A 56,324-nucleotide genomic window follows, 5' to 3' on the forward strand; every position below is an offset into this window, starting at 1 on the left:
GCTGGAGATCACCGCCGAGGACTTCGAGGCCGCCGCCGCGCCGCTGCTGGCCAAGCTGAAGGAACCGGTGACCCGCGCCCTGCGCGACGGCGGCCTGCGCCCCGACGAATTGAAGGAGATCGTCCTGGTCGGCGGCGCCACCCGCATGCCGGTGGTGCGCCGCGCGGTGACCCGCATGTTCGGCCGCTTTCCCTCGACCGCCGTCCATCCGGACGAGGCCGTGGTGCGGGGCGCGGCCATCCAGGCCGGCCTCAAGAGCCGCGACGCCGCGCTCAAGGACGTGGTCATGACCGACGTCTGCCCCTACTCCCTGGGCGTCGACGTCGCCGAGCACGGCCCGATGGGCTCGATGCGCACCGGCATCTTCTCGCCGGTGATCGAGCGCAACACCGTCGTCCCCGCCAGCCGCATGAAGCTGTTCAGCACCATGCAGGCCGGCCAGCGCAAGGTCGCCTTCGGCATCTACCAGGGCGAAGCCCGGATGGTGGCCGACAACGTCCGCCTGGGCGAGGTCGAAATCGCCGTGCCGCCCGGCCGCGCCGGCGAGGTCCAGATCGAGTGCCGCTTCAGCTACGACGTCAACGGCCTGATCGAGATCGACGTCCTGGTGCCCCAGACCAACGAGCGCCGCCAGCTGGTCATCGTCGACGAGGACGACAAGAACGCCCCCGACCTGGAGCAGCGCCGCGCGGCTCTGGCCGCCCTCAAGGTCCATCCGCGCGACGCCGACGCCAACCGCGCCGCCGTGGCCCGCGCCCAGCGCTGCTACGAGCTGTTCCTGGGCGACATGCGCGAGCATGTCGGCGCGCTGCTGTCGCGGTTCGAGGGCGTGCTCGACGGTCAGGATCCGCGCCAGATCGAGACCGCCCGCCAGCAGCTCCAGGCCGCCCTGGACGAGATCGAAGGCGAGAGCTTCCTGTGAGCGGCCTCATCGACGACGAGGACGACATCTGGGCGGTGCTCGGCGTAGAGCCGACCCGCGACCGCGACGTCATCCGCCGCGCCTACGCCCGCAAGCTGCGCGTCACCAATCCCGAGGACGACGCCGAGGCCTTCATGCGCCTGCGGGAAGCCCATGACGAGGCGATCCAGCGCGCCCAGTGGGACTGGATGTGGGACGACGATGAGAGCGAGGACGGCGGCGACGAGGCCGCCGACGCGGCGGTCGCCTCTCCCGAGCTCGTCAAGCTGGTCATCGAGGCCGGCGCCCTGACCACGCTGCTCGAAGGCCGTCCCGCCGCCCCGGCAGCCCCGCCGCTGCTGCCGGACGCCGCCACGCAGCAGGCCGAGGAACTGCGGGCGAGGTTCGAGCGCCTGGAGGCCCTGCTGGGCGGCCAGGACCGTCCCGCCCCCGCCGAGCTGACCGCCGCCTTCCAGGCGGTGCTGAACGCCGAGGCCCTGGACGAGATCGCCGTCGCCGACGCCGTCGAGGCGCGGGTCGCCGACCTGCTGCTGCGCGCCGCCCCGCGCTCGGACCCGCTGCTCGCCCCGGCGATCGACGCCTTCCGCTGGCGACGCACGGACCTGCGCTTCGAGCCCGGCCCGACCGTCCAGGCCGTCATCGAGCGCTGCGACTTCGTCGAAAGCCGCGACCGGATGCTCCAGTTCGACGAGCAGGCGCGGGCGGTCATCGAAGTATTGCAAGGCCCACCGACGGCCAAGGTCCCCCTGAGGCGTCGCCTCAACCCCGGTTTCGAAATCGCCATGCGGGACATGCTGGGCCGCATCGGCCACGGCGACGGCGCGCTGATGGCCGACTTCGACGCCACGACCGTCGCCCTCTGGCGCCAGCGCTACGCGCGGCCGCGCCTGACCTCGGGCATGCTCTGGTTCACCGCCCTCGCGCCGCTGCTGGCCCCGCTGATCGCCGCCGGCTACGGCCTGCCGATCCCGGCCGTGCTGGGAACCTACGTCGCCGCGACGGCAGCCGTCCTGGCCGTCCAGCTCTTCTATCTGCAAGGCTATCTGCGCCTGAAGACCGCGTGGGAGGCCCATCGCTCCTGGCGCGCCGGCGTCCTGGAGCGGGTCGGCTGGGCGCCGCTCAGCCTGGCGCTGCTGCCGGCCTCGGCCCTGCTGCCCGACACCCTGTGGAGCGCGGCGATCGTCGCGGGGCTGGCCACGCCCATCCTGGTCTGGACCTTCGTCACCACCGACCCGCCCTCGCCCCTGACCCATCCCCTGCACCAGCGGCTGCTGGCCCAGGTGGTGCCGTTCGCCTGGGTGCTGAGCCTGCCGATGTTCGACGTCGACGACGCCGTCACCCAGCCGATGATCGTCGCCCTGGCGGCGGTGGCGGCCGTGGACTTCCGCGGCGGCGCGCTGTCGAGCCAGGTCTGGCATCTGGAGATCGGCAAGATCGCCCGCGTCGTCGGCACGCTGGCCCTGCTGGCGGCGGCGATCGCCGTCGGCGCCGCGGCGTGGCGGATGATCGGCGAGACACCCCCAGCCTGGGCGCCGCTCTGCGTCGCCGCGATCCTGGCCCTGGCCATCGGCCATCGCGCGCCCGTCGCCGCCCTGGGCGAAGACATCGCGAAGATGCGCTACTACGGCATGTTCGCGCTGTTCTGGATCAGCAGGGGTTTCAACGCCCTCGTCGACTCCTGGCTGGTCACCAGCGCGATCTGGATGTTGATCGGCATGGCCGTCGGCCTGATCCTGTCGCTCGCCATCGAGGTTCGCGACAGGACCCGCTGAGCCTCTAGCCCTCCGCCACCCAGCCAGGCTTCCGCTTGGCCAGGAACGCCCGCACGCCCTCCTGCCCCTCGTCGGACACCCGGCGGCGGGCGATGCGGCGGGCGCTGTCGTCGATCAGGCCGCGGTCGATCTTCTCGAAGGCGAAGTCGTTGACCAGGGCCTTGGCGTCGCCGATCGCCCCGGGAGCGCAGGGGATGACCTCCTCGATCAGGGCGTCCTGGGCCGCGACCAGCCCCTCGACGTCGTCGAACACCTCGTCGATCAGGCCGTAGCTCCAGGCCGCATCGGCGTCGAACACCCGGCCCGTCGCGAACAGCAGCTTGGCCGTGCGCGGCCCCAGGGCCGCGATCACATAGGGGCTGATGGTCGCCGGAGTGAGACCCAGCTTCACCTCCGAGAAGGCGAACTTGGCGTCGGCCGTGGCCAGGGCGTGATCGCAGGCCGCGACCAGGCCCGCGCCGCCGCCGAAGGCCGCGCCCTCGACCAAGGCCACGGTCAGGGCCGGGATGTCGTGCAAGGCCTTCAGCATGTGCGCCAGCTCCAGCGCGTCGGAGCGGTTGTCGTCCTCGCTCCAGTCGGCGGCGGCGGCCATCCATTCCAGGTCTGCGCCGGCGCAGAAGGTGCCGCCCACGCCGCGCAGGAACACCACCCGCACGCCCTCGGCCCCGTGCAGGGTCTCGAAGGCCTGGTTCAGCGCGGCGATGGTCGCCTGGTCGAAGGCGTTCTTCTTCTCCGGCCGGTTGATCCACACCGTCACCGCCCCGTCGGGCGTGGAGTCGATATGGACCAGCGGGCTCATGGCGTCGGTGTCCGGCACCTCGACGATCGGGTCGGCGATGGGGTTGGTCATGAGCACGCTCCTTCTAATGGGAAGTCTAATGGTACGCCCAAAGCCGAGGTTCCGCTTGAACCGTCACATCCTGAAGACGCCGAAGGTCGTCTCCGGAATCGGCGCGTTCAGGCTGGCCGATATGGCCAGACCCAGCACGTCGCGGGTTTGAGCCGGATCAATGATCCCGTCGTCCCAAAGCCGCGAGGTTGCGTGGTAAGGATTGCCCTCGTCCTCGTAGCGCTGGCGGATCGGGGCCTTGAAGGCCTCGGCCTCTTCATCGGTCCAGGTGGCCGCGTCGCGGTGCACCGTGGCCAGCACGCTGGCGGCCTGCTCGCCGCCCATCACCGAGATCCGCGAATTGGGCCAGGTGAAGAGGAAGCGCGGGCTGTAGGCCCGGCCGCACATGCCGTAGTTGCCCGCGCCGAAGCTGCCGCCGATCAGCACTGTGAACTTCGGCACTTCCGCGCTCGCCACCGCCGTCACCAGCTTGGCGCCGTCCTTGGCGATGCCGCCGGCCTCGTACTTGCCGCCGACCATGAAGCCCGAGATGTTCTGCAGGAACACCAGCGGGATCTTCCGCTTGCAGGCCAGCTCGATGAAGTGCGCGCCCTTCAGCGCGCTTTCGGAAAACAGCACGCCGTTGTTGGCCAGGATCGCCACCGGCTGGCCCCAGATCCGGGCGAAGCCGCAGACCAGCGTCGTTCCGTAGAGGGCCTTGAACTCGTCGAACACCGAGCCGTCGACGATGCGGGCGATGATCTCGCGCACCTCGTAGGGGGCGCGCACGTCGGTCGGCACGACGCCGTAGATCTCCTGCGGATCGTAGAGCGGCGGCTCGGCGTCCATCACCACCGCCTCATGACGCTTCTCGGCGTTGAGGTTGGCCACGATCGAACGAACGATCTCCAGGGCGTGCTCGTCGTCGTCGGCCACATGGTCCACCACGCCCGAGCGCCGCCCGTGGGTGTCGGCCCCGCCCAGTTCCTCGGCGCTGATCACCTCGCCGGTGGCGGCCTTCACCAGCGGCGGGCCGGCCAGGAAGATAGTGCCCTGCTCGCGCACGATCACCGTCTCGTCGCTCATCGCCGGCACATAGGCCCCGCCGGCCGTGCACGAGCCCATGACGCAGGCGATCTGGGCGATGCCCCGGGCGCTCATCCGCGCCTGGTTGAAGAAGATGCGGCCGAAGTGGTCGCGGTCGGGAAACACCTCGGCCTGGTGGGGCAGGTTCGCGCCGCCGCTGTCGACCAGATAGACGCACGGCAGGCGGTTCTGCTCGGCGATCTCCTGGGCGCGCAGGTGCTTCTTCACCGTCATCGGGAAATAGGCGCCGCCCTTCACCGTGGCGTCGTTGGCGACGATCATCACCTCGCGGCCCGAGACCCGGCCGATTCCCGCGATGATCCCCGCGCCCGGCGCCTCGCCCTTGTAGAGGTCGAAGGCGGTCAACTGGCCGATCTCCAGGAACGGCGAGCCGGGGTCGAGCAGACGCTCCACGCGCTCTCGCGGCAGCAGCTTGCCGCGCGCCGTATGCTTCAGGCGCGCGCTCTCGGGGCCGCCCAGGGCCGCGGTCGCGACCCTTTCACGCAGTTCCTCCGCCAGGGCCGTGTTGTGCGCAGCGTTTTTCGCGAACGAAGCGCTGTTCTTGTCAATAAGCGTGTTCAGCTTCGGCATAAGCGAGGCATAGCCTTTTCCGTTTCCCACCGAAAGCGGCGATATTCGACCTCCAGTGGCCAAGTTCCGCGCATCGGTCTAGCGTCCGTCTCGTGGTCACCCTTCCAGACTTCATGGCCGATACGGCCCTGGCCCGGTTGTTCTCGCGCGAACGGCGCGAGGGCGACGCCGCCTGGTTCTCGTTGCCGGGCGGCTCCCTACTCTATGCGCCCGGCGAGGCCTCCGACCACCTCTACTTCCTGCGCACCGGGCGCCTGGGGGCGTTCCGGCGGGAAGAGGGCCAGGAGCCGCAGTTCCTCGGAGTGATCCGCCCGGGCGAGCCGGCCGGCGAGATGGCGATGATCGCCGGCGCCCCGCACTCGGCCCACATGGTCGCCCTGCGCGATTCCGAAATCCTCGCCCTGCCCCGCGCCGCCTTCTTCGAGGCGGTCGAGCAGGATCCCGACGTGATGATCGAGCTGTCGCGGCTGATGATCCGTCGCGCCCGCCAGGCCGGGGCCCACGCCTCGATCGGCGATCCTTCCGTCTACGGCTTCATCGCCGCCGGCGACTGCCACGCCATCCGCCCGATCGTCGAGCGCATCGGCCGCTGCATCGCCGCCCTGGGCTACGCCGTCACCGTCGAGGGCGGCGAAAGCCTGCTGGCCCCCACCGAGTGGTTCAGCCGCGTCGAGCGCAGCCACGACTTCGTGCTCTACGTCGCCGAGGCCCACGAGACGGCCTGGAAGCATGTGGTCGGCCGCCAGGTCGACCGCCTGTTCCGCGTCGGTCGCGGCGACCAGGCCCCGCCGCCCGAACCGCCGGCCTACGCCTCGCGGCCGCTGCAGGCCCAGCGGCTGATCGACCTGATCCTGATCCAGCCGCCCAACGCCGAGCGACCGCAGGGTTCGCAGGGCTGGCTGGAGGCCACCGACGCGGCCCGCCTGTTCCACCTGCGCGAAAACCGCCTCGCCGACGTCGAGCGCCTGGCCCGGGTGCTCACCGGCCAGTCGGTGGGCCTCGTTCTGTCCGGCGGCGGCGCGCGGGCCTACGCCCACATCGGCGCCATCCAGGCCCTGCGCGAGCGCGGCGTGCCCATCGACTTCGTCGGCGGCGCCTCGATGGGCGGCATCGTCGCGGCGGGTCTGGCCATGGGCTGGGACGACGGCGAGATGGAGGCCCGCATCCGCAAGGCCTTCGTCGACACCAGCCCGCTCGACGACATCGCCTTCCCGCTGGTCGCCATGACCCGCGGCGAGAAGGTCAAGGCCCGCCTGCACGAGCATTTCGGCGACATCGACATCGCCGACCTGTGGCTGCCGTTCTTCTGCGTCTCGTCGAACCTGACCTCGGGCGCCTATCACCTGCACCGCTCAGGGCCGCTGCACCGGGCCCTGCGCGCCTCGATCTCGCTGCCGGGCGTGCTGCCGCCGGTGTCCGACGGCGACGCGGTGCTGGTCGACGGGGCGGTGATGAAGAACTTCCCGGCCGACGTCATGCGCGCCTTCCAGCTTGGGCCGATCATCGGCGTCGATGTCACCCGCGGCCGCAGCATCACCGCCGCCGACGTCCACCGCCCCGCCTCGCTGTGGCGCTGGCTGCTCTCGGGCGAATGGCGCAAGGGCCCGCCGATCGTCGCCCTGCTGATGCGCGCGGCCACCGTCTCCACCGGCCGCGACCTCGCCGCCAGCCGCGAAGCCAGCGACGTCCTGATCACCCCCAAGCTCGACAAGATCGACATCCGCGACTGGAAGGCCTTCGAACCGGCCGTCGCCGCGGGCTTCGAAGCGGCGGCGGTGGCGCTCGACAGCCTGGAGACGGCCGTGGCGGAACTTCGGCGCAGGAAGAGCCTGGCGGAGATGGAGTAGTTTTCTAATCCCTCTCTCTTTGAGTGAGGGAGGGGCCCGCCGCGAAGCGGTGGGAGGGTGAGAGATTTCACCGTCAGCCGGCGAAACTCGATCCCTTCAGCCAAGAGCTAGATCCCGCGACAACTGCCGAATACCCGACTAACCGCGCTCCGTTCGGAGAGAGTGTAACCTCTCACCCTCCCACGCCTTACGGCGCGGGCCCCTCCCTCTCTCTCAGAGAGAGGGTTCAAAGACCCCCTACCGCCGCGCCACCACGAACAACCGCGTGAACGGCAGCAGCGTGATCCCGTCCTCCCGCTTCGGGTAGTCCTCCGCCAGCCGCGCCCGCCAGGCGCTCAGGAACGCCGTCGTCTCGGCGCCGTCCAGCCGCTCCAGATACGGCCGCAGGCTCGTGCCCGAGGTCCAGTCGATGATCGGGTCCTCGCCCTCCAGGGCGTGGACGTAGATCGTCGCCCAGACGTCGAGATCCGACGCCAGCGGTGAGAGCCAGTCGTGGTAGGCGCGCGGATCATGGCCCGCCCGCACGCCGTCGAGATCGGCCAGCTTGCCGGCCCACGGACCGTCGGCGGCGACCTCGCGCAGGCTGCGCCGCCAGCCGGCGTCCTCGACCTGCGGGATCTGGCAGGCCAGCACCCCGCCGGGCGCCAGGCTGCTCAAGAGACGCGGGAACAGCGTGTCGTGTCCGTCCAGCCACTGCAGGGCCGCGTTAGTGAAGATCAGGTCGGGCGGGATCTCGGGGCGCCACGCATCGATGTCGCCCAGGATCCAGTCGACATCCGCCCCCTGCCCCTTGGCGCGGGCCAGCATCTCGGGGCTCGAATCCAGGCCATGAACCACCGCCTCGGGATGCCGGGCAGCCAGCAGGGCGGCGTGCTCGCCGGGGCCGCAGCCCAGGTCCCAGATCTCGCGCGGGGCCAGATCGCGGGGGATCTTCAGCATCAGGTCGAGGGCGGGGCGGTCGCGATAGGCGCGATAGCGGGAATAGACGTCTGGATCCCAGGCGGGCATGGCGCGACTCGCTGCGACAATTCGCGCGCGACCATGACGGCCCGCGACCGTTTTGTCGCATATGAAACTATCTCCGGCGTTCCTATCTTTACCAACAACAGGCGCCGCTGTCGGCGCTGTCTTGAACAAGGAACCACCGCCGTGACCCGCATCGCCGCTTCCGCCGCCTCCGCCCAAGCCCCGCGCGCTCGCGCCGTGGCCCTGGCCGCGCGCGTGAACGGTCCCCGCGTGGCGGCGCTGGCGCTCAATCTGGGTCTCTGGTCCCTGATCCTCCTGGCCTGGCGCGCCCTCTAGCCAGCCCCAGGAGGTGCGGCCCCGGATCGTGCATTGTCCCCCCTTTGCGCGGTCCGGGGTTGCTCCCCACCAGTCGGTGAACAAGTCTAGTCGGTGACGACCCTGCGCTCGACCACCCTGCCGTCCGGGCCGAGCCTGATCACCAGCCATTCGGAATCGATCCCGAACAGCCCCCGCTCGTCGCCCAGCCAGTAGACCAGGTCCCAGTCGGCGAAATAGTCGGTGTTGGTCGGCTCGCCCAGCAGGCCCACGACCTCTCCCCGCGTCCGCCGTTCCAGCCTGTGGGTCAGCAGCAGCGCGCTGACCATGGTGACGCGCTGGTCTCTCCGCGCCGGATCCTTCCAGCGGGCCTCGCTGAACAGCCGCACCGGCAGATAGCCCGTCATCCAGGCGCCGGCGGCCGTGACCGCCAGGACAAGGCCGAGGAAGACGCCCAGACAGCCGAACAGGACAGGTTTTCGCGGGGCGGTTCGGTTTTCGCTCATGCCCCCGCATAGCACGCGCCTGCGACACCGCGCCTCTTGCCAACGGCCCGCGCGCACCCAACCTTAGTCTTGCGTCAGGGTGTGACGCGCAGCCGAAAGGAGGTGACCCAGTGTCTCATTTGTCGAAAGCGAATGCGCTGGAAAGCTCCGTGAAGATCGAAGGTCTGAACTGACCCCAGCGCTTTAGCGGACAAATGCCGTCTTTCGGTCGTGCGCGAGCATCGACCGACGAGCGGATCGGAAGCCTCGGACCCTGCGTCCGGGGCTTCTTTCGTTTCAGGTTCGGGCTTTGAAGGAAATCTGACAGCCCTCCACGGGCGTCACGGCCCGCGTCGCGGGCGAAAGTCGAGACTCGCCAGGCGCTTTGGCGCCCAGGCGAGCCCCCCCATTGAATGGATCGTCCGCCTCCCTGCGGGACGCGGACGAGGAAGTCGGGCGTGCTCGCAACCCCTTGCGAAACCCGCCCACGCGACAGCGTCGGTTACGGCACAAAAACACAAAGCCGAGAACGCCGTCATTTATCGCTGGTAACAAAAGACCGCTCAAAGACACCGGTGTCGTCGCGGTTGACGTCGGGCCGTGAACTGACCCTGGAAGACGCCGTCGAAACGGACCGGTGGAAAACTTGTCCCTCCCTGCTGCCTACCCCGTACGGCCGGCGGCGAGGGCGGGGCGAGCGAAGGGACCAAGGGGGCGGATTGCCATCTTCTGTCGTCTCCTCTCGATCCGATCTTGTCGTCGGCCGGGCGCGCGGACGCGCCGAATGTCGACACGATGAGCAGGATTAGCGCCAAAATCAAGCACTAATCCCGATTGTTGCGAGAGCATTCCACCATGTGGGAACACAGTGCTTTAATTGTCACATAATTGCGGGCAGGCGGCGACTCGGCGGGAAATTATCTCCGCGACGTTGACTCTTTGCGTCAGCTTGGAAATGGATGGATCACGCCCGTAGCAGAGACCAAAGGTCCGCGGCGGGCGGCAGACCGTCTCATAGAAGCGACGCCGCGTGTACGCTCACGCCAGGCTCGCACCGGATCGAGAAAGACAAGCGACAAGGGGCCGCCATCGCGCCAGTCGTCGCCAGGCAGGCCCCACCCCGTGCTCGCCGCCAGGACGTCCGCCCGCGCACCGCGCCGGGCGCCGCCTCTCGTTCCCCCTCCCCTCGCCGCGGCCAAGGCCCGGACGCCTCCGATTCGACTGCCGGTCATCGTCGGACGCGCCCATCGCCCTGGCCTCCATCTCAGCAAATCGGCCGGCCGCGCCGCATGGCGCCGCACGGCCCGAAAGACAGGGCGGAAACGCCCTCGCACTTGGAGGAATACTATGAAGGTCGACAGCAAGATCCGGCGCGAAGCCGGGCTGATGCGCACCACCGGGATGACCGCCATCCTGCTGATGATCGGCGGCGGCGCCGCCTTCGCGCAGACGACGCCCGCGCCGTCGCCCGCCCAGGCCGCGCCCACGTCTTCAGCTGACTCCAACGTCGAGAACGCCGTCGAGGAAATCGTCGTCGTCGGCACCCGCGCCAGCCTGCAGTCGGCCATGAGCCGCAAGAAGCGCGCCGGCACCGTCTCCGACTCGATCGTCGCCGAAGACATCGGCGCCTTCCCCGACAAGAACGTCGGCGAGGCGCTGGGCCGCGTCACCGGCGTGCAGCTGGCCCGCGACTTCGGCGAAGGCAACGCCGTCTCGATCCGCGGCGTCGAGCCCGACCTCAACCGCGTCGAGATCAACGGCGTCAGCGCCCTGTCGACCGCCAGCAACCTGTCGGTCTACGGCGGCGGCGGCCGCTCGAACGACTTCCGCGAACTGCCGTCGGAAATGGTCAAGTCGATCGACGTCTTCAAAGGCTTCACGGCCGACATGACCGAAGGCGGCGTCGGCGGCACGGTCAGCGTCACCACCCGCAAGCCGCTGGACTTCAAGAAGCCGACCCTGTCGTTCACCGCCTCGGCGCAGAACCTCGACACCCTGCCCGGCTGGAAGCCGCGCACCAGCGTGTTCGGCGCCACCCAGCTGTTCGACGGGCGCCTGGGCCTGATGGGCAACGTCAACTACGACCGCGTCCTGACCCGCGGCGACTTCGTCGACAACAACGCCTGGGCCCTGCTCGGCGACTTCGACAACTCGGCGGAAAAGACGCTCGACTACTACAGCCAGACCTACGGCAAGGCCGTCAGCGACTACATCGCCGGCTTCGACACCGAGGCCAGCTGCGCTACGGCCGTCACGCCCGACGCCTCGCTGCTGACCACCGCCCAGACCCGCACCGCCTGCGAAAGCCAGTGGTACGACTACAGCCCGCGTGTGCCGCGCTACCGCGTCTGGACCCGTGACGACACCCGCACCTCGGCCGAGTTCACGGCCCAGTACAAGTTCACCGACAATCTGACCGCCTTCGTCACCTACCAGAAGAACAAGCGCGAACAGATCCTCAACGACATCAACTACGGCACGGGCCTGACCAACCTCGACCCGCTGAACCGTTCGTCGAACGCTTGCGCCCGCGTCACCGCGGCGACGGCCCAGAACGTGCCTGGCGTGAAGGTCGACGCCAACCACAACGTCACCGAATACATCGTCGGCGACTGCCTCACGACGGCCAACCGCGGCGGCAACAACGCCTTCAGCATCTCGTCGCGCGACTTCAAGCAGACCAACGATTCCGACTACATCACCTTCGGCGCCAACTTCCAGAACGACCGCTGGAAGATCGATTTCGTCGGCGCCCGCGGCAAGACCAAGACCCTGAACCTGACCAACAACGCCTCGGTGTCGTACAACACCCCGGGCCTGAAGGTCACGATCGACCCGAACAACGGCTCGGCCCCGGTCTTCACTTTCGCCGACGGCTTCAGCCCGTCGGACGCCGCCGCCGTCAACCAGTGGCAGATCCAGTACCGTCCGTCGGACTCCAAGAACACCGAAGACCAGTACAAGATCGACTTCGAATACCGCGCCGACCTGCCCTTCCTGAAGAGCGTCAAGTTCGGCGGCCGCTATTCGAACGCCGAGACGGGCGGCTACGGCTACGGCGGCTTCATCGTCAGCGGCGGCGCCAACCTGGCCAGCGCGCTGGACGACACGGTGATCTACGCCAACTCGGTCAACTCGACCGCCACCGTGGTCAACGGCCAGGCCGCCGACCAGACCGCCGCGATCCTCGGCAACGCCTATCAGACCACTTACTGGAACTCGACCGAGACCTGGTCGCGCGCCTTCTCGAACGCCCTGTTCGCCCAGGCCATGGTCGATCTGCCCGACAACTTCTACTACGGCGGCTCGGGCCTGCCGAACAGCTGGAAGTATCCGTCGTTCAAGGCGATTTCCCAGTACCTGGATACGTCGCACTTCAACCTGGACAACCTGTACACGACCACCGGCAACGACGGTAAGCAGTACAACCAGATCCCGTACAACGTCACCGAGAAGAGCGACGCCCAGTACATCCGTCTGGACTACGGCTTCCCGCTGCTGGGCCGCGACATCATCGGCAACTTCGGCGTCCGCCGCGTCCACACCCAGACGACGGCCGCCGGCCAGTACACCCGTCGCGAGACCCGCCTGGTCAACGGCGTGGCCTCGACCGCCGTGGTGGCCAACACCCTGACGTCGATGACCAAGGACTACACGGTCTATCTGCCCAGCTTCAACATCCAGGGCTGGCTGATCGACAACCGTCTGAGCGCGCGCTTCGGCTTCGCCCAGCTGATGGCCCGCCCGCTGGTCAACTACCTGATGCCCAGCATGACCTGCACCATCAACTACACCAACGACGGCACCTCCGACGACGGTCCCGACAGCTGCGACGCCGGCAACCCGGCGCTGAAGCCCTATCGCGCCAACCAGTACGACCTGTCGTTCGAATGGTACCCCGACAGCGACACCCAGCTGTCGGCCGGCTTCTTCTACAAGGACATCCGCTCGTTCTACCTGTCCTCGCGCTCGAACCTGGGCCAGCAGGACGTGTTCGGCGACGGCACCCTGTACTTCTACAACACCTACGTGAACGGCGACGGCGCCAAGATTTCGGGCGTCGAACTGACGGCCAAGACCGCCTTCACCTGGCTGCCAGGCCTGCTGTCGGGCCTCGGCGCCGACGTCAACTACACCTACCAGAAGGCCTCTGACGTGGGCGTCTACAGCGGCGTCGACGGCTCGGCCCTGCCCTATCCCGGCCTGTCGAAGACCAGCTACAACGCCACCGTCTGGTACGAGAAGGGCCCGATCAGCGCCCGCCTCGCCTACAACTACCGCTCGGGCTACCTGCTCACCGCGTCCGACACCCTCGGCCAGCCGGTGTTCAAGGACGCCACGGGCTATCTCGACGGCAAGTTCACCTGGCGTCCGGGCCCGCAGGGCCTGTCGCTGTTCGTCGAGGGCAAGAACCTGACCAAGGAAGACGAATCCAGCTGGGCCGGCGACACCCGCCTGATCAACAGCAACTACTCGGGCCGCCGCTTCTTCGTCGGCGCCTCGTACAAGTACTGATACCTAGCGCCCATCGCGCTGAAAGCGGGCCGCTCCGGATTACCGGGGCGGCCTTCTTTTTTGCATCCTTGCAACATTGGCAGAACGTCGGTTTCCGAATAGCCTCGCTTGCAGGTTCGGAAGGGGGCTTTCGATGCCGTATCGGCGCGCGCACTTCTATGTCCTGGCGATCTTCCCGCTGGCGGTCCTGGCCTTCTGGCCGGCCTACCTGTCGCAGGTCTCCACGGCCTCGATCGATCTCCACGCCCACGGGATCACCGCCACCCTGTGGCTGTGCCTGCTGGTCGCCCAGAGCGCCCTGATCCATGGCGGAAACCGCGCCACGCACCGCACGCTCGGCTTCTGCAGCCTGGCCCTCTTCCCGCTGTTCCTGGCCGGCGGCTCGGGGATCTTCCTGGGCATGGCCCGCCGCCTGGTCGCCAACGTCTCGCCGTTCTACGACCTCTACGCCGCGCGCCTAGCCTGGCTCGACATCGTCGCCGTCGCCAGCTTCGCCTGGTTCTACCACCAGGCCCTCGCCCGCCGGCGCACGATCGGCCCGCACGCCGGCTACATGCTGGCCACCAGCATCTTCCTGCTGCCGCCGATCCTGGGCCGCCTGGCGCCGATCCTGCCGCCCTTGGCCATCGCCGGTCCGCAGGACTTCTGGAAGCTCGGCGTCGGCTTCCAGCTGGCCAACGCGGTCACCGCCGCCATCGCCCTGGTCGTCGCTCTCCGCGCCGGACCCGACGGCCGCCCCTTCCTGCTCTCCGCCCTGCTGACCGCGGTCGGCGCCGTGCTCTTCCAGTTCGCCGGCCCGCTGCCGGCCTGGCGGGCCCTCTTCGTCCGCGCCGCCGACCTGCCGCCCCTGCCCTTCGCCCTGGCCGCCGCCATCGCCGGCTGCGTCGTCGCCTACGCCGGCTGGCGGGCGGGAGAAGAGGTGCTGCCCAAGAGCGCGGCGACGGCCTGATCCTCCCCCGTAAAATCCCCGCGAAAGCGGGGATTTTACGGAAGGAAGGGGGACGGAGAGCCGCATCCCCACCTCTCCCGCCCACAACCCCTTGAAATCCTTCCGCCCAACGCCCCTCCATCCGACGCCGCTCGCGTGGCTGCATAATCACCAGGTCTCGAGGCGATGGGGAGGGCGCGCGGCCAGCGACCTTCGCGGCCCCGGGATGCGATCGAGCGGGGCTGGGGCGGATTGGGAAGATCCGTCGTGTCCGGGACCTGGCGCTGGCCAGGCCCGCCCGCCGTCGGCTTGGACGAGGATTACAGAGCCCCCCCTCTCCTCGTCGCCGTCCGACAGGGAAACCTCGAAGGCGGTCCTGGTAAGGCGTTAAGAGCGCCGCCGCCCGGGAAGCCGGCAGTCCAACGACCGCGCGGAGCGCACGGGCTTCGTCGAAACGGTACACACAACAGCACCTCCGGGCGTGGCCCGGGCGCTCCGCTCCCTCCCCGCCCCGCGCGCCGTTCCAGCCCGCGGCCGTCGATGCATGTCAGGAGCAGACCCATGGCCAGACCCAGGTCGAGAGCCCAGCCCCGCCGCGAGCGGAGCGGTTTCGTCCACACCCCGTTCTTCCAGCTGCCCGCGGAGCGGCGGCGCGAGATTGACGACGTCCTCCACGACATCCGGACGGAGGTCGCCGCGTGGCGCGTCGAGCACGGCGTACCCGAAGAGAGCAAGATCACCCTCAGGCAGATGCCGGACAGCGTGCTGGACAAGATCCACTCGATCCTGCCGTGGTTCATCGAGAAAATGATCTGGAACACCGGCGGCGATCCGCGTCGCGAAGGCCTGCTCGCCCCGTTCTGGCCCCGCGAGAAATCACCGCCTCGCCCCAACTGGTGAAGGCGCTAGACTGGGCGCGTCAGCAGCCCTCGGCAGGGAGATCCTCGGCATGGCCAGGCTCGTCTTCGGCATGAACCAGTCGCTCGACGGCTATGTCGACCACACCGGGTTCGCGCCCGGCCCCACGCTGTTTCGCCACTTCATCGACCAGGCGCGCGAGCAGGCGGGCAGCGTCTATGGCCGGCGCCTCTACGAGATCATGGCCTACTGGGACGAGGAGCAGCCTGACTGGGGCGCGCCCGAACGCGAGTTCGCCCAGGCCTGGCGCGCCCAGCACAAATGGGTCGTCTCGCGCACCCTGACCTCGGTCGGCCCCAACGCCACGCTGATCCAGAGCGACCTAGCGACCGCGATCGCCGACATCAAGGCCCGGATCGACGGCGAGATCGAGGTCGGTGGCCCGAACCTGGCGCGCAGCCTCACCGAGCTTGGCCTGATCGACGCCTACCGGATCTACCTGCACCCCGTCGTGCTGGGCGCCGGCACGCCCTACTTCGCCGCCCCCCGCCCCCGCCTGCGCCTCGTGGCGACAGACCGCATGGACGACGACGTGATCAGGCTGACCTACGAGCCTGCCTGAATAATCCCTCTCTCTTTGAGAGAGGGAGGGGCCCGTCGCGAAGCGACGGGAGGGTGAGAGGTTTCACCGTATCCGGCAAACCTCGAAACCTTGCATGCAGGAGAAGACCGAACCGACCCCAACCAACCGTGCGACGACCGCGCTCCGACCGGACAGTTTGTAACCTCTCACCCTCCCACGCCTTCGGCGCGGGTCCCTCCCTCTCTCTCAGAGAGAGGGATGATCTCAAGCCCCCACCAGCTCCCGGCCGATCAGGAACCGGCGGATCTCGTTCGTGCCCGCGCCGATGTCATAAAGCTTGGCGTCGCGCAGCAGGCGCTCGACTGGCCACTCCTTGGTGTAGCCGGCCCCGCCCAGGGCCTGGATGGCCTCCAGCGACACCTTCACCGCGTTCTCGCTGGCCATCAGGATCGCCCCGGCCGCGTCGAACCGCGTGGTCTTGCCGGCGTCGCAGGCCCGAGCGACCGCATAGACGTAGGCCCGGGCCGAATTCAGGGCCACGTACATGTCGGCGACCTTGCCCTGCATCAGCTGGAACGAGCCGATGGCCTGGCCGAACTGCTTGCGCTCGCGAACGTACGGCAGAACGTAGTCGAGGCAGGCCTGCATGATGCCCAGGGGGCCGGCGCTGAGCACGGCGCGCTCGTAGTCGAGGCCGCTCATCAGCACCCCGACGCCGCCGCCCACCGGGCCCATGACGTTCTCCTCGGGGATCTCGCAGTCCTCGAAGACGAGCTCGGCGGTGTCGCTGCCGCGCATGCCCATCTTGTCCAGCTTCTTGGAGACGCTGAAGCCCTTCATGCCCTTCTCGACGATGAAGGCGGTGATGCCCCGGCTGCCTTCACCGGTCTTGGCGTAGACCACCAGCGTCTCGGCGTGCGGCGCATTGGTGATCCAGAACTTGGTCCCGTTCAGCACGTAACGGTCGCCGACCTGCTCGGCCCGCAGCTTCATCGAGACGACGTCGGACCCCGCCCCGGCCTCGCTCATCGCCAGGGAGCCCACATGCTCGCCGCTGATCAGTTTCGGCAGATAACGCTGCTTCTGCTCCGGGGTCGCCCAGCGGCGGATCTGGTTGACGCAAAGGTTCGAGTGCGCGCCGTAGCTCAGGCCCACCGAGGCCGAGGCGCGGGAGATCTCCTCCATCGCCACCACGTGCTCGAGATAGCCCAGGCCCAGGCCGCCGAACTCCTCCTCGACCGTGATGCCGTGCAGGCCAAGGTCGCCCATCGGGACCCACAACTCGCGGGGGAAGGCGTTGGTCTCGTCGATCCGGGCCGCCAGCGGCGCGATCTTGTCGGCGGCGAAGCGGGCCGTGGTCTCGCGAATCGCGTCGGCCGTCTCGCCCAGGGCGAAGTCCATTGAGGGTGCGGTTTGCAGCGTCATGCCCGAAGGCATAGCACAAACGCCCGCCGATCAACGAGACCGGCGGGCGTTCATGCTCTTTTTCAGATTGATCCGGGGTTCAACCCGGTCTTTTCGAAACGCCGTTCGATCGCAAGGTCACTCGCCGTCGTCTTCGATGTCCGGCCCGCCCAGCTTGCGCAGCAGCAGATAGGCCGAGACCGCGAAGCAGATCACGCCGATCACGCTGGCGCCCCAGCCGAACATGCGGATCGGGGTCAGGCCCGGGTCCGAGGCCACCGACAGGTTCCACAGCACGCCGCCGCCGAACAAAGCGAGGCCCAGCAGGCCCAGGCTGACCAGCAGGCTGGCGCCGCCGAAGACCGGCTGCTCGGGCGGGTTCAGCGGCACGTCCAGGGTCTGGATGTCGACCTCGGCGCCGCTGGTCGAGAAGCCGCCCAGATTGAACGGCGAGCGCGAGGGCGCCGACTGCTCGAACAGGGTCGGCTCCGGCGCGGCGGGCGGCGGCGCGGGCGGATCGGGCACGAACAGCGGCGCCTGGGCCGGGACCGGCTCCTCCGGCGTCAGGCGGAACGGCTCCAGGGTCGGCGGGGCCTCGACGGGCGCGTGCAGCACCGGGGCCGGCTCGGCGGCGGCCACGACCGGCGCCGGCGGCGGCTCGGGCACGACCAGGTCTTCGACCGGCTTCACCGGCGCCTTGGCGGCCAGCGGCGCCGGCTCGTCGGCCAGGATCTTCTCCAGGCGGGCGCTGACGCCGGCGGCGGCCACTTCAGTGGCGCTGGGGCCGTCCTCTTCCGGGACGACCGGGGTCAGCGGCGCGACGATCGAGCCCGCCTCGCGCTCGGCGAAGGCCTTGTCGCCCTCCAACCGCGTCGAGACGGCCGCCGGGGTCTGCTTGGGAATGGCGCAGGTCGCGTCGTAATCCACCTTGGGCCGCAGCACGGGGCTGGGCGCGGGCACCCAGTGGCCGTCCGGCGGGGTCAGGAACAGGGTCTTCTCGGCGGCGCGGCGGCGCACCAGAGCGTCGATGACGATCCGCTCGCCCTCGAAGTCGGCCTTGCGCCACATCTCCATGGCGCAGGCGGCCTGCAGCAGCGAGCCCTCGTTAATCCGGCGCAGCACGCCCGAGCGGACGAAGTTCTCGGTCCCGATGTTGAACGCAAAGCAGGTCAGGGCGTCGAACTGGTTCTGGTTCAGCGGCGCATAGCTGTTTTCGTTCACCGCGTGGGCCACGGTGATCAGATCGTAGAGCAGCAGGGCCTCGGCGTCCTGTTCCGAGACGGTCGCGCCCCCCCGGGCGGTCAGGGTATGCCCGTAGCCGATCGTCCAGCGCCCGTCGGGCAGCTGGGCGGCTTTCTGCCGATAGCCTTCGAACCTCTTGATGAGATCGACGGCGGCGCGGGAGACCTGATGACGCGGCTTCATCGCGAGTTGACCCAATTTGAAACGCAGGCGGATGCCCTCGCCCGGTCCCGCGCAAGACCGGCGCCGTTTCTTAAGGTTCAGGTAAGGAAATTTAGGCGGGCCTTGGCCCGCCTGGGATCAGTTGAACAGCAGCGCCGCGATCAGCAGCACCGAGAAGAAGCCCGCGAAGTCGGTCAGGAAGGTCACGAAGATCGACGACGACACCGCCGGGTCGCGGCCCATCTTCTCCAGGGCCAGCGGCGCCAGGATCCCGCCGACGGCGGCGGTGAAGATGTTGACCACCAGGGCCAGGGCCACCGTCAGCGACAGCTTCGGATTGTCATAGAAGACATAGACCGCCGCCCCCATGACGATCGCCAGGGTCAGGCCGTTCATGACACCGACCAGCAGTTCGCGAGTGACGATCCGCGTGGCGTTGGCCGCCGTCAGCTCTTTGCTCGAAAGCGCCCGCACCGCCACCGCCAGCGTCTGGGTGCCGGCGTTGCCGCCCAGCGACGAGACGATCGGCATCAGCACGGCCAGGGCCACCAGCTTGGAGATCTCGGCCTGGAAGAGCGCGATGCCGGAAACCGAGATCGTCGCCGTCAGCAGGTTCAGCAGCAGCCACGGCAGGCGCGAGCGCACGATCTCCACGACGCTGGCGTCGCGGCCGACGTCCGACACGTTGGCCAGGGCGAGGATGTCTTCCTGCGCCTCTTCGCGGATAACGCCGACGATGTCGTCGACGGTGATCTGGCCCACCAGCCGCCCGCCGGCCTCCACGACCGGGGCGCTGATCAGGTGATACTTGTCGAAGATGTAGGCCACCTCCTCCTGGTCCATGTCGACGGTGATCTCGGTCACCGGCTCCATGATCTCGGCCAGGGGGGTCTCCAGCTTGCTGGTCAGCAGCAGGCTGATCGGCAAGGCGCCGACCGGCGTATAGGACGGATCGACCACATAGACGTCGAAGAACAGCTCCGGCAGGCTCTCGCCCGACTGGCGCACGTGCTCGATCGTGTGGCCTACGGTCCAGAACTGCGGCGCGGCCAGGAATTCGCGCTGCATCAGGCGGCCGGCGGTCTCGTCCTCGTAGGACAGCGTCGTCTCGATGGCCGCCCGGTCGGTCTCGCCCATGGCGGCCAGCACCTGGAAGCGCTTGGTGTCATCCAGGTCGTCGATGACGTCGGCCGCATCGTCGGTGTCCAGTTCCTCCAGCGCGCGGGCCAGGGTGACCGACGGGGTCGCCTCCAGCACCTCCTCGCGGATATTGTCCTCCAGCTCGGCGATGATCTCGCCCAGGGCCTGGGGATCGAGGACGGGAATCACCTCCTCGCGATAGGCGGCCGACAGGAAGCCCATCAGGTCGGCGACGTCGGCGGGGTCCAGCGCCCCGACCAGCTCGGACAGGCGCGCGGTGTCGCCGCGATCGGCCGCGTCGACCACCATCTCCACATAGTCGGGATTGAGGGCGTAGTCGTCGCCGAGCGCCAGGTCCTCGAGATCCTCGACGACTTCCGGCTCGGGAATGGAGAGGGCGTGACGCGCGTCTTCGCTCAGGTCGGCTGTTTCCCGGGTCATGGGGACCTCCTGAACTTCAGGCGAGGCTTAAGCTGCGCGCGCGTGATCCGAATGATTGAAAGCCGCAGCTCGGCGGGCGGTTGCCCAGGAACCTTGGCCGAAAAATGGTTAGAGCGCGGAAGGCGATTCGGAAACCGAAGCCTGCCGCGCTCTACGCAAGTTCACCTGGTGCGGTCGAGAAGACTCGAACTTCCACGGGTTGCCCCACAGCGACCTCAACGCTGCGCGTCTACCAATTCCGCCACGACCGCTCGTGGTGAGGCGCGGCAGGTAGCAAACTGAATCGGCTTTGGGAAGAGGCGACTTACAAGATGTCCGTCATTGCGACCTCATGGCCGGGTTTATCTGGGGATAGCCTTGCGCTTGCGCAGCTTTTCGGGCTCGCCATAGCCGATCTTCAGGATCAGCCCGCCCTTCACGAAGCGCCCGGTGACGGGGTAGCTCCGGGTCGAGGCATGGCCCTCACGATCGAAAACCCGCACGACATAGGTGAACGAAATCCGGTCGCCCTCGATCCTGGCGGGAAAGACCTCGGGGTCGGAGCACTCGCCCACGCAGTCCTCGAACACCACAGTGGGCCGCGGGCCGGGGCGCACCGTCAGCCGCGCGCCCACCAGATCGCCGGCCTCCTCGACATACCGCACATTGTCGTAATAGCCGGCGTAGTCGGGCGCGGCCAAGACAGGACCACCTACCGAAAGCAGCGCGAGGACGAGCGCGGAACGAAGCAAACCCATGACGCGCAGCTTGGCCGTGAAGCCGTGCGCGGGCAACGCGTCTCAGGCGCCGCCGGCCATGTAATCGTAGACGTCGGCCGGGCCGGTCACCTGGATGGCGATGCGATCGTCGTTGATCTGGATTTCGCCCCGGGCGATCGGGTGATTGTTGGCCAGGATCCAGACCTCGTCGTTGGTCTTGGCGTCCAGCGGGATCACCGCGCCGCGGCCCATGCGCAGCAGTTGCTGCATCGGCAGGATCGACCGGCCGAGCAGAACGGAGATCTCGACATTGACGGCGTTGACCTGGCTCACGAACTAAGGCCCCTGGAACTGAAATTGCCGATGGCGGAAAATCCCGCGCCTCGGCTCATGCAAGACTAAGGCCGCATGCTTGATCGCCCGTTAAACCTTGAAGATAAAGGCCTTCCCGATTTGTCGCGCCCCGACGGCCTGGCGGCGGGGTGGGCGGTTTCGACCGGCTACGTGCCCTACCCGGCAGCCGTTGCCGCCATGGAGGCCCGCGCGGCCGCCATCGCCGACGGAACGGCGGGCGAGCTGATCTGGCTTCTCGAGCATCCGCCGCTCTACACCGCCGGGGTCTCGGCCAAGACCTCCGACCTGCTGGAGCCCGAGCGCTTCCCCGTCTTCGAGAGCGCGCGCGGCGGTCAGTTCACCTATCACGGCCCAGGCCAGCGCGTGGCCTATGTCATGCTCGACCTGACCCAGCGCGGGCGCGACGTGCGGGCCTTCGTCGCCGCGCTCGAAGCCTGGATCATCGACGCCCTGGCCGCCTTCAACGTGGTCGGCGAGATGCGCGAGGGCCGGGTCGGCGTCTGGGTCGAGCGCAAGGGCGCGGGCTGGTCGCGCGAGGACAAGATCGCCGCCATCGGCGTCAAGCTGCGCCGCTGGGTCAGCTTCCATGGGATCAGCCTGAACGTGGAGCCTGACCTGTCGCACTTCTCGGGCATCGTGCCCTGCGGCCAGACCGAGCATGGCGTCACCAGCCTGGTGGACCTTGGCCTGCCGGTGACGCTCGACGATGCCGACGAGGCCCTCAAGGCCAGCTTCCGCAAGGTGTTCGGCGCCGTCGAGGACGCCGAGGCGCCGATCTAGATCGCCTTGTTCAGATGGCGGGCGCTTTTAGCGGGGGCTGACCATAGCGGTTGGCCCCCTGCTCGCCGCCCATGACGCCCAGTTCGATGATCGCCCAGACCAGGACGATGGCGAAGGCGAAGTCGAGGAAGTGCTGCGGGGTCGGCCAGACGGCGACCATGGCCGCCAGCACCAGGGCCGCCCACCAGCCCGAACGGCCGCGGTCGTGCAGCCGCTTGGACAGCACGCAGGCGCCCGAATACAGCAGGGCCGAATAGACCAGCCAGCCGGTCAGCAGCCGCAGCACGTCGCCGGCGATGGCCTCATACAGCACGGCCACGCCGATCAGCACGGCCGAGACGATCAGGAACGGCGTGCGCGCCAGCCTGCCCGTGGAGGACAGGAACAGCTCCGCCCAATCGATCCGACCGTTCATGCTCGCCAAGGCTCCGCGACTCTCTTCGAGCGGAACCTAGGCGCAGCGGGCCGCCAGCGGAAGTCGCACAGGCGTCACACCCAGGCGCAAACGCCGGCGACCTGCCAACCTAGGCGTTCGTCGCCGGGCTGGCCGGCGCGGGCTCGCCGTCGACGCCGCCGCCGAGCACCAGCGGATTGCGGTTCACGCCGTTGGCGCCGCCGGGGGCGGGTCCATAGCGGTTCTCACCCGGCTGCCCTGGCAGGATCGAGTAATCGACGAGAATGTAGAGCACGACCAAACCCCAGGCGACCTTCGCCCAAAGAGCGTCGGGCAACACCAGGCTCGCCACCCAGGTCACAAGCCGAACGCCGAGCAAGGCCAGCGAGAAGATCGCCGGCCGCCCCCGATCATGGCCGCGCTGCACCAGCAAACCCGAATAGCCGGCGAACAGACCGAGGGTCCAAACCAGGATCGCGAGCGCACCGACCAGCGACGGAACGGCGCCCAGCAACAGCAGGCCGATCAGCCAGACCACATTGAGCGCGACGCCATAGGCCCAGAACTCCCCGCGCCCGATCCGCCCCTTCCAGGACAGGTAAATCCGCGCGATGTATTTGGGAGAAAGCTTGGCCATTCCCCTTGCATGGCTCAACCCAGAGATAGGATCAAGCGCTCGCTCATCCGAACTCGACCAGCACCTGGTCGGCGGCGACGGGATCGCCGGCCTTGGCGTTGACGGCCTTGACGACGGCGTCGCGCTCGGCGCGGAGGATGTTCTGCATCTTCATGGCCTCGAGCACGCAGACGATTTCGCCCTCGCGCACCTGCTGGCCGATCTCGACGTCCATGGAGACGACCAGCCCCGGCATCGGCGAGAGGACGAGCTTCGACGTATCGGCCGGAGCCTTGGCCGGCAGCTTCTCGTGCAGCTCGGCGCTGCGGGCGGTCAGCACCAGAACCCGGGCCTTGGCGGCGCGGTGGCGGATGGTGAAGCCCTCGGCGGCCGGGGCGACCTCGGCGGTGAAGGCCTGACCGTCCAGCCTGGCGCGGAACGTCGCCAAGCCCGGCCGCCAGGCGATGTCGGTCAGGACGAGGCTGCGGCCTTCGTCGAGCAGGCCGACGGTCAGCCCCTGTTCGCTCTCGGCCTCGAACCGCACCCGCCGCTTGGCGTGGCCGACCACGACCGTCCAGTCGGCGCGCTTTGATCCGAGCCGCCGGGCCAGCACCCGCTGCAGGGCGCAGCCCGCAGCCGCCAGGATGTCGAGCTGCAGCGGCGTCGGCTCGGTTCCGGCAAAGCCGTCGGGGAACTCGTCCTTGATGTAGCTGGTGGCCAGCTGGCCCGAGACGAAGCGCTCCTGGTCCATCACCGCGGCCAGGAACGGCACGTTGTGGCTGGGCCCCTCGATGTGGAAGTCCTCCAGCGCCCGGGCCATGCCCTTGACCGCCTCGGCGCGGGTCGGAGCCCACGAGCACAGCTTGGCGATCATCGGGTCGTAGAACATCGAGATCTCGTCGCCCTCGCGCACCCCGGCGTCGTTGCGCACGAGATAGCCGTCCTTATGGCCCTCTTCCGGCGGCGCATAGCGCACCAGCCGGCCGATGCTGGGCAGGAACTTGCGATAGGGATCCTCGGCGTAGATCCGGCTCTCGACCGCCCAGCCGTTGATGGAAAGGTCGTCCTGCGCAAAGGCCAGCGGCTCGCCCGCCGCAGAGCGGATCATCTGCTCGACCAGATCAAGGCCCGTGATCAGTTCGGTGACCGGATGCTCCACCTGCAGGCGGGTGTTCATCTCCAGGAAGTAGAAGCTCTTGTCCTGGCCGGCCACGAACTCGACCGTGCCGGCGCTGTCATAGGCGACCGCCTTGGCCAAAGCGACGGCCTGCGCCCCCATGGCCGCCCGGGTCTCGGGATCCAGCAGCGGGCTGGGCGCCTCCTCGATGACCTTCTGGTTCCGGCGCTGGATCGAGCATTCGCGCTCGAAGAGGTGCACGACCGAGCCGTGCTTGTCGCCCAGCACCTGGATCTCGATGTGGCGCGGGCTCTCGATGAACTTCTCGATGAAGATCCGGTCGTCGCCGAAGGCCCCGGCCGCCTCGGCCCGCACCGCCGGGAAGCCTTCCTCGACGTCCTTGCGGTTCCAGGCCACCCGGATGCCCTTGCCGCCGCCCCCGGCCGACGCCTTGATCATCACCGGATAGCCGATGGCCTCGGAGATCTTCAGGGCCTCGGCGACGTCGGCGATCTCGCCGATATGGCCGGGCACGCAGGAAACGCCCGCCGCGGCGGCGAACTTCTTGCTCTCGATCTTGTCGCCCATCGCCGAGATGGCGCCGGGGTTGGGACCGATGAACACGATGCCTTCGTCGGCGCACCTCTGGGCGAACTCGGCCTTCTCCGACAGGAAGCCGAAGCCCGGATGCACCGCCTGCGCCCCCGTCTGCTTGCAGGCGGCGATGATCTTGTCGGCGACGAGGTAGCTCTGGGCGGCTGGCGAGGCCCCGATGTGCACGGCCTCGTCGGCCATCTCCACCGCCAAACTGTCGGCGTCGGCGTCCGAGTACACGACCACCGTGGCGATCCCCAGCCGCCGGCACGTCTTGATCACCCGCACCGCGATCTCGCCCCGGTTGGCGATCAGGATCTTGTTGAACATCGGCCCATCCCTGCGCGGCTTTTCGCCTTGGTCCTAGGCGTATCAGGCCAAGGCCGGTTTGCAACGCGGGCGGGCCGCGCTAAAAGCGTCGCAGGAACCATGACACCGGTTTCCAATAAGAACGACATTGGGAGTGACGCGTGGTGAAGCAGGCGCTTTTTCTGGCCTCCGCCTTTTCGGTCATCGCCGCGGCCAGTGCGGCCACCGCCGCGGGGCCGCCTGAACCCGCCCTCCTCTTCCACGTCTCCGGCGACAAGGGCCTGAAGGCCGACTACGCGGCCGGCGACGCTGTTCCCAACTTCGCCGACAAGGTCGCGGTGATCCCCACGGGCAAGGCCGGCCCCGCCCTCTCGGCCCAGGACGACGGGATCCTGGCCTGGAACGCGCCGGGGAACATCCTAGCCCAGCGCGGCACGCTCTCGTTCTTCTGGCGCTCGGGCTATCCGGTCGGGGTCGCGCCGTTCGTGATCTTCCGCGTCGGCTACGCCGACCACACCAGCTGGGACATGGCCTTCCTGCGCATCGACTGGAACGGCCACGGCTTCGACGCCTTCGTCACCGACAACGGCCTAGCCCGCACCCGCGTCTCGTTCAAGCTCGACAAGCCCCCCGCCGCCGACGCCTGGACTCACCTGGCCTTCACCTGGGACGAGCAGACCGGCGTGCAGCTCTTCGTCGACGGCAAGCCCGTGGCCAAGAAGGAAGCCAAGCGGGTCTACGACGCCGGTCTCGACCAATTCGGCATCGCCGGCCGGGTGATCGCCCCGCACCAGGTGCAGAGTCGCTACAACTTCCTGCGCGGCGGCGATCTGGACGAGATCCGCGTCTACGACCGCGCCCTCGACGCGACCGGCGTCGCCGCCCTGGCCCGCAACGAGGCGCCGGCCCAGGCCGCCCCGGTCCCGACGCTGGACGATCCGGCCACCCACGCCGCCTGGAAGCTGCGCTACGGCTGGACCGGCGAGGCCCCGCCCCTGCTAACCGATCCGGCCACCCGTATCCGCAAGGTCGAGTTCGCCGACGCCAAGGACATCAAGGAATGGATGTGGCGGGCCAACGACGGCATCCCCGAGACCACCTGGCCCGGCGTCTACAATCGCTCGCGCCTGGAAGGCCGCGACGACTACTTCCAGCTTCCCGACTGGAACACCTACGTCGAGGGCGGCAAGGCCCTGACCCTGGCCCTGCCCGACGAGCCGATCAGTCGCCTGGAAATCCAGGGAACCGCCTATGGCGACCTGACCTGGGCGGCGAAGGCGGGCGACAAGGGCGCGAAGATCGGCGCCCGCGCCAAGGGCCTGGCCCGCTCGGTGACCACCCTGGCCCAGCCGCTGAAGGGCGGGGTGCTGACCTTCACCAACACCGACCAGGAAACCCCGATCCAGGAGATCTGGGCCTATGACGTCAGCGCCGGCAAGGAGCCCGACGGCGTCTTCAAGATGAACTACACGGTCCGCGCCGAGGTGGCGCCGGACTATCTGAACCTCGCCGACCTCAACGCCTATGTCGCCGGACGCTTCCCGGCCGGTGAGCGCGCGACGGTCGTGGCCATTCCCGACGCGGCCCCGCAGCGCAAGCGTCCGGCCGCCGACCTCGCGGCGAAGGGGCTGCCGATCGTCCATGTGATGATCCCGTCGGGCTTCGGCGACGCCCCGGCCGCCCAGGCGCTGGCCCGCAACTGGGCGTACGGTTGGGAGAACGCCCGCGACGGCCTGGACGGGATCGCCATCGACATCCCCGCCCTGCCGGGCGCGGCGGGAACGACGATCCCGCTGAACATCCAGGTCAAGGACCCGATCTGGCCGGGCCGCAACATGATCGACGTCTCGGTCTCGGTGAAAGCCGGCGAAGCCCGCACCCTGTGGCTCGACCTGCGCGACCGCATCCTCACGCCCGACAGCCTGTACCTGACCATCGCCGCCGACAGCGCCGAGTTCGGCCCCAAGGCCCTGGACGGCGCCAAGATCCGCCTGGTGTTCAAGGCCCGCGAGGAGGCCAAGGCCGAGCACGTCGCCGACCGCTTCAACCAGGTGAAGGACAACTGGGCCTTCCTGGTCGAGGAGCACACCACCTCCAAGCGCCAGGGCCTCTATCGCCGCCTTTACGCCGACATCTCCGACCTGCTGCGCGTCGATCCCGACCACAAGGAAGGCCGCGAGTACTGGGGCGACATCACCTATGGCAGCCAGGGCTGGCCGGCCTTCGACCAGCCCAAGGCGCCGGACGGCGTGCCGCTGTGGGCCTTCCGCCAGACCGAGGACCTCAAGCGGGTCGCCAAGTTCATCAACTGGTGGATCGACGAGCGCCAGGTTCCCTACGGCGATTTCGGCGGCGGCCTGTCGGACGACAGCGACCTGCTGCAGCAATGGCCGGGCCTGGCTTTGATGGGCGTCGATCCCGACAAGGTGCGCGACTCGCTGAACCGCCTGACCGACGCGGTCTACCGCAACGGCATGTTCACGAACGGCCTGTCGACCATCGTCACCGACGAGTTGCACGCCTACGAGGAGGGCATCAACTCCAACAGTGAGGCGATGTATCTCGACTACGGCGACCCGCTGGCCGTCGAGCGGCTGTTCACGACGGTGAAGGCCCTGCCGGGGATCATCGATCGCAATCCGGCCGGCCACGTCCACTTCAACACCAACTGGTACAGCGGCGCGATCTCGTACCGCGAAGGCCCGTGGGAGTGGCAGAAGCCCTATTCCTTCGGCGTCGTGCACCCGGCGATCCTGATCGGCGACTACAACGGCGACGGGACGGCGCGCGACATCGTGCTGGGCCTGGCCGACGGTTATCTGGCGCACGCCAAGCCCGACGGCTCCTATCCCAACGAGATCAACTGGCGCACCGACGCCGAGCGCGGCGGCACGGTGCTGCAAGGCTCGGGCGCCAGCGGTCCGTTCCAGATCTTCTGGCAGGCCTGGCGCTGGACGGGCGACGCCAAGTACCTGGCCCCGATCCAGTGGCGGATGGGCAAGAACGGCGTCAAATCGCTGAACGACCTCAACGACAACGCCCTCTCCATGCTGGGCCTCGCCGAGGCCAACAAGGACGCCATCGTCAAGTCGGCGGCCAAGGGCGGCGCGATCGAGCGCTTCGCGGCCTGGACCCTGACCGGCGACAAGAGCTGGCTCGAAAAGGCCTATGCCGACGAGATCCAGTGGGCCGACCAGCACATGTACATGCACACCGACGGCCACTGGTGGTCGGACCGGGTGGAGATCCCATCGGACGTGCTGCAACGCTCGCGCCTGGGCGGCATCGCCAACAAGCGCGGCCAGATGAATCCGGGCCACTTGGTCAGCTGGCGCTTCGAGGCCGGCGCGAAAGGCGAGGACGTGGCGATCCTGGTCAAGGACGGTACGGCCAAGGGCTTCAAGGTCGTGGCCTACAACCTGTCGGACAAGCCGGTGACGGCGGTCATGACCGGCTGGAACGTCGCGCCCGGCCAGTGGAGCCTGGCGCAAGGCATCGACAGTACGGGCGACGACGCGATCGACGGCGGCGGCGAGACCCGCCAGGTCGCCTTCGAGCGCACCAAGGCCGTGACCGTGGTCCTGCCGCCGGGCCAGACGAGCGTCATCGACATGGCGCTTGCGACGGCCGGCGACGATCCCGCCCAGCGCGCGGATCTCGGCATCGGCCGCGGCGACGTGACGGTGAAGGGCTCGAGCATCACCGCCAAGGTCCACAGCCTGGGCGCCCAGGACGCGGCGGCCTCGCGGCTGGAACTGGTCGAGGCGGCCGGCAAGGTGCTGACCTCGGCGGCCGTGCCCGCCCTGGCCGCGCCGAAGGACCTGCTGCCCAAGACCGCCACGGTCCGCCTGAAGATCCCGGCCGGCGCCAAGCCGTCGGAACTGCGCCTGCGCATCGTCGCCGCCCAGCCGCAGATCACGGCCCTCAACGATGAGGTGAAACTGCCATGACCCGCCGCCTCGCCATCCTGACCGTTCTTGGAGCTCTATCGATGTCCGCCCCCGCCGCGCTCGCCGCCGACGCCCTGGAGTACGGGCGCAATGTCACCCTGGCGGAAGCCAAGGCGGCGGCCGGCGCCGCCGAAGCCGAAGCGCTGAAGAACGGCTGGGCGGCCGTCATCACCGTGGTCGAGCCCAACGGCCAGACCGTGCTGTCGTGGAAGATGGACGGCGCGTCCTACGCCGCCCCGGGCGTCGCGCGCCGCAAGGCCGAAACCGCGGCCGGTTTCAAGCGCCCGACCAAGGCGTTCCAGGACGCGGTCAAGGCCGGCAACCTCAACGCCCTCTCCAACGGCGCCCTGGCCATCGAGGGCGGCGAGCTGCTGGTCGCCGGCGGCAAGATCGTCGGGGCGATCGGCGTCTCGGGCGCCACGCCGGAACAGGACGGGATCATCGCCCGCGCCGGCGCGGCGGCGGTGAAGTAGGCCTCAGCCCTCCCCGCCCCCAAACTCCTTGGCGAACATGGCCACGTAGCCGTCGAGCCGCTCGGACGCCTCGGGCGCGACCAGGCGGGTGACCTCGGCCGAGAAGGTGACCGGCGCCGAGCCGGCGGCGGTGACGACCTTGCCGTCGACCACCGCGCGCGGGCTTTCGACATAGAGATCCGCGCCGGCATAGCCCGGCGCCTGCTCGGCCAGCCAGTCCTTGCCGTTCGAGGTATGGGCCTTGCCCGCCAGCAGACCGGCCTTGGCCAGGGCGATGGTCGCGCCGCAGATGCCGGCGACGATCTTGCCGTCGGCGTGGGCCTGCTTCAGCAGGGCGAACAGGGTCTGGTTCTCGTAGCCCTGCCAGGCGTCCGAGCCGATCAGCAGGAAGACATCGGCGTCGGACAGCACCGGATCGTCGAAGCCATAGTCGGCGGCCGCGAGAATCCCGCCGATCGAGGTCTCCGGATCCCCGGTCGGGGTGGCGATCTCGATCTGGACTTTGAAGTACTCGCGCAGGGAGGCCAGCACGGGACCAGCTTCCCAGTCGGCCCAGCCGGGCTGGAGAAAGGCGACGGCGACGGTCATCAGCGGAGCTTCACGGCGGTGCCGGCAGCGGTGACCATCAGCATGCCGTTGTCGGCGCCGAGGGCCTCGTAGTCGAGATCCACGCCCACCACGGCGTCGGCGCCCAGGCGGCGGGCCTCGTCGATCATCTCCTGCAGGGCGATGTCGCGCGCCTCGCGCAGGGCCTTCTCATAGCCCCCGGCGCGGCCGCCGATGATGTTGGTGATGCCGGCGAACAGGTCGCGGAAGATGTGCGCGCCGATGATCGCCTCGCCGGAGACGACGCCCAGGGTGGCCACCGTCTCGCGCTCGGCGACGTACGGAGTGGTCGAGGTGATCATGCGTTTCCGTCCCTTAGATGCCGCGCGCCCTACCGGCGAGCCGCTCGAAACCCTAGATTGGCATCCATGACCCAAGCCGCCACCCTGTCTTCCACAGGTTTCGACCTGACCCCGCCCACCGAGCCCGAGCGCGAGCGCCTGGAGGGCGACCTCACCGCCGAGGAGGCGCGCGTCCTGCTGCACCACGGCACCGAGGCCCCGTTCTGCGGCGGCCTGCTGGGCGAGAAGAACCCCGGCGTCTACGGCTGCCGGCTGTGCGGCCTGCCGCTGTTCAAGCACGAGACCAAGTTCGAGAGCGGCACCGGCTGGCCCAGCTTCTACGCGCCGTACGACGAGGAGCACGTCAAGGCCGTGCGCGACACCTCCTACGGCATGGTCCGCATCGAGACCCGTTGCGCCCGCTGCGACAGCCACCAGGGCCACGTCTTCCCCGACGGTCCGGCGCCGACCCGGCTGCGCTACTGCATCAATTCGGTGTCGCTGCAGTTCGTGGCGAGCGGCGAGCCCCTGCCTGATCCGCTGCACCGCGGTGATCGGCTACCCTGACCACGGCGAAGCTTCCGTTACGGAAGTTCGACCGTCGGTGGAAAAAATGGGTTGTCGCACACAACTATAAAGAGCACATTCGCGCTCGACGCCGATGGATCGGCGACTCGCTCGGGCGACGTCCCCTAGACGACCGCCCGAACCGCCCGCGCTTAGCCTCCGGCAGGGTTTGGCGCTCCATGGCGGACGCGTCGGGAGAAGGCCCCTTCCCCCCAACCTTCTTCCGACGCGAACCCCTAGTCCCCCGGAGCGGCGGTGGGGCCGTAGGCGACATAGCCGCGCTCGACCATCCGGCGCAGGGCCTCGTAGGCCGCCGACAACTCGTCGTAGGCGGTGCGCAGGGCGGCCAGTTTCTCGATCTCCGCGGGTTCGGGCGGACGACCCGACTGGCTGATAGCCAGGGCCGCCGCGGCCCACCGCGCCCGGGACTGGGCCGTGCTCACGGCCAGTTTCTGGAAATGCCCGGCGTCGAGCCTTCCCAGGGTCTGGGCCATGATCTCGCGGTTGGAGACGAAGGCGGTGTAGTCGATCTGCTCCAGGTGGCCGCGCAGCCTGCGCTGCTCCTGCGGATCGATGTCCTGCGGCTCGAAGTGATCGCTGAAACGTCGCGTGCTGGAGGTGACGGTGGACGACATGACGGCCTCCCTGACCGCTCGTACTAGTCGGGAGTCTGCGCCTTCGCCCTTAAGCGGTCGTTACTCGTCAATCGGGCGTGAGCAGGCCCTGCAACCCGACGATCATGGCGATGATCCCGAACACCGCCAAGACCAGGCCGCGCCCTGGGAACCGCTGGCCGGCAAGTCGCCGCCTGCGCCCAGCCGCCGGGCGACCGCTCCGGCTCGCAGGCGATCCCACAGCAGCAGGACGCCGACAGCCAGGCCGACGATCTCGAAGTGGAAGACGTGCGGCCCCGAGATCAGGTGCACGATCAGGAAGTAGCCGCCGCAGACCAAGGCCGCGATCCCAACGATCCAGCCGAACGGCGCCAGCCTGCCGGCGAACCGCGCGAGGTCGTCGCCCGCACGCGGCAGCAGCGCCAGGAGGCCGATCGCCAGCAGGAAGCCGCCGAGCAGATTGCAGAGGTCCAGAAGGAGTTCGAGCATGGGCATGGAATGCGAAGAGCGCTCGCGCCGTTCCCGCTCCCCGAAAAGGAGAATGGCCATCACCACAGCCGCAAAACTTGCAATCTTACGATTGTAGAATAGTCTTCGAGCTTCACTGGAGGCTCGTCATGCATTTCGTCGTCGCGTTCACCGCCCTGCTGCTCGCCGCCGCGCCCCTCGCCAACGGCGCGCTCGCCGCGCCGACCGCCGCCGAAGCCCGCGCCGACAAGGATCGTCAGATCGTCCAGAAGGCCATGGGGTCGGATCTGAAGAAGATCCAGACCATGGTTCCCGCGCTGGAGGACGTCGCGTCGCGCACGCCCAGCGCCTACCCCCTGATCGAGCGGAAGGGCGACCGCGTCATCGTCCGCGCATCCGATCTCGACCAGGGCATGGTCCCCGCCCTGATCGCCGGCGCGACAGGCAAGGACGCCAATCCCAGCGGATCGACGCGGGTCGACATCGAGTACAACACCTACGGCCAGGCGATCTTCCTGCTGGGCTCGGCCGCCGTCGAGGCCCGCGACATGAGGAAGGCCACGTTCTGGCTGGACAAGGGCCTGGCCCTGCAGCCCGACAACCTGATGCTCGTCACCGAAAAGGGCATGGTGCTGACGCTCCAGAAGCGGCACACCGAGGCGTTGGCGCTCTACGAAGCGACCTTCGAGAACGCCAGCGGCATGCTGATCGGCGACCAGCAGGGCAAAGCGCGCCTGCTGCGGGCCAAGGGCTTCACGCTGATCGAGCTCAACCGCCTGGACGAGGCCGAAGCGGCCTACAAGGCCTCGCGGGAGATCGAGCCCGACCACGGCGGCGCCAAGCACGAACTGGCCTACATCGCCCAGCTGCGCGCCGGCGCCGAGCAGCGAGGCATGAAGCTGGTCAACGGCGAGGAGTCCAAGGCCCTCAAATAGGCCTCAGCGCTCCACGATCGCCTCGAAGCCGCCGAAGATCATGCGTTTGCCGTCGAACGGCATATTGTCCATGTACGGCTTGAGGCGCTCGTCGGCCATGACCTTGGCCATCACCTCGTCGCGCTTGGCCTTGCTCTCGTAGGTGATCCACGAAAAGACCGTCACCTCGTCGTCCTTCAGCTGGACGGCGCGAGGGAACGAGGTCAGTTCGCCGTAGGGCACGTCGTCGGCGATCGCCTCGACGTAGGACAGCGCGCCGTACTCCGTCCATACCGTACTGCCCAACCGGGCCATCTCCTTGTAGGCCTCGACATTGGCCTTCGGTACGGCGACCACGAAACCATCGACATAGGTCATGGGGTATCCTCCCTGGATGTTGTCGTTCCCCCAGGACGATCGAACGCCTGGAAAGCCGACAACGGCGAGGAAAAAGTTCAGCGGGCGCGGATGATTTCCAGAAGACGGCCCAGCGCCTTGGCGTGGCCATCGCCCGGATCGTCGGGCGGATGGACGGTCAGCGGGACCTGCGGGGCGATCCCGACGCCCTCGACCACCCGGCCCGCGGCGTCGCGATGGATCTCGGCCGGCAGGGCGAAACGCCAGCCGTTCGGGAGCGGCACGGGAACCTGGTCAGACAGCGCGCCCCGCGTGGTCTCCCCGACCTGGCGGACATTGGGCAGGCCGCGCATCATCAGGGTGAAGGTCTCGCCGGCGCTGACCGTGATGCGGCTGGTCAGCAGCCAGACCGGTCCGAGATAACGCGGACGGTCCGACGGCTCGACGACCAGGTCCTGCGCCGGCCCGGCCACGCCGGTCGGGACCTTGGAGCCGACGACGACGCGCCCGGCCGCGAACCGCGCCGCGATCCGCCGGCTGATGGTGTCGTAGCCGCCGCGGTTGTTGCTGACGTCGACGATCACCGCCGAGGCGCCGGAAAAAGCGGTCATGGCCTCGTCTAGGACAGCGTCCAGCGCGGCGGTATCGTCGTCGCCGGCCGCAGGGTCGAACCCGCCCATGCTGACGATCGCCAGATAGCCGACCTCGCCGTCCCGCCCCCAGAAGATCCGGCCGTTGGCGACCTGGCGAGCGTGGAACGGCGCGGCCAGCACGCCGTCGCGCCAGGCTTTGCGCCAAGCCGCCTCGCCGCCGGGCCTGCCCTGTGCGCTCAGCAGGACCGAAGCCTCGCCGAACCGGCGCGATCGCGGCTCGCCGGCGATGACGCCGTCGAGCTGGACATGGGGGTCGGAGATCCCGCGCAGCAGCACGCCCAGCGCCTTCCACAGAGCCGCCTCGTCCGGCGCCGGCCCCAGCACCGCGAACGCCTCGCGGCGGCGGGCGGTCCAGTCGAAGCCCCGCTCGGCCGACAAGGGATAGTAGGCCGCGAAGGCGTCGGCGACAGCGCTCAGGGTCCGCTGCGGCGTCCACGGCCGCTCGCCCGAGCAAGCCTTTGGCAAGCCCTTCAGCCGATCGAAGCGATAGACCGTGCCGTCGGCCTCGCCGGCGATCTCGACCGTCTCCTTCCCGGCCGGCCGCCACAGTTTCAGCACGCCGTCGGGATCGGCTTCCGGCCTCGGGTCACGCCAGCAGTCGGCTCCCGCGACGTGGTAGAGGCTCGCCCCCTTGGCGTCGAACCGCACGATCCAGCCATAGCCCCGCGACCGCCAGACGCCTTGCAGCGCGGGGGCCACGACGCCGTCTTCGACCACCGGGCGCGCGCCTTCGGCCGCCAGGGACGGCCCGCCGACGGACAGTCCCGCGATCAGGGCGACGCAGGCCAGGGCTTTCATGAAACTACGGTCAGGGCTGAACAGCCGCACGGCGCGCCTTCCGGGCGATCTTCCCGGAGGCCTCTTCGACGCGCCTGATATCGGATGGCTGGCTCATGACGGATGCGAGGCTAGCAACTGCCGGCCGTCTTCGCCACAGAGCCGGTTCCGCCATGCGAAAAGGCCCGGCTCTGCGAACCGGGCCCATCGAGATTCCATGGCAGGCGGCGTTCACGCCGCGCGCGGATCAGCCCAGCGCGGCCAGGACGGCCTTCTGCTTGGCCGCGTCCAGGTGCGGGACCAGGGCCTTGACGATGTCGATCGTGGCCTTGTTGACCACCCGGACGTCGGGCGCGGGGTCGCCGCCGTGGATCTTGAGCCAGAGTTCGATGATCCAATGCGGATCATTGGCATGCGCGAGGACGATGGGGCGGAGCGCCATAGCGGTAACCTCATGAGTTGCAATACCTCAACAATACACCCATGAGAGCAATTTTTAAGAGTGCGCGGCGGGACTTCACCGGAGCGTGAAGACCCGCCGCGCGCCGGCTCACTCGGCCTTCAGATAGATCTCCGAGCCCTGCTCTTTGAACTTCTCGCTCATCTGCGCCATCCCGAGGTCGGCGGCGTTCGGCGCCTGTGCGGCGGCGAAGTCGCGGACTTCCTGGCTGATCTTCATCGAGCAGAACTTCGGGCCGCACATCGAGCAGAAGTGCGCGGTCTTGTGCGCCTCCTTGGGCAGGGTCTCGTCGTGGAAGGCCCGGGCCGTCTCGGGGTCGAGGCCGAGGTTGAACTGGTCCTCCCAGCGGAACTCGAACCGCGCCCGGCTGATGGCGTCGTCCCACATGGCCGCGCCGGGGTGGCCCTTGGCGAGGTCGGCGGCGTGGGCGGCCAGCTTGTAGGTGATGACGCCGGTCTTGACGTCGTTGCGGTCGGGCAGGCCCAGGTGCTCCTTGGGCGTGACGTAGCAGAGCATGGCCGTGCCGAACCAGCCGATCATCGCCGCGCCGATCGCCGAGGTGATGTGGTCGTAGCCAGGGGCGATGTCGGTGGTCAACGGACCGAGGGTGTAGAAGGGGGCCTCGTGGCAGTGCTTCAGCTGCTCGTCCATGTTGGCCTTGATCTTGTGCATGGCCACGTGGCCCGGCCCTTCGATCATCACCTGCACGCCGTGCTTCCAGGCGACCTTGGTCAGCTCGCCCAGGGTGCGTAGCTCCGAGAACTGGGCCTCGTCGTTGGCGTCGGCGGTCGAGCCCGGACGCAGGCCGTCGCCCAGCGAGAACGACACGTCGTAGGCGCGCATGATCTCGCAGATCTCTTCGAAGCGCTCGTAGAGGAAGTTCTCCTTGTGGTGGGCCAGGCACCACTTGGCCATGATCGAGCCGCCGCGGCTGACGATGCCGGTCACGCGCTTGGCGGTCATCGGCACGAAGGGAAGACGCACGCCGGCGTGGATCGTGAAGTAGTCGACGCCCTGCTCGGCCTGCTCGATCAGGGTGTCGCGGAAGACTTCCCAGTTCAGGTCCTCGGCCACGCCGCCGACCTTCTCCAGCGCCTGGTAGATCGGCACGGTGCCGATGGGCACGGCGCTGTTGCGGATGATCCAGTCGCGGATGTTGTGGATGTTACGGCCGGTCGACAGGTCCATGACCGTGTCGGCGCCCCAGCGCGTGGCCCAGACCATCTTGTCGACCTCGTCGGCGACGGTGCCGAGCACGGCCGAGTTGCCGATGTTGGCGTTGATCTTGACCAGGAAGTTGCGGCCGATGGCCATCGGCTCCAGTTCGCCGTGGTTGATGTTGGCCGGGATGATGGCCCGGCCGCGGGCCACTTCCTGGCGAACGAACTCGGGCGTCACGAAGTCGGGCACCGAGGCCCCGAAGTCCTCGCCGTCGCGCACGCAGGGCGCGGACTGCTCGCGGCGCAGGTTCTCGCGGATGGCGACGTATTCCATCTCGGCGGTGATGATCCCGGCGCGGGCGTATTCCAGCTGGGTGACCAGCTTGCCGGTCGTTCCGCGATAGATCTTGCGGCCGTTGTCGGGGAACTGCGGAGCCAGGTGCTTGCCCTGGGCGAAGCCGTTGTCCTCGGGCTTCACTTCACGCGGGTTGCTGACGACCTCGACGTCGCCGCGGGCGACCACCCAGGCTTCGCGGGCGCGCTGCAGGCCCTTCTCGATGTCGATGGTCGCGGTCGGGTCGGTATAGGGGCCGGACGGGTCGTAAATCGTCACCGGCGGTTCGTTGGCCGACGGGTGGACAGCCACCTCGCGGAACGGCACGCGGATGTCGGGGAACATCTCGCCGGCCTGGTGGACCTTGCACGAGCCGGGGATCGGCCCCGTGGCGACGTCGCTGGTCGCCGGGATGATGGGGGTTTGGGCGTTCATGTTGCGGGCTCCTCAAGCATTGAAGAGACCCGGACGTGTCGAGCTAAGTCGGTTGTACGGCCTGGAATAGACGCCCCCAACTGGGCTTCAAGACCGCGTTCCCTCCCTTCGCCGGCATGACCCGGATCAGGTTCGACGGGTCAGGGCTCAAGCCCAATCTCAGCCGCGACAGCGACCCCCCGGTGAACAGGGCGGACACTAGGGTGATTGCCGTGCAGGTCAAGTGCGCGGGTAACGCCGTTTCGCCAACGCATTTACAGGTTGCACGATCAGGCGGATACATCTCAAGCGACACAACGCCGTGGCGAGGGGAGCCGACATGGGCGAGCGTTTCGATCTTCTGGCTTTCTTCGCGCGGTCCAAGATGCCGCTGGGCCTGCCGTTGCTGGCGGCGGCGGCGGTTCCGGCCGCGATCATCGGCCTTCTGCTGTTCTATCTGCCGGACCTGCCGCTGGACCTGGCCTTCTTCGGCGGCTGGCTGGCGCTGCTGTCGCTGGCGGCACTGGCCTGGGCGACGATCTTCTGGGGACTGGCCGTCGCGGTGACCCCGCAGCAGCAGGCCCTGACCAGCGCCTCGGTGGTGGCCGTGGCCATGTCTTTAGCCATCGCCTCGGTCGCCTCGCCGCCGGCGATCGGCTCGCTGGCCCAGAAGACCGGACGGGTGATCGAAGCCGCCCTGGCCTGGACGCCGGCCCTCGTCTCCCAGGCCGTCAGCGGCATCGACCCCTGCTCGGGCGACGCCCTGACCAAGCCCGAGCAGCGTCGGCAGACGGTGCTGAAGGGCAGGATCACCGGCGTGCTGCATGGCTTCATCAGCCGTGGTGACCGCGCCTGCACGCCGGCCGACCTGATCCCCGCCGGCCTGTCGGCGACGAGCGCGACGGCGGTGACCGGCGGCGCCTGGATCTGGTTCCTGATCGTGTTCGGCCTCTGCCTCGTCCTGGCCCGCGCCTTGGCCGAGGCGCGGCAGCAATGGTACCCAGGCGACGGCTCGCGCGAGCCGATCATCGCCTATCCCAAGTGGATCGCCGCCGTCGTCTACACGGCGATCCTGATCCCGGCCTCCTATCTGGCCATCGGCTCGCTGCTGCTGCTGACCCAGGAGACCACGGCGGTCGACCAGGCCGAGCTGAACCGGCGGCTCGACGAGGTCGAGGCCAAGGCGATGTCGAACCAGAGCATGGAGCCGCTGACGGTGAACACCGGCCTCTTGCTGGGCCAGGCCGTCAACGCCGCCAACGCCGTGCCGCCCTCGCCGCCCGCCACGACCGTCCGGGGGCCGGAGGTGGGCGGAGAGCCCGCGCCGGTCGCCGCCGTCTCCGCCGCTCTCCCCGTCACGCCGGCGGTGGACCAGGCCGAGCAGCTGCGGATCATCGTCCAGGGCGTGAACGACTATCAGAAGCTCAGCCAGCGCTTCGAGCAGTACCGGGTGTCGCGCAAGCTGGAGATCGTCGCCGCCTACAACGAGGCGGTCGGCCGGTTCCCGCCCAGCCAGCTGCCCGGCTATGTCGACATCCTGGTCGAGCGCTATCGCGAGCAGGTGGTCTCCCGCCGCCTGCAGCTACGCCAGTGCCTGGGAGCCCTCGCCGGCGTGCAGACCGTGTCGATCGTCGATCGCAAAATGAACCTGCGCAATCTGGCCGCCGCCGCGCCCTATACCGAGGAGATCAAGAAGACCTGCAAGGCGCCGACCGAGACGACGCTGCAGACGACTTCCGACGAGGTCGCGGCCGATCGCAACCTGCGCCTGGGCAACCTGATCGAGCGGGTGCTGTACCGCTGGCTGATCGGCGTGCCGGCCTCGACCCTGCTGATCCTGGGCCTGATCGGCTTTGGCCTGTTCGGCGCGGCGATCCGCATGCTGGGCCGGCCCGACCGTCCCGAAACCGCCGCCGAGACCGCTCAGCCGATCGACGCCGCCGCCCGCGCCCGCATCGAGGACCTGTTCGCCCGCAGCGAGGCCCTGACCCAGACGCCGCCGCCGGCCGATGACGACGCCTCGCCCCAGGCCGAACGCGAACGCCAGATCCGTCGGCAGGAGATCCTGGCCCTGAAGGCCCTGGCCCTGCGGATCAACGCGGCCTCGCGCAGCGACCACGCCGGCAGCAACAACATCGTCTATTTCCGCGCCAACTACGTCGTCGACGACGACGGGCTGGTGCGGGTGGGCGAGCGCGTGGCGGTCAGCGGAGCCCCGGCCCGGGTGCTGGTCCACGGCATGGGCGCGGCCTTCACGATCTTCCTGCTCAGCGAATGCGGCGCGCGGCTGTTCAATGAAGGCGGCCAGACCAACCCGATCGGCATGCTGGCCATGGGCTTCATCGGCGCGGTGTTCGCCGAGGACATCTGGAAGCGGGCCCGCGAGGTGCTGGGCGACAACCTCAAGCGCAAGCCCGAGCCGAAGTCGCCGCCCGAGCCCGCGCCCCAGCCGGCCGCCGTGCCGGCCGAGTAGGCCTAGAGCGCGCTCGTCGAGAAGGTGTCGCAGGCGGCCGGCTTGCCGGAGTCGTAACCCTTGCCGAACCAGCGCATGCGCTGGGCGCTGGTGCCGTGGGTGAAGCTGTCGGGCATGACGCGTCCCTGGGCCTTTTCCTGGATGGCGTCGTCGCCGACCGAGGCCGCGGCCCCCAGGCCGTCCTCGATGTCGGCGCGGGTGATCTGGATGTTGGAGACCTCGGGCGCATGGCGGGCCCAGACGCCGGCGTAGCAGTCGGCCTGCAGCTCCAGCCGCACCGAACCGCTCTCCGCGCCCTGCCGGCCCAGGCGGTCGGCCTGGCGGTTGGCGCCCAGCTGGTTCTGGATGTGGTGGCCGATCTCGTGGCTGATGACATAGGCGCGGGCGAACTCGCCCTTGGCCCCGAACTTGGTCTCCAGCTCGTTCCAGAAGCTGAGGTCGAGATAGACCTTGCGGTCGGCCGGGCAATAGAACGGCCCCATCGCCGCCTGGCCCGCGCCGCAGCCGGTGCCGGTCGAGGCGTCGTACAGCACCACGGCGGCCGGCGGGACGTACTTGCCGCCCGAGCGTGCGAAGATCGGCCCCCAGACGTCGGCGTTCGAGGTCTCGATGACATCGACGAAGCGGCCGCCCTCGTCCTGCACCGAGCCGCGCTGGCCCTCCTGCTGGGCGGCCGGCTGCTGGACGCCGTTGACGACGCTGAGCGTGGTCTCCGGATTGATGCCGAAGACGAAATAGCCGACGGCCGCCAGCACCAGGGCTCCGACGCCGCCGCCGACCACGCCGACCGGACCAAGGCCGCGACGATCCTCGATATTGCCGGAGCGCCGGCCGTCTTCCCATTCCATCCGCGCGGATCCCCTGGTGTTCTCTAAAGTCTAGTGGTCGGAGGCGGGCCGAACGGCCCGGATCGCCGCATTGCTCCGCGCCAGGCGGGCGTCGGTCAAGCGGTCGAGTTCGTCGAGGCGCAGCGACAGGGCCGCCGCCGGGTCGCCGCGCTCGGGCAAGGCCTGGGGCGGCGCGGGCTGGAGAGATCCCGGAGCCGTCGGCGGCTGGGCCGCGCGCAGGATGGCGGCCGTGTCGGCGCGATCGCGGGCCGCCTGGGCGCGGCGGGCGGCCGCCAGCTGGTCCTGGCGCAGGCTGTCGGCCTCCATCCGGGCGGCCTGCCGCTCGCGCACGAGGCCGGGGTCGACCTGAGCGGACGCGACCGCCGCCCAGGCGAGCGCCGAGAGCGCCGTTCCCGCCGCCAGGGCGATCCTCGCAGACCTTCGCCTCATGCCGTCTCCGTCGCTGTCGTCATCGGCTCTGGACGGTGAAACGCGCCAGCTCGGCCTTCGGCGCCGCCCAGGTCGGATCGAGTTCGGCCGCGCGGCTGTAGTCGCGATAGGCGGCGGGCAGGTCGCCCAGGTTCTCGTGCGCCAGGCCGCGATTGTAGAAGGCGCGCTCCGGATCCTTGACGCCCAGGGCCAGGCCCCGGTCGATCTCGGCCAGGCCGTCGGCGAACCGCTCCTCGGCCACATAGGCCGCGCCGCGATTGACATAGGCCTCGCCCAGGGTCGGGTCGATGCGGCCGGCGGCGTCGAAGTCCTCGCGGGCCTGGACATAGGCCTTGCGGCGCAGCTGGATCACGCCGCGATTGACGAAGGTGCGGGCGCGGTCGCCGGCCTTCAGGCTCTCGACCTCGAGGGCCGTCGTGCACAGGCGCAGCGTCGGGTCGTCGGAGCGGCCCTTGATGACGGCCTCGGAGCAGTCCTTGGCCATGCCTCCGCCGATGATGAGGACTGAAGCGCTCGCCCCGCCTGCGGGGGCGATCAGGGCCAGGGCGGCGACGCCCATGATCCAGCCGCGGATGCGCGGCCGAGACTTCGTGGTCTTGGCTTCCATGCGTTTCTCCCAACGTTCACCCGGCCTTCCGGCAGGCCCGCGGGGATGGGAGAACCCAAGCCGCGGACGCGCGGGGACGGGCTTTTCGAGCCGGGCGGCGTCGAGGCCGGCCAGCGAACGCCAGCATAACACCGCCGGCTTCCGAAGACCCGCCAAAACACCGCGAAACGCTTTGCCAGCCCGCGCGGCGCGGCCTATCTCCAAGCGTCCGGATAGGAGTTTCGCATGCACCTGGCCCGCTTTCCCCGCGCCCGCTTCGCCCACCTGCCGACGCCGCTGGAGCCGCTGCCGCGGCTGGGGGCGGAACTGGGGATCGATCTCTGGGTCAAGCGCGACGACTGCACGGGCCTGGCCGGCGGCGGCAACAAGACCCGCAAGCTGGAGTTCCTGCTCGGCGAGGCCCTGGCCTTGGGCGCCGACACCCTGGTGACGCAGGGCGCCGTGCAGTCCAACCACGTGCGCCAGACGATCGCGGCCGGCGCCCGCTACGGCCTCGCCACCGAGGTCATCCTCGAGGAACGCACGGGCTCGAAGGCCAGCGACTATGTCGGCAACGGCAATGTGCTGCTCGACCGGCTGATGGGCGCTTCGATCCGCTTCGTGCCGGGCGGAACCGACATGAACGAGGAGCTGGAGGCGACCGCCGAGATCGTGCGCCGGCGCGGCGGCAGGCCCTATGTGATCCCCGGCGGCGGTTCGAACACGGTCGGGGCCCTGGGCTATGTCGACTGCGCCCGCGAGCTGGTGGTGCAGGCCGACGGCCTGGACCTGAAGATCGACCGGCTGGTCACCGCCACCGGCAGCGCCGGCACCCATGCGGGCCTCGTCGCGGGCTTTTCGGCCCTGTCGGTCGACGTGCCGATCCTGGGCTTCGGGGTGCGGGCGCCGAAAGCCAAGCAGGAGGAGAACGTCTTCAACCTGGCGGTCGCCACGGCCGAAAAGATCGGCGCGGCCGGTCGGGTGAAGCGCGAGGCCGTGGTCGCCGACTGCGACTATGTCGGCGAGGGCTACGGCCTGGTGGACCAGGGGGTGATCGACGCCCTGGCCCTGGCGGCGCGGACGGAAGGGCTGCTGCTGGATCCGGTCTATTCGGGCAAGGCGATGAAGGGGCTGATCGATCAAGCCCGCAAGGGCGCGTTCAAGAACCAGCGCGTGGTGTTCCTGCATACCGGCGGGGCGCAGGGCCTGTTCGGCTACCAGTCGGTGCTGGAGCCGGCGCTGGGTTAGGAGATCGCGATGAGCAAGGTCCTCGGCGTGCTGGGCGGCATGGGTCCGGCCGCCACCCTCGATTTCCTGGCCAAGCTGCAGGCGGCCACGCCGGTGGTCCGCGAGCAGGACCACATCCGGGTGCTGGCCGACATCAACCCAAAGGTTCCCGACCGCAACACCGACGGCGACGCGGCAGGGCCGGTGCTGGCGGCCATGGCGGCGGGCCTGCGCGACGCGGGGGCCGAAGTCCTGGCCATCGCCTGCAACACCGCCCACGCCTTCGCCGAGCAGGTGAAGGCCAGCGGCCTGCCGCTGATCGACCTGCCGGAGACGGCGGTCGAGGCGGCCAGGGTTCACGGCGCGACGCGGATCGGCGTGCTGGGCACCGGCTCGGCGCTTTCCATCTATCGCGACCGCCTTGCGCACCTGGGGCTGGAGGCGGTGAGCCTGGGCGACCACGAGCAGGTCGAGTTCATGGCCCTGCTCTATCGGATCAAGCGCGGCGACCTGTCGGAGGCCTCGCGCCAGACCATGGCGTCCCTGGCCCACCGGCTGGTCGGGCTGGGCGCCCAGGCCGTGGTGGCCGGCTGCACCGAGGTTCCGCTGGTGATGGGTCAGGAAGATCTGTCCGTGCCTTTCGTGGACGCGACGCAGGCGCTGGCCGAGCGGTGCGTGGCGGTGTGCGCCTGATCCTTCTCCCCTTGCGGGAGAAGGTGGCGGCCGCCCTCAGGAACCTCCCCCTGTGGGGGAGGCGGCCGAAGGCCGGTGGGGGGCCGTTTTCAGCTTCCGGGGGGGCGGCTGGTTTCGCAGTTGCTCCCCCCACCGATCGCTGCGCGATCGCCTCCCCCATAGGGGGAGGTTCCTTGAGGCACGGCTTCTCGGCCTCCCGTGGCGATCCACGAAAGCTGATGGGGAGGCGCGGAGCGGCCGGGCGGAGCCCGGAGACCGTGATGTGTTTTAGCGTTTCGGCTTCGTCAGACCGCTCCGCCGCATCGTAGGCTCGAAGGACCGGGGGCGCGGGTGCTTTTTCAACCCTGGACCCGGTTGTCCCCCGGACGGGCAGGACCAATAGCCCCGCGGTGATCCGGCGGCGGCCTCGGCTGATCCTGTTAGGCCGGTTTGAAACGATCCCGGCCCTGTCGACCCACTCGTTTCGTCACGGAACGGCTTGGCGGCCCAATCACGCCTTCTGAGCGATCCTGCAAACCCGCCCTTCCCATGACGCCCCAAGCGGCCCCGCTCGATGCGATCACAGCCGCTAACTCGGGCCGGTACCAAGAGCCCTCCCCGTGGCTGGGATGGGTTTGATTATGGGGGCGGTTTGAGTCCCAGGGGATAAGTTGGGGTTATAAAGTTTTAGAGCTTTGAGTTTGCTCAACTCTGTTCCGATTACGCCGTGTGATCAGCGTGCGTAGAGCCACCCCAATCCGTAAAATCCCCGCGAAAGCGGGGACCCAGGCTTTTTCTGAAACCCAGGGCGCTCGACGATAAAACACCTGGGTCCCCGCTTTCGCGGGGATTTTACGGGGGAGAGACGGTCGGCGCGGCGGAAGCTGAAAACGGCCCCCCTCCGGCCCTTCGGGCCACCTCCCCCAGAGGGGGAGGATATGGCGAGATCAGGTGTTCGAGCCCGTCAGCATCGTAATCAGGGCGGCGGGGCCCAGCGTGGTGTTGAGGTCGGTGGCGGCTTTCGCGGCCTTGCGGGCTTTGGCGGCTTTCGCGGCGCGCTTGGCCTGGCCGTCGGCCATGGCGGCGGCCCACTTCGTTTTCGGGGGCGGTTTGGGGAGCGGCATGGCGGTCTCCGTGGATCGCGGGCAGCAGGCCATGGACGGCCACAGCCGTCCAATCACAACTCTGCGACACAGAGCAGCAGCTAACCGCCGAAGATGCGCCGCAGCCAGCCGGGGATCCCTCGGCTGAGTTCACGCTCCACGTCGTCTTCCTGCGAAGGCGGCGGGGCGCGGGGGACCGGGGCGCGGTCGCGGGCGATCAGGCCGGCCTTCAAGCCCTGGCCGACGAAGTCGCGCCAGATCTGGGCCGGCAGGCCGCCGCCGGTGACGCCGTTCATCGGCGAGTGGTCGTCGTTGCCGACCCAGACCCCGACCACCAGGTCGCCGGTGAAGCCCACGAACAGGGCGTCGCGATGGTCCTGGGTGGTCCCGGTCTTGCCGTAGGTCAGCTGGCCGGTGCGGGCGGCGCGGCCGGTGCCCTCCTCGACCACGGCGCCGAGCAGTTCGTAGAGCGCCGCGCGCTGGGCGGTGTCGAGCGGACGGCTGGGCGGGGCCGCCTCGCCGGCCGGACGCGGGCGGCCGTAGGGCGCGACCGGCATGTGGCCCGAGGCGACGGCGGCGTAGGCGCTGGTCAGTTCCAGCAGCGTCGTCTCGGCCGTCCCCAGCGACAGGCTGGCGTCGGTCGCCTTCAGCGGCGAGGTGATCCCGAGATCGCGGGCGGCCTGGACCACCGCCTCGCCGCCGGCCGTCTGCCAGATCCGCGCGGCGATGATGTTGTTGGACTGGGCGAAGGCGTCGCGCAGGGTCATGTCCTGGCCCGCCCCGCCCTCGTAGTTCTTCGGGCTCCAGCCGTCGATGGTGACCGAATCGCCGACCACCCGCATGTCGGTATGGGCGCCGTCGCGCAGGGCGGCCAGATAGACGAAGAGCTTGAAGGCGCTGCCCGGCTGGCGCTTGGCCTGGACGGCGCGGTTGAACTGGCTGGTCGCGTAGGAGCGGCCACCGACCATGGCCACCACCTTGCCGTCGGGGCGCATGGCCACGAGGGCCGCCTGCCCCGCCTTGAGCCGGCCGCCGGACTTGGCCAGGGCGCGGTTGACGGCCTGCTCGGCGCGGCGCTGCAGGCGGCCGTCCAGCGTGGTGGGGACCTTGACCTCGCCGTAGCGGGCGGTCTCGAAGGCGTCGGCGACCTGGGGCGAGACCCAGTCGGCGAAATAGCCGCCGACCGGCAGGCTGGCGCGCACGGCCCGAGCCCGGGCGCCGCGCGCGGCGGCGGCCTGCTCGGGGGTGATGAACTTGACCTCGACCATGTCGGCCAGCACCCGGTCGGCGCGGGCGGCCGCGGCCTTGGGGTTATCGACCGGATCCAGGCGGCTGGGCGCATTGACCATGCCGGCCAGGATCGCGGCCTGGCCCAGGGTGAGCTTCTCGGGCGGGCGGCCGAAATAGTGCCGCGAGGCCGCGCCCAGGCCATAGACCCCGTCGCCGAAATAGATGCTCGACAGGTAGCGGGCGAGGATCTCGTCCTTGGACAGGCGCAGCTCGAGCCACACGGCGATCACCGCCTCCTGCGCCTTGCGGCGCAGGGTGCGCTCGTTGCTGAGGAAGGCGTTCTTGGCCAACTGCTGGGTGATGGTGCTGGCGCCCTCGCGGGCCTTGCCGGCCTTGATATTGACCGCCGCCGCCCGGCCCATGCCCCAGACGTCGAGACCGAAGTGATGGCGGAAACGCCGGTCCTCGATGGCGATGAAGGCGTTGGGCACGTAGTCGGGCAGGTCGGCGACGACGACGGGCGCTTCCTTGTAGGCGCCGCGGCGGGCGAAGGGCTTGCCTTGCGCGTCCAGCAGCACGACGGCGGGGCTGGGCAGCGGCTCCAGCGAGCGCGACAGCGGCAGGCTGACCCCGACCCAGACGAAGGCGGCCAGCAGCACGGCGAAGACGGCGGCGAACAGGCCCATCCAGCGCGGATGACGGCGGACGAAGGCGACGAGGCCGCGAGCCTTGGCGGCGACGAAGGCCGCGACGGCGAGCGCGACATGCCGCGCCTTCACCGTCCAAGCTCGCCAGTCGAGATCGGCCACCCGGCCCCCGTTTCCTGTTCAGCCCGCTCCTGGATGGCAGGCAGTTGCGGCAGGAAAGCGTCCGGGAACGGTCAAGGTTGCCTGGCCCGGGCCGGAAGGCTCACGCCTGCAGGGCCATGAAGGCGTCGACCTTGTCGAGGGCGGCCAGGGGCGCGCGGACGGTGCACACCAGGCCCTCCGGCCGGTAGTCGAGGGCGACCTCGCCGTCGAGTTCGCTGGCCAGGGCCAGCTCGATGATCCGCGAGCCGAAGCCGCGCCGGGTGGGCGGGGCGACGCGTGGGCCGCCGCGCTCGGTCCAGGTGATGACCAGGCGCGCGCCGGGCTCGGAGGCCCAGCCGACCTCGATGTCGCCGCCAGGAACCGAAAGGGCGCCGTACTTCAGGGCGTTGATGGCCAGTTCGTGGAAGGCCAGGGCCATGACCACGGCGGGCTTGGGCGAGACCATCAGGTCGGGGCCGGCGATGGTCGTACGGTGCTCGCCGCCGAGATAGGGCTTGAGCGAGCCCTCGACGATCTGGCGCAGGCTGGCGGCGGCCCAGTTCTCGTCGGTCAGAACGTTGTGGGTGGCGGCGATGGCCATCAGCCGGCCCTCGAAGGCCCGCCGCACGGCCGGATCGACCCCGGCGTTGCGCAGCGACTGGGCGGCGATCGACTGGACGATGGCCAGGGTGTTCTTGACCCGGTGATTGAGCTCGTTGACCAGCAACTGGCGGTGGCGCTCGGCCAGCATGGCGGCGGTGACGTCGTGCGAGGCGGCCAGCACCCGCACCACCCTTCCGGCCTCGTCGCGAACCGGCGAGACGGTGGTGTCCCACCAGCGGACATTGCCCTTGGCGGTCGGGCAGAGAGCGCGGAAAAAGGCCGCGCCGCCGGCCAGGGCCTTGTTCAGGGCGTTCTCGACGGCGGGTCGGCTTTCGGGCGGCCACAGGTCGGGCCAGTAGCGGTCGCGGTTGCGGCCGTCGAAGTCGTCGATCTCGAACAGCACCCGGCCGCGAGCGTTCATGTATTCGACGCGGCCGCCGGGATCGATGACGCGAATGCAGTCCTGGCTGGCTTCCAGCACGCTGTGGAAATAGGCCCCGGCGTCGGCCAGCACGCCTGCGTCCGTACGGTCCTGCGCCATGCCCCCTCCTTCGCTCCGCCCCTCGATCAGGGGCCAGAGTTGCGCGAGGCCGGGACGCTCGTCAAAGGCGCGTGCGACAGGCGCCGTCAGAAGGAGATGCTGGGCGCATCCTCGGCGCAGGCTTCCATCAGTCCGACCATCGCGGCGGTGACGCGCGAGGTCTGGGCCATGCGGCGAAGGGCTTCGCGGGCGTGGGCGCTGTCGGCGATCTCCGCCTGGCGCTCCAGCCGTTCGGCTTCTTTGAGGTGATCGTTTTGGCTCGGCATGGGGTGATTGTTTACTGGAGATGAACGCCGTTCTCCATGCGACCGCGCGACGCAGCTCGACGAACTTCGTTAGCGGTATCAGCGCTTTAGTGTGTATTTGCACTAGGTGTACGATGCGCCGGGCATGCGGGGCCCGAAATGAAAACACCCCCGGACCCTGAGGGTCCGGGGGTGTCGTCCTGTTCCCCAACAGGACGGCGTCGCCCGCTGCCATCCGGCGCGGCGGCGTCGCCTCATAAACCGATGGTCGTCATTTCGCGGAAAGCCTTGCGCGACACAACGCGGCGGCCTGTCGCACACGCGGCAGGGGAAATTTCGCGAGCGCTCGCCAAGAGCGCGCTTGCCAAGAATGACACCGGTGGACATTGTGTCGTCCAACACGCGCCGGGCCAACGGCGGCAAGGACTCGGAGCTTGGCCTCCGATGGGGAAGGAAACCAAGGCCACGCTTGATTTCAGGCGTTCCGACCGCTCCCTTTCCGTTGCCGCCTGCGTCCTCGCGTCGCGCCAGTTCAGGACCCGGAGTCAGCGTCGATGCCGCTCAGCCCCCTCACCCGCCGCCGCCTGATGGCGACCTCCGCGGCCGCCTTCGCCGCCGCCGCGGGCCTGGCGCCGTTCAAGGCCCTGGCCGCCGAGGCCCCGGGCAAGGACGCGGCGCTGGCGACGATGAAGCGGGCCACCACCTTCATGGTCGAGAAGGTCGCCTATCAGGGCGGCTATGTCTGGAGCTACCTGCCCGACTTTTCGCGCCGCTGGGGCGAGATGGAGGCCTATCCGACGATGATCTGGGTGCAGCCGCCGGGCACGGCGACCATGGGCCACCTGTTCCTCGACGCCTATCACGCCACTGGCGACGAATACTATTACGAGGCCGCCAAGCAGGTGGCCGGGGCCCTGATCAAGATCCAGCACCCGGCCGGCGGCTGGAACTATCTGGGCGACCTGGCCGGCGAGGCCTCGATCCGCAAGTGGTACGACACCATCGGCAAGAACGGCTGGCGGCTCGAGGAATTCCAGCACTACTACGGCAACGCCACCTTCGACGACGCCGGCACGGCCGAAAGCGCGCAGTTCCTGCTGCGGCTCTATGTCGAGAAGAAGGACCCGGCCTTCAAGCCGGCGCTGGACAAGGCCATCGGCTTCGTTCTCGACAGCCAGTACCCGGTCGGCGGCTGGCCGCAGCGCTTCCCGCTGAAGGACGAGTTCCACCACCACGGGCGGCCCGACTACACCGGCTTCATCACCTTCAACGACGACGTGGCCGGCGAGAACATCGAGTTCCTGATCATGGTCTGGCAGGCCCTGGGCGACCCGCGCGCCCTGCCGGCGATCAAGAAGGCCATGGACTGCTTCGTCGCCTGCCAGCAGCCGCAGCCCCAGCCGGGCTGGGGATTGCAGCACAAGGTGGCCGACCTGAAGCCGGCCGGCGCCCGCACCTATGAGCCCGAAGCCTTCGCCACCCACACCACGGCGGCCAACATCACCGCCTGCATGGGCTTCTACGAGTTGACCGGCGATCCGAAATACCTGGCGCGCCTCTCCGAGGCCCTGGACTGGCTGGAGACCCTGCGCCTGCCCGTGGAATACCAGAAGGGCCGCGCCTTCCCGACCTTCGTCGAGATCGGCACGGGCAAGCCGCTCTACGTGCACCGCACCGGCAGCAACGTCGTCAACGGCCGCTACTATGTCGACCAGAACCCCGAAAATACCGTGGCGCACTATTCGTCGTTCCGGGGGATCAACATCCCGGCCCTGCGCAAGCGGCTGGAGACGCTGAAGGCCACGCCGCCCGAGGTCGCCAGCAAGACCTCGCCGCTGAAGGGCGGCCGCCAGGCCCTGCCGAAATACTTCACCCTGAAGGACGTGTCGGTGTCCGACCTCAATGTCGGGGCCCTGAAGGGCGACACCACCGCCAGCGCGCCGGACAAGGTCGCCGGCCTGATCGCGGCGCTGAACGAGGCCGGCTGGTGGCCCACCGAGCTGAAGGCGACCTCCAACCCCTATATCGGCGACGGCTCGGCCACCCCGGCGCCGGGGGATTTCAGCCGCACGCACGTGGGCGATGCGAGCGACACCTCCCCGTACGTGACCGACAAGCCGAAGATCGGGATTTCGACCGGCAGCTACATCGAGAACATGGTGACGCTGCTGAAGTACGTCGGGGCGGCGTAAGCGTCCCTCTCCCCTTGCGGGAGAGGGTGGCCTCGCGGAGCGAGGTCGGGTGAGGGGTCTCTCAGACCTCAAAGCTGCGTGCGGCGGATAGGCCGGGTGAGGTGTCAGGTTCTGAGAGACCCCTCATCCGACGCCTATCGGCGCCACCTTCTCCCGCAAGGGGAGAAGGATCAGATGAGCGGCAGTGTCCCGCGATCCAGCACCTTGCCGTGGAATTCCCGCAGCGTCCCGCCCCAGGCGCGGCGCAGGCGGGAGAGCTCCAGCCAGTACATCCCCTGCCCGGCCGCGACGCCCGGCGCGATGGCGGCGCGTTCGACTTCCTGGGTGAAGGGGGCGAAGATCACCGGGTCGCCTTGCGTGTCGGCCAGGAAGGCCATGGCGCGCTCGGGGGTCCAGCCTTCCAGGTGGACGCCGAGGTCCATGCGGGCGCGGGCGGCGCGGAACAGGATCCAGTAGAGGCCGCCGATCTCGGCCAGGGGCTCGCCGTCGAAGGCGCCCATTTCCCAGAAGAGGTGCTCGGCATAGACGGCCCAGCCCTCCATGGCGGCCGGACAGGCCACGCGCGTGCGGTAGGGATGGGCGCCCGAGGCCTCTTCCAGCGGGATCTGCAGCATGTGGCCGGGGATCACCTCGTGGTGGACCACGGCCGGCAGGCTCCAGTTGGGCCGGCGGCGGATCTGCTTCAGATCGAGATAGTAGGCGCCGGGCTTGGAGCCGTCCGCCGAGGGCAGGTCGCGATAGCCCTGGCGGCCGGCGGCCTCGTCGGCGGGCGACATCCGGCGAACCGAGACGGCGTTCACCGCGCCCGGCAGGTTGGCGAACGCCAGGGGCAGGCGCGCGCGGGCCTTGGCCAGCCAGGGCGCCATGTCGGCCACCGCGCGATCGCGGCCGGCGTCGTCGTCGCTGTAGAGAAAGCGTTCGTCGGCGGCCAGGGCGCGCAGGCGCTCACCCACCCCGCCCTTCGTCAGCCCCTGGGCTTTCAGCAGAACGTCGGCGCGAGCGTGCAGGGCTCGGATCATTTCGTCCAGGCGACGGCGGGCCTCGGTGGGCGCGAGGGCCGCGCCTAGCTGGCCCTTCAGCGCCAGGGCGTAATAGGCCTCGCGGTCCTTGAAGCGGATGCCAGCGGCCTTGCCGGCGCGCGCCTTGAGATTCGACAGGGCCCGCGCCTGGCGGGCCAGGGCGGCGGCGACCAGCGGCGCGGCCTTGGCGGCGGCGTCGGCCAGTCCCTTCTCCAGGCGGTCGAGCAGGAAAGCCGGCGGGATCACACCGACGGCCGCGTCGCGGCGGATCTGGTCGGTCTCGGCGTCCAGGCGTTCGACGGTCGCGGCGACGGCGTCGGGCCTGGCGTCGGCCGCCTTCAGCCAAGCGCCCGCGCGGGTGGTGACGACATAGGGTCCGGCCGCGCCGGCGCCGAACGGGAAGCGGCGCACGAACTCGGCCTCGATGGTCGTCGCGTTGCGCACGGCGTCGTAGTCGAGGCGGGCCTTGGGCGAGAGGGTCGCGGGATCGAGAGCGGCCAGGGCCTTCAGGCGATCGGCCGCGCTGGCCACCTTGGGAAAGCCGTCGAGCAGGATCTTGAGCGCCGCGTCGCCGCCCTGGCGGGCGAAGGCCGGCCCAGCCGCCAGACCGGCGGCCGTCAGCAGCATCATCCCGCGACGATCGATCATTCCCGGCCTCTCCCTCGCCGTTGTTACCCCCTGTCGTAGCGGGAAAGACACCGGTGTCCAGAGCGATCGGCGAAGATCACACAATGCATCATCAGGTTGCATGAATCGGTAAAACCACCCAAAAGCTACTTCCGGAACCTTGGGGGAGGAACCGGACGTCACCCCGGCCGCGTCGCGCTCGAACCGACGCTCGAACCGACGCGGGGGGCCGCATCGCCGGCGCCGCGCTCTCCCCCCTTGAAGTTTCGATCCTCCGGACGGCCCAGGGCCGGTCCCGAAGAGACAGTGACAGTCAGCGTCCGCGTCCAACGACCCGCGCGCGGCCCCTGCGAGGCCGCTGTTCCGCCATGGAGGTAAGACCGATGAAACACGCCACTCGCCGCGCCCTGACCGCCTCGCTGTTCGGCCTGGCCCTCGCCGCCACCACCGCCCCGGCCCTCGCCGTGGCCGGAGACGCCGCCCCGCAGCAGATCACCGAAGCCGAGGTTCTCGCCGCCGCCGACGCCTGGGGCAGAGGCCTGGTGTCCATCTCGGTCGCCTACAACGGCAAGCGGGAGAACCTGCCGCGAGCCAAGGCCGTGGCCAGCGCCTTCATCGACAGGGCCTACGGCTACAATCTGGGTCCTGTGCTGTTCAAGCCGACCCTGACCACCAAGCCCCACGTCTTCCGCCTGACCAAGGAGGGCGCGCTGTCCTACTTCGTCGACGACGATCCGGAATACAACGACGACGGCTTCGCGCTGAAGGAGCCGTGGCGCCGGGTGGTGTTCAAGCCCGTCGGCATCCAGATCAACGGCGCCGTCGCCAGCACCATGGGCACGGTGGAGCTGTACGTGAAGGGCCAGGACGACAAGCCCGCCGTGGTGGTCGACAAGACCTGGGTGTTCAAGAAGGACGACAAGGGCGTGGTGCGGATCATCGTCCACCACTCGTCCCTGCAGTTCAACGGGTACTAGGCGTTGGTCGAACCGGCCCGTCGCGCTCGTCGATCGGGCGGGCCGGTTTCGCCGAGCGGGCGGGGCGTTGCGCTTCCGCTCGCACGGCCCCCTTCCACCTAGTCGAAGTTCGTCGATCGCGAGAGCGCATCCCAGGCGTCGATCTCGGCGCGCATCAGGTCCAGCTTCTGCTCGACGACAGCCAGAGCATCCTCGCCAAGAAACAGCCGGGTCGGCGGCGCGTCGGATCCCACCAGCGTCAGCAGGGCCTGCGCCGCCTTGGCCGGATCGCCCGGCTGGCGTCCGCTCTTGGCCTGACGCGCCGAGCGGATCGGATCCATGATCGCGTCGTAGGCGGCGATGCTGCGCGGCGCGCGGTCCATCGAACGTCCGGCCCAGTCGGTGCGGAACTGCCCCGGCGCCAGGGCGGTCACGTGGATGCCCAGCGACCTGACCTCCTTGCCCAGGGCCTCGGAAATGCCCTCCAGCGCGAACTTGCTTCCGCAATAGTAGGCGATGCCGGGCATGGTGATGAAGCCGCCCATCGAGGTGACGTTGATGATGCGGCCAGAGCCGCGCTCACGCATGCCGGGCAGCACCGCCTTGATCATCGCCACCGCGCCGAAGACATTGGCGTCGAACTGGCGCCGCAGATCGTCGATCGACGACTCCTCGACCACGCCTTCCTGGCCGTAGCCGGCGTTGTTGACCAGCACATCGACCGCGCCGAACCGACGCTCCGCATCGGGAACCTGAGCGGCCACGGCGTCGAAATCGGTGACGTCGAGCACCAGCGCATGAGCCCGCCCCGGCGCCAGCGCCTCATGCTCCGACGCGGCTTGCGCGTTGCGGACCGTACCGATCACCACATGGCCGGCCTGCAAGGCGGCGCTGGCGAAGGCGCGGCCCAGGCCGGAGCTGACACCGGTGATCAGAAACGTCTTGGTCGATGCGGTCATGGCAGGCCTCGAAGCCGTCGGATGTGAAGAGCAAAATTTTATATCATGATATAATTTATTGACGCAAGACGCGGGGCGGACCACCTTGGCCCACATGGTCGAGATGTCGGTTCGAGAGCAAAAGCGAACACTGGCGCGAGAGGCGGTGCTCGACGCCGCCGAGCGCCTGCTCCGCGCCGATGGCGCCGCCTCGTTCTCGATGCGCGAACTGGCGGCCGAGGCAGGCGTGAGCTTCGCCACGCCGTTCAATCAATTCGGAAGCAAGGCGGCGATCGCGCAGGCGCTGTCGGCTCGCCGGATCGACCTGATGAGCGAGCGATTTTCCGAGGCCGCGCCGGCCGGCGACGCGATCAGCCGCGTGCTCGCCGCCGTATCGATCGCGGTCGCCGTCATGCTCGAGGAGCCCCAGATCAACCGGGCGATCATCCGTTCGCTAGGCTTCCCCGGCGCCAAGCCGAGCGAGGTCAGCGCCCAATCGCGAGCCCTGTGGGCCACGGCGTTCGGCGATGGCGAGGGCGTCGATCCCGCCTTGGCCAAGGTGACCGCCGAACGTGCGCCCGAGCAGCTGGCGATCGGCTTTCGCGGCTGCCTGTCCTTCTGGATCGCAGACGAGATCACCGATGCTCAGCTTCCCGAAAAGGCGCGAACGACGGCTCTCACCGTCCTGCTGGGCTTCGTCGAGCCCACCCGGCGCGCTGACTTGCTGCGGGCGTGAAGTGCGAAGAGAACCGGTGACAACGCTGTCACCGATCGCCTAGTTTGCCGGCGGGGCGCACGAAGACGCCCATCCGTCTCGCGTTCCCGGAGGAAGCCTTGCCGTCCCGTCCGATCCTGGCCCTGCTGGCCGCTTCCGCCTTCGCCGTCCCCGCATTGGCCGCTGAACCTCTGGCGCCGATCCGGCTGAACCAGGTCGGCGTGCTGGAAAGCGCGGGCAAGCTGGCCGTGCTGCCGGAGGCCTCGGCCAAGCCGCTGGACTGGACGCTGGAGAACGCGGCCGGGCGCGTGGTGCTGAAGGGCCGGACGATCGTGGTCGGTCCCGACGAGGCCTCCGGCGAGCGCCTGCACCAAATCGACTTTTCGGCGGCGCCGGCCGGCGCGGGCTATCGGCTGAAGGCCGGCGGTCGGGCCAGCCGCCCGTTCGCGATCGCCGCCCATCCCTATGCGCGACTGAAGCGCGACGCCCTGGGCTTCTTCTACCAGAACCGCAGCGGCATACCGATCGAGGCCCGGTTCGGCGATGATCCCAAGCTGGCCCGTCCGGCCGGCCATGCGCCGGACAAGGCGACCTGCTTCGACGGCAAGGACGAGCGCGGCCAGGCCTGGGCCGGCTGCGACTACGTGCTCGACGCCAGCAAGGGCTGGTACGACGCCGGCGACCACGGCAAGTACGTGGTCAACGGCGGCATCTCGGTGTGGACGCTGGTGAACTATCACGAGCGTCTGGCGGCCCTGGGGCGCAAGGACGCGTTCGGCGACGCGACCCAGCGCATTCCCGAGGCCGGCAACGGCGTCTCCGATTTGCTGGACGAGGCGCGGTGGGAGCTGGAGTTTCTGCTGGCCATGCAGGTTCCAGCCGGAACGACCATGGCCCTGCCGGTCGGCCATCAGGGCAAGGGTCCGCTGACGCTCACCAGCGTCGACGCCTCGGGCATGGCTCACCAGAAGCTGACCGACGGCTTCTGGACCGGCGTGCCGACCGCCCCGCACGAGGATCCCGCCCCGCGCTTCCTCTATCACCCGACCACCGCCGCGACCCTGAACCTGGCCGCCGTGGCGGCCCAGTGCGCGCGGGTGTGGAAGACGGTGGATCCGGCCTTCTCGGCCCGCTGCCTGAGCGTGGCCCGCTCGGCCTTCGCGGCGGCGCGGCGCAATCCCGAGATCTACGCCCACAGCCAGTTCACCGGCGGGGGCGGCTATGGCGATCCGGAGTTGTCGGACGAACTGTTCTGGGCGGCCGCCGAACTGTGGGCGACCACGGGCGAGGCCTCGTATGGCGAGATCGCGCGGGCTTCGCCGCACATGCCGGCCGCCGGCAAGCCGGCCCAGGCCCCGGGCTGGGGCTGGACGGCGACCCTGGGCGTGATGTCGCTGGCGATCTCGAACACGGCGCCCGCCGACGCACGCGACGCCGCCCGCGCCGGGCTGGTCGCCGCGGCCGACGGCTACGCGGCCGAGGACCTGAAGGCCGGCTATCGCCTGCCCGACGCCGGGACGCGCTATTCCTGGGGCTCCAACGCCGTGATCATGAACCGGGCCATGGTGCTGGGCGCGGCCTACGACGTCACCGGCAACGCCGCCTATCGCCAGGCCGCGGCCGACGCCATGGACTATGCGCTGGGCCGCAACCCTCTGGACCAGTCCTATGTCACCGGCTGGGGCGCGCGGCCGATGAAGCATCCGCACCACCGCTTCTGGGTGGGCCAGGGCAAGTACCCCGCCCCGCCGCCGGGGGTGATCTCGGGCGGCCCCAACAACACCGCCTTCAGCGACGAGGTGGCCAAGAGGATGCAGGGCAAGTGCGCGGCCCAGACCTGCTGGACCGACGACGCGGCGGCCTTCACCCAGAACGAGGTGGCGGTGAACTGGAACGCGCCATTCTTCTGGGTCGCGGCGTTCCTGGATGAGGGGTGAAGCAGACCCTAGAGCCCCTCTCTCATGGAGAGAGGGAGGGGCCCGCGCCGCAAGGCGTGGGAGGGTGAGTGGGTAGGCGAAGCCCCCGGACGATCTTGGCGACGATCTTGGCGCTGTTGCGGGGGAAGTGCCGGCACGCCGGCTGAGGGTGTAACCACTCACCCTCCCATCGCTTCACGATGGGCCCCTCCCTCTCTCTAAGAGAGAGGGTTCAAGGTC

At 69.1% G+C, this 56,324-nt stretch carries 50 protein-coding genes, 1 tRNA gene and 1 riboswitch (2 of these 52 only partly in view); of the genes, 20 read left to right on the plus strand and 31 right to left on the minus strand.

What is annotated here, in order from left to right; all coding sequences use genetic code 11:
* A protein-coding gene (locus AC07NS_RS18730) for an Hsp70 family protein (protein WP_494605646.1) crosses the window boundary here: on the plus strand, positions 1–922 show its 3' portion. 779 nt of this gene lie to the left of the window's left edge; the window shows 922 of its 1,701 coding nt (coding positions 780–1,701); its start codon lies beyond the left edge, outside the window; its stop codon occupies positions 920–922.
* Positions 919–2,694: a hypothetical protein gene (locus tag AC07NS_RS18735; protein ID WP_494605647.1), complete on the plus strand. Its 1,776-nt coding sequence runs from the start codon at positions 919–921 to the stop codon at positions 2,692–2,694. Before AC07NS_RS18730 ends, AC07NS_RS18735 begins: the two co-directional genes overlap by 4 nt.
* 4 nt (positions 2,695–2,698) lie before the next feature.
* Here the strand turns inward: AC07NS_RS18735 and AC07NS_RS18740 are convergent, their stop codons facing one another.
* On the minus strand, positions 2,699–3,544 hold the full coding sequence (locus AC07NS_RS18740; RefSeq protein ID WP_494605649.1) for an enoyl-CoA hydratase-related protein: 846 nt from the start codon (positions 3,542–3,544) through the stop codon (positions 2,699–2,701).
* A 63-nt stretch (positions 3,545–3,607) separates the two neighbouring features.
* Positions 3,608–5,200 carry a carboxyl transferase domain-containing protein gene (locus AC07NS_RS18745; protein WP_494605651.1) on the minus strand — a complete coding sequence of 531 codons (1,593 nt, stop codon included), beginning with the start codon at positions 5,198–5,200 and terminating at the stop codon, positions 3,608–3,610.
* 113 nt (positions 5,201–5,313) lie between these two features.
* Between AC07NS_RS18745 and AC07NS_RS18750 the strand changes: the two genes are divergently transcribed.
* Entirely contained in the window at positions 5,314–7,047 is a 1,734-nt protein-coding gene (locus tag AC07NS_RS18750) for a patatin-like phospholipase family protein (RefSeq protein WP_494605756.1), read from the plus strand.
* 237 nt (positions 7,048–7,284) lie between these two features.
* Here the strand turns inward: AC07NS_RS18750 and AC07NS_RS18755 are convergent, their stop codons facing one another.
* On the minus strand, positions 7,285–8,055 hold the full coding sequence (locus AC07NS_RS18755; protein ID WP_494605653.1) for a methyltransferase domain-containing protein: 771 nt from the start codon (positions 8,053–8,055) through the stop codon (positions 7,285–7,287).
* A 141-nt stretch (positions 8,056–8,196) separates the two neighbouring features.
* Between AC07NS_RS18755 and AC07NS_RS18760 the strand changes: the two genes are divergently transcribed.
* Positions 8,197–8,349, plus strand: a complete 153-nt coding sequence (locus tag AC07NS_RS18760; RefSeq protein WP_158285952.1) for a hypothetical protein — start codon at positions 8,197–8,199, stop codon at positions 8,347–8,349.
* Positions 8,350–8,435: 86 nt separating this feature from the next.
* On the opposite strand, the gene AC07NS_RS18765 is transcribed toward AC07NS_RS18760, so the two are convergent.
* Positions 8,436–8,834: a hypothetical protein gene (locus AC07NS_RS18765; RefSeq protein WP_494605655.1), complete on the minus strand. Its 399-nt coding sequence runs from the start codon at positions 8,832–8,834 to the stop codon at positions 8,436–8,438.
* A gap of 1,326 nt (positions 8,835–10,160) precedes the next feature.
* Here AC07NS_RS18765 and AC07NS_RS18770 point away from each other — a divergent pair.
* The 4 genes from AC07NS_RS18770 (at position 10,161) to AC07NS_RS18785 (ending at position 15,736) form a co-directional block, all read left to right on the plus strand.
* Positions 10,161–13,328 (plus strand): TonB-dependent receptor, encoded by a 3,168-nt coding sequence (locus AC07NS_RS18770; protein ID WP_494605657.1) that lies wholly within the window; start codon positions 10,161–10,163, stop codon positions 13,326–13,328.
* A 133-nt stretch (positions 13,329–13,461) separates the two neighbouring features.
* On the plus strand, positions 13,462–14,277 hold the full coding sequence (locus tag AC07NS_RS18775; protein WP_494605659.1) for a hypothetical protein: 816 nt from the start codon (positions 13,462–13,464) through the stop codon (positions 14,275–14,277).
* 540 nt (positions 14,278–14,817) lie between these two features.
* Positions 14,818–15,156 (plus strand): hypothetical protein, encoded by a 339-nt coding sequence (locus AC07NS_RS18780; protein WP_494605661.1) that lies wholly within the window; start codon positions 14,818–14,820, stop codon positions 15,154–15,156.
* A gap of 49 nt (positions 15,157–15,205) precedes the next feature.
* A complete protein-coding gene (locus AC07NS_RS18785; protein WP_494605662.1) occupies positions 15,206–15,736 on the plus strand; it encodes a dihydrofolate reductase family protein in 531 nt (176 codons plus the stop codon).
* A 225-nt stretch (positions 15,737–15,961) separates the two neighbouring features.
* Here AC07NS_RS18785 and AC07NS_RS18790 read toward each other — a convergent pair whose 3' ends face one another.
* From AC07NS_RS18790 to AC07NS_RS18815, 6 genes are all read right to left on the minus strand, one after another.
* Positions 15,962–17,122, minus strand: coding sequence for an isovaleryl-CoA dehydrogenase (locus tag AC07NS_RS18790; RefSeq protein WP_494605664.1), 1,161 nt, complete (start codon positions 17,120–17,122; stop codon positions 15,962–15,964).
* 117 nt (positions 17,123–17,239) lie between these two features.
* Positions 17,240–18,526, minus strand: a complete 1,287-nt coding sequence (spmX, locus tag AC07NS_RS18795) for a lysozyme-family localization factor SpmX (RefSeq protein WP_494605665.1) — start codon at positions 18,524–18,526, stop codon at positions 17,240–17,242.
* Positions 18,527–18,643: 117 nt separating this feature from the next.
* Complete coding sequence (gene mgtE / locus AC07NS_RS18800) at positions 18,644–20,086, minus strand: magnesium transporter (RefSeq protein ID WP_494605666.1); 1,443 nt, start codon at positions 20,084–20,086, stop codon at positions 18,644–18,646.
* Between the two features lie 166 nt (positions 20,087–20,252).
* Positions 20,253–20,337: transfer RNA gene (locus AC07NS_RS18805), tRNA-Leu, on the minus strand.
* A gap of 90 nt (positions 20,338–20,427) precedes the next feature.
* Positions 20,428–20,859, minus strand: coding sequence for a hypothetical protein (locus AC07NS_RS18810; protein ID WP_494605667.1), 432 nt, complete (start codon positions 20,857–20,859; stop codon positions 20,428–20,430).
* 6 nt (positions 20,860–20,865) lie between these two features.
* The gene (locus AC07NS_RS18815; protein ID WP_058349571.1) at positions 20,866–21,117 is read right to left on the minus strand and encodes a FliM/FliN family flagellar motor switch protein; all 252 of its coding nucleotides are present in this window, start codon (positions 21,115–21,117) and stop codon (positions 20,866–20,868) included.
* A 75-nt stretch (positions 21,118–21,192) separates the two neighbouring features.
* On the opposite strand from AC07NS_RS18815, the gene lipB reads away from it, so the two are divergent.
* The gene (gene lipB, locus AC07NS_RS18820) at positions 21,193–21,918 is read left to right on the plus strand and encodes a lipoyl(octanoyl) transferase LipB (protein ID WP_494605669.1); all 726 of its coding nucleotides are present in this window, start codon (positions 21,193–21,195) and stop codon (positions 21,916–21,918) included.
* Between the two features lie 10 nt (positions 21,919–21,928).
* Here lipB and AC07NS_RS18825 read toward each other — a convergent pair whose 3' ends face one another.
* The 3 genes from AC07NS_RS18825 to AC07NS_RS18835 all read right to left on the minus strand — a co-directional run bounded on the left by AC07NS_RS18825 (position 21,929) and on the right by AC07NS_RS18835 (position 24,969).
* Positions 21,929–22,333, minus strand: coding sequence for a DUF805 domain-containing protein (locus AC07NS_RS18825; RefSeq protein WP_110121014.1), 405 nt, complete (start codon positions 22,331–22,333; stop codon positions 21,929–21,931).
* A 109-nt stretch (positions 22,334–22,442) separates the two neighbouring features.
* The gene (locus AC07NS_RS18830) at positions 22,443–22,949 is read right to left on the minus strand and encodes a DUF805 domain-containing protein (RefSeq protein WP_494605671.1); all 507 of its coding nucleotides are present in this window, start codon (positions 22,947–22,949) and stop codon (positions 22,443–22,445) included.
* 43 nt (positions 22,950–22,992) lie between these two features.
* Positions 22,993–24,969: an acetyl-CoA carboxylase biotin carboxylase subunit gene (locus tag AC07NS_RS18835; RefSeq protein ID WP_494605672.1), complete on the minus strand. Its 1,977-nt coding sequence runs from the start codon at positions 24,967–24,969 to the stop codon at positions 22,993–22,995.
* A 140-nt stretch (positions 24,970–25,109) separates the two neighbouring features.
* Between AC07NS_RS18835 and AC07NS_RS18840 the strand changes: the two genes are divergently transcribed.
* The gene (locus AC07NS_RS18840; protein WP_494605674.1) at positions 25,110–28,898 is read left to right on the plus strand and encodes a LamG-like jellyroll fold domain-containing protein; all 3,789 of its coding nucleotides are present in this window, start codon (positions 25,110–25,112) and stop codon (positions 28,896–28,898) included.
* A gap of 41 nt (positions 28,899–28,939) precedes the next feature.
* Positions 28,940–29,371: a GlcG/HbpS family heme-binding protein gene (locus tag AC07NS_RS18845; RefSeq protein WP_494605676.1), complete on the plus strand. Its 432-nt coding sequence runs from the start codon at positions 28,940–28,942 to the stop codon at positions 29,369–29,371.
* A gap of 3 nt (positions 29,372–29,374) precedes the next feature.
* Here AC07NS_RS18845 and AC07NS_RS18850 read toward each other — a convergent pair whose 3' ends face one another.
* Both AC07NS_RS18850 and AC07NS_RS18855 read right to left on the minus strand, forming a co-directional pair.
* Positions 29,375–29,959 carry a type 1 glutamine amidotransferase family protein gene (locus tag AC07NS_RS18850; RefSeq protein ID WP_494605678.1) on the minus strand — a complete coding sequence of 195 codons (585 nt, stop codon included), beginning with the start codon at positions 29,957–29,959 and terminating at the stop codon, positions 29,375–29,377.
* Complete coding sequence (locus tag AC07NS_RS18855) at positions 29,959–30,279, minus strand: heavy metal-binding domain-containing protein (protein ID WP_110121008.1); 321 nt, start codon at positions 30,277–30,279, stop codon at positions 29,959–29,961. Before AC07NS_RS18855 ends, AC07NS_RS18850 begins: the two co-directional genes overlap by 1 nt.
* Before the next feature lie 66 nt (positions 30,280–30,345).
* Here AC07NS_RS18855 and msrB point away from each other — a divergent pair, with 66 nt between their 5' ends.
* Complete coding sequence (gene msrB / locus AC07NS_RS18860) at positions 30,346–30,825, plus strand: peptide-methionine (R)-S-oxide reductase MsrB (RefSeq protein ID WP_487292420.1); 480 nt, start codon at positions 30,346–30,348, stop codon at positions 30,823–30,825.
* A gap of 236 nt (positions 30,826–31,061) precedes the next feature.
* Here the strand turns inward: msrB and AC07NS_RS18865 are convergent, their stop codons facing one another.
* Together AC07NS_RS18865 and AC07NS_RS18870 are read right to left on the minus strand one after the other, a co-directional pair.
* The gene (locus tag AC07NS_RS18865; protein ID WP_494605680.1) at positions 31,062–31,460 is read right to left on the minus strand and encodes a hypothetical protein; all 399 of its coding nucleotides are present in this window, start codon (positions 31,458–31,460) and stop codon (positions 31,062–31,064) included.
* A 102-nt stretch (positions 31,461–31,562) separates the two neighbouring features.
* Positions 31,563–31,928: a hypothetical protein gene (locus AC07NS_RS18870; protein ID WP_494605682.1), complete on the minus strand. Its 366-nt coding sequence runs from the start codon at positions 31,926–31,928 to the stop codon at positions 31,563–31,565.
* 128 nt (positions 31,929–32,056) lie between these two features.
* Between AC07NS_RS18870 and AC07NS_RS18875 the strand changes: the two genes are divergently transcribed.
* Positions 32,057–32,842 carry a tetratricopeptide repeat protein gene (locus AC07NS_RS18875; RefSeq protein ID WP_494605684.1) on the plus strand — a complete coding sequence of 262 codons (786 nt, stop codon included), beginning with the start codon at positions 32,057–32,059 and terminating at the stop codon, positions 32,840–32,842.
* 3 nt (positions 32,843–32,845) lie between these two features.
* On the opposite strand, the gene AC07NS_RS18880 is transcribed toward AC07NS_RS18875, so the two are convergent.
* The 4 genes from AC07NS_RS18880 to thiC all read right to left on the minus strand — a co-directional run bounded on the left by AC07NS_RS18880 (position 32,846) and on the right by thiC (position 36,997).
* The gene (locus AC07NS_RS18880; RefSeq protein ID WP_494605686.1) at positions 32,846–33,199 is read right to left on the minus strand and encodes a DUF1428 domain-containing protein; all 354 of its coding nucleotides are present in this window, start codon (positions 33,197–33,199) and stop codon (positions 32,846–32,848) included.
* Positions 33,200–33,276: 77 nt separating this feature from the next.
* Positions 33,277–34,659: a S41 family peptidase gene (locus AC07NS_RS18885; protein WP_494605688.1), complete on the minus strand. Its 1,383-nt coding sequence runs from the start codon at positions 34,657–34,659 to the stop codon at positions 33,277–33,279.
* 196 nt (positions 34,660–34,855) lie between these two features.
* Positions 34,856–35,050 carry a hypothetical protein gene (locus AC07NS_RS18890; protein ID WP_110133296.1) on the minus strand — a complete coding sequence of 65 codons (195 nt, stop codon included), beginning with the start codon at positions 35,048–35,050 and terminating at the stop codon, positions 34,856–34,858.
* Between the two features lie 108 nt (positions 35,051–35,158).
* Complete coding sequence (gene thiC / locus AC07NS_RS18895) at positions 35,159–36,997, minus strand: phosphomethylpyrimidine synthase ThiC (RefSeq protein ID WP_494605690.1); 1,839 nt, start codon at positions 36,995–36,997, stop codon at positions 35,159–35,161.
* Between the two features lie 86 nt (positions 36,998–37,083).
* Positions 37,084–37,189: riboswitch (TPP riboswitch) on the minus strand.
* A gap of 127 nt (positions 37,190–37,316) precedes the next feature.
* Here thiC and AC07NS_RS18900 point away from each other — a divergent pair.
* Positions 37,317–39,449, plus strand: a complete 2,133-nt coding sequence (locus tag AC07NS_RS18900) for a hypothetical protein (RefSeq protein ID WP_494605692.1) — start codon at positions 37,317–37,319, stop codon at positions 39,447–39,449.
* Between the two features lie 2 nt (positions 39,450–39,451).
* On the opposite strand, the gene ypfJ is transcribed toward AC07NS_RS18900, so the two are convergent.
* Genes ypfJ through AC07NS_RS18915 form a run of 3 tightly spaced genes read right to left on the minus strand, consistent with a single transcriptional unit; the run spans position 39,452 to position 41,333 of the window.
* Positions 39,452–40,297 (minus strand): KPN_02809 family neutral zinc metallopeptidase, encoded by an 846-nt coding sequence (ypfJ, locus tag AC07NS_RS18905; protein WP_494605694.1) that lies wholly within the window; start codon positions 40,295–40,297, stop codon positions 39,452–39,454.
* 30 nt (positions 40,298–40,327) lie between these two features.
* On the minus strand, positions 40,328–40,726 hold the full coding sequence (locus AC07NS_RS18910) for a hypothetical protein (protein WP_494605696.1): 399 nt from the start codon (positions 40,724–40,726) through the stop codon (positions 40,328–40,330).
* Positions 40,727–40,745: 19 nt separating this feature from the next.
* Positions 40,746–41,333, minus strand: a complete 588-nt coding sequence (locus AC07NS_RS18915) for a tetratricopeptide repeat protein (protein WP_494605698.1) — start codon at positions 41,331–41,333, stop codon at positions 40,746–40,748.
* 225 nt (positions 41,334–41,558) lie between these two features.
* On the opposite strand from AC07NS_RS18915, the gene cuyA reads away from it, so the two are divergent.
* Together cuyA and cuyB are read left to right on the plus strand one after the other, a co-directional pair.
* Positions 41,559–42,560, plus strand: a complete 1,002-nt coding sequence (gene cuyA, locus AC07NS_RS18920) for a D-cysteate sulfo-lyase (protein WP_494605700.1) — start codon at positions 41,559–41,561, stop codon at positions 42,558–42,560.
* A 9-nt stretch (positions 42,561–42,569) separates the two neighbouring features.
* Positions 42,570–43,232: a cysteate racemase gene (gene cuyB, locus AC07NS_RS18925; protein ID WP_494605702.1), complete on the plus strand. Its 663-nt coding sequence runs from the start codon at positions 42,570–42,572 to the stop codon at positions 43,230–43,232.
* A gap of 926 nt (positions 43,233–44,158) precedes the next feature.
* Here the strand turns inward: cuyB and AC07NS_RS18930 are convergent.
* From AC07NS_RS18930 to AC07NS_RS18945, 4 genes are all read right to left on the minus strand, one after another.
* On the minus strand, positions 44,159–44,335 hold the full coding sequence (locus AC07NS_RS18930; RefSeq protein ID WP_494605704.1) for a hypothetical protein: 177 nt from the start codon (positions 44,333–44,335) through the stop codon (positions 44,159–44,161).
* A gap of 80 nt (positions 44,336–44,415) precedes the next feature.
* Positions 44,416–46,353: a transglycosylase domain-containing protein gene (locus AC07NS_RS18935; protein ID WP_494605705.1), complete on the minus strand. Its 1,938-nt coding sequence runs from the start codon at positions 46,351–46,353 to the stop codon at positions 44,416–44,418.
* A gap of 100 nt (positions 46,354–46,453) precedes the next feature.
* Positions 46,454–47,476, minus strand: a complete 1,023-nt coding sequence (locus tag AC07NS_RS18940; protein ID WP_494605707.1) for a sensor histidine kinase — start codon at positions 47,474–47,476, stop codon at positions 46,454–46,456.
* Positions 47,477–47,562: 86 nt separating this feature from the next.
* Positions 47,563–47,742: a hypothetical protein gene (locus AC07NS_RS18945; protein ID WP_110120980.1), complete on the minus strand. Its 180-nt coding sequence runs from the start codon at positions 47,740–47,742 to the stop codon at positions 47,563–47,565.
* Between the two features lie 533 nt (positions 47,743–48,275).
* Between AC07NS_RS18945 and AC07NS_RS18950 the strand changes: the two genes are divergently transcribed.
* Positions 48,276–49,913 carry a pectate lyase gene (locus tag AC07NS_RS18950; RefSeq protein ID WP_494605709.1) on the plus strand — a complete coding sequence of 546 codons (1,638 nt, stop codon included), beginning with the start codon at positions 48,276–48,278 and terminating at the stop codon, positions 49,911–49,913.
* A 170-nt stretch (positions 49,914–50,083) separates the two neighbouring features.
* On the opposite strand, the gene AC07NS_RS18955 is transcribed toward AC07NS_RS18950, so the two are convergent.
* On the minus strand, positions 50,084–51,580 hold the full coding sequence (locus tag AC07NS_RS18955) for a DUF885 domain-containing protein (protein ID WP_494605711.1): 1,497 nt from the start codon (positions 51,578–51,580) through the stop codon (positions 50,084–50,086).
* A 362-nt stretch (positions 51,581–51,942) separates the two neighbouring features.
* Here AC07NS_RS18955 and AC07NS_RS18960 point away from each other — a divergent pair, with 362 nt between their 5' ends.
* Positions 51,943–52,536 carry a metal-independent carbonic anhydrase family protein gene (locus tag AC07NS_RS18960; RefSeq protein ID WP_492853432.1) on the plus strand — a complete coding sequence of 198 codons (594 nt, stop codon included), beginning with the start codon at positions 51,943–51,945 and terminating at the stop codon, positions 52,534–52,536.
* A 98-nt stretch (positions 52,537–52,634) separates the two neighbouring features.
* Here AC07NS_RS18960 and AC07NS_RS18965 read toward each other — a convergent pair whose 3' ends face one another.
* Positions 52,635–53,474 (minus strand): oxidoreductase, encoded by an 840-nt coding sequence (locus AC07NS_RS18965; protein WP_494605713.1) that lies wholly within the window; start codon positions 53,472–53,474, stop codon positions 52,635–52,637.
* Between the two features lie 94 nt (positions 53,475–53,568).
* Here AC07NS_RS18965 and AC07NS_RS18970 point away from each other — a divergent pair, with 94 nt between their 5' ends.
* Both AC07NS_RS18970 and AC07NS_RS18975 read left to right on the plus strand, forming a co-directional pair.
* On the plus strand, positions 53,569–54,189 hold the full coding sequence (locus tag AC07NS_RS18970; protein ID WP_494605758.1) for a TetR/AcrR family transcriptional regulator: 621 nt from the start codon (positions 53,569–53,571) through the stop codon (positions 54,187–54,189).
* A 98-nt stretch (positions 54,190–54,287) separates the two neighbouring features.
* Positions 54,288–56,105: a glycoside hydrolase family 9 protein gene (locus AC07NS_RS18975; RefSeq protein WP_494605715.1), complete on the plus strand. Its 1,818-nt coding sequence runs from the start codon at positions 54,288–54,290 to the stop codon at positions 56,103–56,105.
* A gap of 197 nt (positions 56,106–56,302) precedes the next feature.
* On the opposite strand, the gene AC07NS_RS18980 is transcribed toward AC07NS_RS18975, so the two are convergent.
* A protein-coding gene (locus AC07NS_RS18980) for a MerC domain-containing protein (protein ID WP_494605717.1) crosses the window boundary here: on the minus strand, positions 56,303–56,324 show its end. 383 nt of this gene lie beyond the right edge of the window; the window shows 22 of its 405 coding nt (coding positions 384–405); the start codon falls outside the window, past its right edge; its stop codon occupies positions 56,303–56,305.

Source organism: Caulobacter sp. GW821-FHT10A10, from assembly GCF_059415745.1.

Coding starts and splice junctions, on each gene's coding strand:
- AC07NS_RS18950 (WP_494605709.1), top strand. CDS start 48,276: ATGCCGCTCAGCCCCCTCACCCGCCGCCGCCTGATGGCGACCTCCGCG.
- AC07NS_RS18745 (WP_494605651.1), bottom strand. CDS start 5,200: ATGCCGAAGCTGAACACGCTTATTGACAAGAACAGCGCTTCGTTCGCG.
- AC07NS_RS18740 (WP_494605649.1), bottom strand. CDS start 3,544: ATGACCAACCCCATCGCCGACCCGATCGTCGAGGTGCCGGACACCGAC.
- AC07NS_RS18915 (WP_494605698.1), bottom strand. CDS start 41,333: ATGGAAGCCAAGACCACGAAGTCTCGGCCGCGCATCCGCGGCTGGATC.
- AC07NS_RS18965 (WP_494605713.1), bottom strand. CDS start 53,474: ATGACCGCATCGACCAAGACGTTTCTGATCACCGGTGTCAGCTCCGGC.
- AC07NS_RS18790 (WP_494605664.1), bottom strand. CDS start 17,122: ATGACGCTGCAAACCGCACCCTCAATGGACTTCGCCCTGGGCGAGACG.
- AC07NS_RS18865 (WP_494605680.1), bottom strand. CDS start 31,460: ATGTCGTCCACCGTCACCTCCAGCACGCGACGTTTCAGCGATCACTTC.
- AC07NS_RS18770 (WP_494605657.1), top strand. CDS start 10,161: ATGAAGGTCGACAGCAAGATCCGGCGCGAAGCCGGGCTGATGCGCACC.
- AC07NS_RS18780 (WP_494605661.1), top strand. CDS start 14,818: ATGGCCAGACCCAGGTCGAGAGCCCAGCCCCGCCGCGAGCGGAGCGGT.
- AC07NS_RS18775 (WP_494605659.1), top strand. CDS start 13,462: ATGCCGTATCGGCGCGCGCACTTCTATGTCCTGGCGATCTTCCCGCTG.
- AC07NS_RS18855 (WP_110121008.1), bottom strand. CDS start 30,279: ATGATCACCTCGACCACTCCGTACGTCGCCGAGCGCGAGACGGTGGCC.
- AC07NS_RS18955 (WP_494605711.1), bottom strand. CDS start 51,580: ATGATCGATCGTCGCGGGATGATGCTGCTGACGGCCGCCGGTCTGGCG.
- thiC (WP_494605690.1), bottom strand. CDS start 36,997: ATGAACGCCCAAACCCCCATCATCCCGGCGACCAGCGACGTCGCCACG.
- lipB (WP_494605669.1), top strand. CDS start 21,193: ATGCTTGATCGCCCGTTAAACCTTGAAGATAAAGGCCTTCCCGATTTG.
- AC07NS_RS18750 (WP_494605756.1), top strand. CDS start 5,314: ATGGCCGATACGGCCCTGGCCCGGTTGTTCTCGCGCGAACGGCGCGAG.
- mgtE (WP_494605666.1), bottom strand. CDS start 20,086: ATGACCCGGGAAACAGCCGACCTGAGCGAAGACGCGCGTCACGCCCTC.
- AC07NS_RS18830 (WP_494605671.1), bottom strand. CDS start 22,949: ATGGCCAAGCTTTCTCCCAAATACATCGCGCGGATTTACCTGTCCTGG.
- AC07NS_RS18960 (WP_492853432.1), top strand. CDS start 51,943: ATGAAACACGCCACTCGCCGCGCCCTGACCGCCTCGCTGTTCGGCCTG.
- AC07NS_RS18835 (WP_494605672.1), bottom strand. CDS start 24,969: ATGTTCAACAAGATCCTGATCGCCAACCGGGGCGAGATCGCGGTGCGG.
- AC07NS_RS18970 (WP_494605758.1), top strand. CDS start 53,569: ATGGTCGAGATGTCGGTTCGAGAGCAAAAGCGAACACTGGCGCGAGAG.
- ypfJ (WP_494605694.1), bottom strand. CDS start 40,297: ATGGAATGGGAAGACGGCCGGCGCTCCGGCAATATCGAGGATCGTCGC.
- AC07NS_RS18890 (WP_110133296.1), bottom strand. CDS start 35,050: ATGGCGCTCCGCCCCATCGTCCTCGCGCATGCCAATGATCCGCATTGG.
- AC07NS_RS18765 (WP_494605655.1), bottom strand. CDS start 8,834: ATGAGCGAAAACCGAACCGCCCCGCGAAAACCTGTCCTGTTCGGCTGT.
- cuyB (WP_494605702.1), top strand. CDS start 42,570: ATGAGCAAGGTCCTCGGCGTGCTGGGCGGCATGGGTCCGGCCGCCACC.
- AC07NS_RS18850 (WP_494605678.1), bottom strand. CDS start 29,959: ATGACCGTCGCCGTCGCCTTTCTCCAGCCCGGCTGGGCCGACTGGGAA.
- AC07NS_RS18940 (WP_494605707.1), bottom strand. CDS start 47,476: ATGGCGCAGGACCGTACGGACGCAGGCGTGCTGGCCGACGCCGGGGCC.
- msrB (WP_487292420.1), top strand. CDS start 30,346: ATGACCCAAGCCGCCACCCTGTCTTCCACAGGTTTCGACCTGACCCCG.
- AC07NS_RS18845 (WP_494605676.1), top strand. CDS start 28,940: ATGTCCGCCCCCGCCGCGCTCGCCGCCGACGCCCTGGAGTACGGGCGC.
- AC07NS_RS18785 (WP_494605662.1), top strand. CDS start 15,206: ATGGCCAGGCTCGTCTTCGGCATGAACCAGTCGCTCGACGGCTATGTC.
- AC07NS_RS18880 (WP_494605686.1), bottom strand. CDS start 33,199: ATGACCTATGTCGATGGTTTCGTGGTCGCCGTACCGAAGGCCAATGTC.
- cuyA (WP_494605700.1), top strand. CDS start 41,559: ATGCACCTGGCCCGCTTTCCCCGCGCCCGCTTCGCCCACCTGCCGACG.
- AC07NS_RS18930 (WP_494605704.1), bottom strand. CDS start 44,335: ATGCCGCTCCCCAAACCGCCCCCGAAAACGAAGTGGGCCGCCGCCATG.
- AC07NS_RS18900 (WP_494605692.1), top strand. CDS start 37,317: ATGGGCGAGCGTTTCGATCTTCTGGCTTTCTTCGCGCGGTCCAAGATG.
- AC07NS_RS18945 (WP_110120980.1), bottom strand. CDS start 47,742: ATGCCGAGCCAAAACGATCACCTCAAAGAAGCCGAACGGCTGGAGCGC.
- AC07NS_RS18825 (WP_110121014.1), bottom strand. CDS start 22,333: ATGAACGGTCGGATCGATTGGGCGGAGCTGTTCCTGTCCTCCACGGGC.
- spmX (WP_494605665.1), bottom strand. CDS start 18,526: ATGAAGCCGCGTCATCAGGTCTCCCGCGCCGCCGTCGATCTCATCAAG.
- AC07NS_RS18755 (WP_494605653.1), bottom strand. CDS start 8,055: ATGCCCGCCTGGGATCCAGACGTCTATTCCCGCTATCGCGCCTATCGC.
- AC07NS_RS18870 (WP_494605682.1), bottom strand. CDS start 31,928: ATGCTCGAACTCCTTCTGGACCTCTGCAATCTGCTCGGCGGCTTCCTG.
- AC07NS_RS18875 (WP_494605684.1), top strand. CDS start 32,057: ATGCATTTCGTCGTCGCGTTCACCGCCCTGCTGCTCGCCGCCGCGCCC.
- AC07NS_RS18910 (WP_494605696.1), bottom strand. CDS start 40,726: ATGAGGCGAAGGTCTGCGAGGATCGCCCTGGCGGCGGGAACGGCGCTC.